This is a genomic window from Maricaulis maris (assembly GCF_003634045.1).
Lineage (GTDB): Bacteria > Pseudomonadota > Alphaproteobacteria > Caulobacterales > Maricaulaceae > Maricaulis > Maricaulis maris.
In genome coordinates this window covers 228,945-283,244 of sequence record NZ_RBIM01000004.1, presented here as the reverse complement: position 1 = coordinate 283,244, position 54,300 = coordinate 228,945, and the positions used below count along the sequence as shown (strand labels likewise).

General features: G+C 62.4%; 60 protein-coding genes (2 of these 60 running past the window's edge). 29 read left to right on the top strand and 31 right to left on the bottom strand.

Annotation, left to right across the window (positions count from 1 at the left end):
• From C7435_RS09895 to C7435_RS09880, 4 genes are all read right to left on the bottom strand, one after another.
• Positions 1–714, bottom strand: partial view of a dicarboxylate/amino acid:cation symporter gene (locus C7435_RS09895; RefSeq protein ID WP_075190116.1) — the 5' portion only. It extends 561 nt beyond the left edge of the window; the window shows 714 of its 1,275 coding nt (coding positions 1–714); it begins with the start codon at positions 712–714; the stop codon falls past the left edge of the window.
• Between the two features lie 112 nt (positions 715–826).
• Positions 827–1,129 carry a hypothetical protein gene (locus C7435_RS09890; RefSeq protein WP_075190115.1) on the bottom strand — a complete coding sequence of 101 codons (303 nt, stop codon included), beginning with the start codon at positions 1,127–1,129 and terminating at the stop codon, positions 827–829.
• 126 nt (positions 1,130–1,255) lie between these two features.
• Entirely contained in the window at positions 1,256–1,777 is a 522-nt protein-coding gene (locus tag C7435_RS09885; protein WP_075190114.1) for an alkylhydroperoxidase, AhpD family, read from the bottom strand.
• 92 nt (positions 1,778–1,869) lie between these two features.
• Positions 1,870–2,415: a peroxiredoxin gene (locus C7435_RS09880; RefSeq protein ID WP_075190113.1), complete on the bottom strand. Its 546-nt coding sequence runs from the start codon at positions 2,413–2,415 to the stop codon at positions 1,870–1,872.
• Positions 2,416–2,537: 122 nt separating this feature from the next.
• Here C7435_RS09880 and C7435_RS09875 point away from each other — a divergent pair, with 122 nt between their 5' ends.
• The 3 genes from C7435_RS09875 to C7435_RS09865 all read left to right on the top strand — a co-directional run bounded on the left by C7435_RS09875 (position 2,538) and on the right by C7435_RS09865 (position 4,605).
• Complete coding sequence (locus C7435_RS09875; protein WP_121211222.1) at positions 2,538–3,446, top strand: hydrogen peroxide-inducible genes activator; 909 nt, start codon at positions 2,538–2,540, stop codon at positions 3,444–3,446.
• Between the two features lie 93 nt (positions 3,447–3,539).
• Positions 3,540–4,064, top strand: a complete 525-nt coding sequence (locus tag C7435_RS09870) for a GbsR/MarR family transcriptional regulator (RefSeq protein WP_121211429.1) — start codon at positions 3,540–3,542, stop codon at positions 4,062–4,064.
• Between the two features lie 10 nt (positions 4,065–4,074).
• Positions 4,075–4,605: a DUF4166 domain-containing protein gene (locus C7435_RS09865; RefSeq protein ID WP_121211220.1), complete on the top strand. Its 531-nt coding sequence runs from the start codon at positions 4,075–4,077 to the stop codon at positions 4,603–4,605.
• 10 nt (positions 4,606–4,615) lie between these two features.
• On the opposite strand, the gene arsC is transcribed toward C7435_RS09865, so the two are convergent.
• Both arsC and C7435_RS09855 read right to left on the bottom strand, forming a co-directional pair.
• On the bottom strand, positions 4,616–4,969 hold the full coding sequence (gene arsC / locus C7435_RS09860; RefSeq protein ID WP_121211218.1) for an arsenate reductase (glutaredoxin): 354 nt from the start codon (positions 4,967–4,969) through the stop codon (positions 4,616–4,618).
• 86 nt (positions 4,970–5,055) lie between these two features.
• A complete protein-coding gene (locus C7435_RS09855; RefSeq protein WP_121211216.1) occupies positions 5,056–5,904 on the bottom strand; it encodes an HpcH/HpaI aldolase/citrate lyase family protein in 849 nt (282 codons plus the stop codon).
• Positions 5,905–5,950: 46 nt separating this feature from the next.
• Here C7435_RS09855 and C7435_RS09850 point away from each other — a divergent pair, with 46 nt between their 5' ends.
• Together C7435_RS09850 and C7435_RS09845 are read left to right on the top strand one after the other, a co-directional pair.
• Positions 5,951–6,826: a PfkB family carbohydrate kinase gene (locus C7435_RS09850; RefSeq protein WP_121211215.1), complete on the top strand. Its 876-nt coding sequence runs from the start codon at positions 5,951–5,953 to the stop codon at positions 6,824–6,826.
• Between the two features lie 31 nt (positions 6,827–6,857).
• The gene (locus C7435_RS09845; RefSeq protein ID WP_121211213.1) at positions 6,858–7,997 is read left to right on the top strand and encodes a serine hydrolase domain-containing protein; all 1,140 of its coding nucleotides are present in this window, start codon (positions 6,858–6,860) and stop codon (positions 7,995–7,997) included.
• 28 nt (positions 7,998–8,025) lie between these two features.
• Here C7435_RS09845 and C7435_RS09840 read toward each other — a convergent pair whose 3' ends face one another.
• The 5 genes from C7435_RS09840 to C7435_RS09820 all read right to left on the bottom strand — a co-directional run bounded on the left by C7435_RS09840 (position 8,026) and on the right by C7435_RS09820 (position 12,114).
• Positions 8,026–8,427 (bottom strand): hypothetical protein, encoded by a 402-nt coding sequence (locus C7435_RS09840; protein WP_121211211.1) that lies wholly within the window; start codon positions 8,425–8,427, stop codon positions 8,026–8,028.
• Positions 8,428–8,506: 79 nt separating this feature from the next.
• Entirely contained in the window at positions 8,507–9,466 is a 960-nt protein-coding gene (locus C7435_RS09835) for an alpha/beta fold hydrolase (RefSeq protein WP_121211210.1), read from the bottom strand.
• A 105-nt stretch (positions 9,467–9,571) separates the two neighbouring features.
• Positions 9,572–10,480: an EamA family transporter RarD gene (gene rarD, locus C7435_RS09830; RefSeq protein WP_121211208.1), complete on the bottom strand. Its 909-nt coding sequence runs from the start codon at positions 10,478–10,480 to the stop codon at positions 9,572–9,574.
• A gap of 104 nt (positions 10,481–10,584) precedes the next feature.
• Positions 10,585–11,604 carry an aspartate-semialdehyde dehydrogenase gene (locus C7435_RS09825; protein WP_121211206.1) on the bottom strand — a complete coding sequence of 340 codons (1,020 nt, stop codon included), beginning with the start codon at positions 11,602–11,604 and terminating at the stop codon, positions 10,585–10,587.
• Between the two features lie 216 nt (positions 11,605–11,820).
• Positions 11,821–12,114 (bottom strand): hypothetical protein, encoded by a 294-nt coding sequence (locus C7435_RS09820; protein ID WP_121211204.1) that lies wholly within the window; start codon positions 12,112–12,114, stop codon positions 11,821–11,823.
• A 407-nt stretch (positions 12,115–12,521) separates the two neighbouring features.
• Here C7435_RS09820 and C7435_RS09815 point away from each other — a divergent pair, with 407 nt between their 5' ends.
• Positions 12,522–12,734 (top strand): cold-shock protein, encoded by a 213-nt coding sequence (locus tag C7435_RS09815; protein ID WP_075190102.1) that lies wholly within the window; start codon positions 12,522–12,524, stop codon positions 12,732–12,734.
• A gap of 105 nt (positions 12,735–12,839) precedes the next feature.
• Here the strand turns inward: C7435_RS09815 and C7435_RS09810 are convergent, their stop codons facing one another.
• Positions 12,840–13,727 carry a glycerophosphodiester phosphodiesterase family protein gene (locus C7435_RS09810; RefSeq protein ID WP_407658355.1) on the bottom strand — a complete coding sequence of 296 codons (888 nt, stop codon included), beginning with the start codon at positions 13,725–13,727 and terminating at the stop codon, positions 12,840–12,842.
• 145 nt (positions 13,728–13,872) lie between these two features.
• Between C7435_RS09810 and C7435_RS09805 the strand changes: the two genes are divergently transcribed.
• Entirely contained in the window at positions 13,873–14,403 is a 531-nt protein-coding gene (locus C7435_RS09805) for a hypothetical protein (RefSeq protein ID WP_121211199.1), read from the top strand.
• Here C7435_RS09805 and C7435_RS09800 read toward each other — a convergent pair.
• Entirely contained in the window at positions 14,400–14,657 is a 258-nt protein-coding gene (locus C7435_RS09800) for a hypothetical protein (RefSeq protein ID WP_121211197.1), read from the bottom strand. The genes C7435_RS09805 and C7435_RS09800 overlap by 4 nt on opposite strands.
• Before the next feature lie 66 nt (positions 14,658–14,723).
• Between C7435_RS09800 and C7435_RS09795 the strand changes: the two genes are divergently transcribed.
• Positions 14,724–16,607, top strand: a complete 1,884-nt coding sequence (locus C7435_RS09795) for a cation:proton antiporter (protein WP_121211195.1) — start codon at positions 14,724–14,726, stop codon at positions 16,605–16,607.
• Here the strand turns inward: C7435_RS09795 and C7435_RS09790 are convergent.
• Positions 16,595–16,774, bottom strand: a complete 180-nt coding sequence (locus C7435_RS09790; protein WP_075190097.1) for a hypothetical protein — start codon at positions 16,772–16,774, stop codon at positions 16,595–16,597. The two genes, C7435_RS09795 and C7435_RS09790, sit on opposite strands and share 13 nt — an antisense overlap.
• 131 nt (positions 16,775–16,905) lie before the next feature.
• Here C7435_RS09790 and C7435_RS09785 point away from each other — a divergent pair, with 131 nt between their 5' ends.
• Both C7435_RS09785 and C7435_RS09780 read left to right on the top strand, forming a co-directional pair.
• On the top strand, positions 16,906–18,915 hold the full coding sequence (locus tag C7435_RS09785; RefSeq protein ID WP_121211194.1) for a transglycosylase domain-containing protein: 2,010 nt from the start codon (positions 16,906–16,908) through the stop codon (positions 18,913–18,915).
• A 106-nt stretch (positions 18,916–19,021) separates the two neighbouring features.
• Complete coding sequence (locus tag C7435_RS09780) at positions 19,022–20,590, top strand: aq_1923 C-terminal domain (protein WP_121211192.1); 1,569 nt, start codon at positions 19,022–19,024, stop codon at positions 20,588–20,590.
• 75 nt (positions 20,591–20,665) lie between these two features.
• Here the strand turns inward: C7435_RS09780 and C7435_RS09775 are convergent, their stop codons facing one another.
• On the bottom strand, positions 20,666–21,928 hold the full coding sequence (locus C7435_RS09775; RefSeq protein ID WP_121211190.1) for a polyhydroxyalkanoate depolymerase: 1,263 nt from the start codon (positions 21,926–21,928) through the stop codon (positions 20,666–20,668).
• 46 nt (positions 21,929–21,974) lie between these two features.
• Positions 21,975–22,607, bottom strand: a complete 633-nt coding sequence (locus C7435_RS09770; RefSeq protein ID WP_121211189.1) for an SCO family protein — start codon at positions 22,605–22,607, stop codon at positions 21,975–21,977.
• Positions 22,608–22,773: 166 nt separating this feature from the next.
• On the opposite strand from C7435_RS09770, the gene C7435_RS09765 reads away from it, so the two are divergent.
• The gene (locus tag C7435_RS09765; protein WP_075190092.1) at positions 22,774–24,096 is read left to right on the top strand and encodes an ActS/PrrB/RegB family redox-sensitive histidine kinase; all 1,323 of its coding nucleotides are present in this window, start codon (positions 22,774–22,776) and stop codon (positions 24,094–24,096) included.
• 37 nt (positions 24,097–24,133) lie between these two features.
• Positions 24,134–24,685, top strand: a complete 552-nt coding sequence (locus tag C7435_RS09760) for an ActR/PrrA/RegA family redox response regulator transcription factor (protein WP_075190091.1) — start codon at positions 24,134–24,136, stop codon at positions 24,683–24,685.
• On the opposite strand, the gene C7435_RS09755 is transcribed toward C7435_RS09760, so the two are convergent.
• The 3 genes from C7435_RS09755 to acnA form a co-directional block, all read right to left on the bottom strand.
• Positions 24,682–26,706 (bottom strand): DUF3857 domain-containing transglutaminase family protein, encoded by a 2,025-nt coding sequence (locus C7435_RS09755; protein WP_170150423.1) that lies wholly within the window; start codon positions 26,704–26,706, stop codon positions 24,682–24,684. The genes C7435_RS09760 and C7435_RS09755 overlap by 4 nt on opposite strands.
• 184 nt (positions 26,707–26,890) lie before the next feature.
• A complete protein-coding gene (locus C7435_RS09750) occupies positions 26,891–27,640 on the bottom strand; it encodes a DUF1223 domain-containing protein (protein WP_121211186.1) in 750 nt (249 codons plus the stop codon).
• 78 nt (positions 27,641–27,718) lie between these two features.
• The gene (acnA, locus tag C7435_RS09745; protein ID WP_121211184.1) at positions 27,719–30,394 is read right to left on the bottom strand and encodes an aconitate hydratase AcnA; all 2,676 of its coding nucleotides are present in this window, start codon (positions 30,392–30,394) and stop codon (positions 27,719–27,721) included.
• 161 nt (positions 30,395–30,555) lie between these two features.
• Here acnA and ccmA point away from each other — a divergent pair, with 161 nt between their 5' ends.
• The 6 genes from ccmA to C7435_RS09715 are packed head-to-tail and all read left to right on the top strand — an operon-like array spanning position 30,556 to position 34,098.
• Entirely contained in the window at positions 30,556–31,209 is a 654-nt protein-coding gene (gene ccmA / locus C7435_RS09740) for a heme ABC exporter ATP-binding protein CcmA (RefSeq protein WP_170150422.1), read from the top strand.
• Positions 31,206–31,874 (top strand): heme exporter protein CcmB, encoded by a 669-nt coding sequence (locus C7435_RS09735; protein ID WP_121211180.1) that lies wholly within the window; start codon positions 31,206–31,208, stop codon positions 31,872–31,874. Before ccmA ends, C7435_RS09735 begins: the two co-directional genes overlap by 4 nt.
• A gap of 3 nt (positions 31,875–31,877) precedes the next feature.
• A complete protein-coding gene (locus tag C7435_RS09730) occupies positions 31,878–32,681 on the top strand; it encodes a hypothetical protein (protein WP_143742989.1) in 804 nt (267 codons plus the stop codon).
• Between the two features lie 9 nt (positions 32,682–32,690).
• Positions 32,691–33,440, top strand: a complete 750-nt coding sequence (ccmC, locus tag C7435_RS09725; protein WP_121211178.1) for a heme ABC transporter permease CcmC — start codon at positions 32,691–32,693, stop codon at positions 33,438–33,440.
• Positions 33,437–33,592 (top strand): heme exporter protein CcmD, encoded by a 156-nt coding sequence (gene ccmD / locus C7435_RS09720; protein ID WP_075190084.1) that lies wholly within the window; start codon positions 33,437–33,439, stop codon positions 33,590–33,592. Before ccmC ends, ccmD begins: the two co-directional genes overlap by 4 nt.
• Positions 33,589–34,098 carry a thioredoxin domain-containing protein gene (locus tag C7435_RS09715; protein ID WP_075190083.1) on the top strand — a complete coding sequence of 170 codons (510 nt, stop codon included), beginning with the start codon at positions 33,589–33,591 and terminating at the stop codon, positions 34,096–34,098. The genes ccmD and C7435_RS09715 overlap by 4 nt, the downstream gene beginning before the upstream one ends.
• Here the strand turns inward: C7435_RS09715 and C7435_RS09710 are convergent.
• The 8 genes from C7435_RS09710 to C7435_RS09675 form a co-directional block, all read right to left on the bottom strand.
• Entirely contained in the window at positions 34,095–34,709 is a 615-nt protein-coding gene (locus C7435_RS09710) for a MarR family winged helix-turn-helix transcriptional regulator (RefSeq protein ID WP_075190082.1), read from the bottom strand. The genes C7435_RS09715 and C7435_RS09710 overlap by 4 nt on opposite strands.
• Before the next feature lie 84 nt (positions 34,710–34,793).
• Positions 34,794–35,441, bottom strand: a complete 648-nt coding sequence (locus tag C7435_RS09705; RefSeq protein ID WP_075190081.1) for an inner membrane-spanning protein YciB — start codon at positions 35,439–35,441, stop codon at positions 34,794–34,796.
• A gap of 21 nt (positions 35,442–35,462) precedes the next feature.
• Positions 35,463–36,311 carry an EamA family transporter gene (locus tag C7435_RS09700; protein WP_075190080.1) on the bottom strand — a complete coding sequence of 283 codons (849 nt, stop codon included), beginning with the start codon at positions 36,309–36,311 and terminating at the stop codon, positions 35,463–35,465.
• Positions 36,312–36,314: 3 nt separating this feature from the next.
• Positions 36,315–37,244 (bottom strand): signal recognition particle-docking protein FtsY, encoded by a 930-nt coding sequence (gene ftsY / locus C7435_RS09695; protein ID WP_121211177.1) that lies wholly within the window; start codon positions 37,242–37,244, stop codon positions 36,315–36,317.
• A complete protein-coding gene (mtaB, locus tag C7435_RS09690; RefSeq protein WP_121211175.1) occupies positions 37,241–38,575 on the bottom strand; it encodes a tRNA (N(6)-L-threonylcarbamoyladenosine(37)-C(2))-methylthiotransferase MtaB in 1,335 nt (444 codons plus the stop codon). Before mtaB ends, ftsY begins: the two co-directional genes overlap by 4 nt.
• A 52-nt stretch (positions 38,576–38,627) precedes the next feature.
• Positions 38,628–39,239, bottom strand: a complete 612-nt coding sequence (locus C7435_RS09685) for a hypothetical protein (RefSeq protein ID WP_121211174.1) — start codon at positions 39,237–39,239, stop codon at positions 38,628–38,630.
• Positions 39,236–41,080 carry a DUF885 domain-containing protein gene (locus C7435_RS09680; RefSeq protein WP_121211173.1) on the bottom strand — a complete coding sequence of 615 codons (1,845 nt, stop codon included), beginning with the start codon at positions 41,078–41,080 and terminating at the stop codon, positions 39,236–39,238. Before C7435_RS09680 ends, C7435_RS09685 begins: the two co-directional genes overlap by 4 nt.
• Positions 41,081–41,151: 71 nt before the next feature.
• Positions 41,152–42,024, bottom strand: a complete 873-nt coding sequence (locus tag C7435_RS09675; protein ID WP_121211171.1) for an SDR family oxidoreductase — start codon at positions 42,022–42,024, stop codon at positions 41,152–41,154.
• Positions 42,025–42,262: 238 nt separating this feature from the next.
• On the opposite strand from C7435_RS09675, the gene sdhC reads away from it, so the two are divergent.
• From sdhC to C7435_RS09645, 6 genes are all read left to right on the top strand, one after another.
• Positions 42,263–42,655: a succinate dehydrogenase, cytochrome b556 subunit gene (gene sdhC, locus C7435_RS09670; protein WP_121211170.1), complete on the top strand. Its 393-nt coding sequence runs from the start codon at positions 42,263–42,265 to the stop codon at positions 42,653–42,655.
• A 1-nt stretch (position 42,656) separates the two neighbouring features.
• On the top strand, positions 42,657–43,028 hold the full coding sequence (gene sdhD / locus C7435_RS09665) for a succinate dehydrogenase, hydrophobic membrane anchor protein (RefSeq protein ID WP_121211168.1): 372 nt from the start codon (positions 42,657–42,659) through the stop codon (positions 43,026–43,028).
• Between the two features lie 12 nt (positions 43,029–43,040).
• A complete protein-coding gene (gene sdhA, locus C7435_RS09660; RefSeq protein WP_121211166.1) occupies positions 43,041–44,828 on the top strand; it encodes a succinate dehydrogenase flavoprotein subunit in 1,788 nt (595 codons plus the stop codon).
• Between the two features lie 2 nt (positions 44,829–44,830).
• Positions 44,831–45,256 carry a DUF3052 domain-containing protein gene (locus C7435_RS09655; RefSeq protein ID WP_121211164.1) on the top strand — a complete coding sequence of 142 codons (426 nt, stop codon included), beginning with the start codon at positions 44,831–44,833 and terminating at the stop codon, positions 45,254–45,256.
• 12 nt (positions 45,257–45,268) lie between these two features.
• A complete protein-coding gene (locus C7435_RS09650; protein ID WP_075190070.1) occupies positions 45,269–46,048 on the top strand; it encodes a succinate dehydrogenase iron-sulfur subunit in 780 nt (259 codons plus the stop codon).
• Positions 46,049–46,186: 138 nt separating this feature from the next.
• A complete protein-coding gene (locus C7435_RS09645) occupies positions 46,187–47,296 on the top strand; it encodes an FG-GAP repeat domain-containing protein (protein WP_170150421.1) in 1,110 nt (369 codons plus the stop codon).
• Here C7435_RS09645 and C7435_RS09640 read toward each other — a convergent pair.
• A complete protein-coding gene (locus C7435_RS09640; protein ID WP_121211160.1) occupies positions 47,293–48,138 on the bottom strand; it encodes a 1-acyl-sn-glycerol-3-phosphate acyltransferase in 846 nt (281 codons plus the stop codon). The genes C7435_RS09645 and C7435_RS09640 overlap by 4 nt on opposite strands.
• A gap of 145 nt (positions 48,139–48,283) precedes the next feature.
• On the opposite strand from C7435_RS09640, the gene C7435_RS09635 reads away from it, so the two are divergent.
• Both C7435_RS09635 and C7435_RS09630 read left to right on the top strand, forming a co-directional pair.
• A complete protein-coding gene (locus C7435_RS09635; protein ID WP_075190068.1) occupies positions 48,284–48,934 on the top strand; it encodes a hypothetical protein in 651 nt (216 codons plus the stop codon).
• Between the two features lie 92 nt (positions 48,935–49,026).
• The gene (locus tag C7435_RS09630) at positions 49,027–49,359 is read left to right on the top strand and encodes an ArsR/SmtB family transcription factor (RefSeq protein WP_075190067.1); all 333 of its coding nucleotides are present in this window, start codon (positions 49,027–49,029) and stop codon (positions 49,357–49,359) included.
• Between the two features lie 22 nt (positions 49,360–49,381).
• On the opposite strand, the gene C7435_RS09625 is transcribed toward C7435_RS09630, so the two are convergent.
• Entirely contained in the window at positions 49,382–50,071 is a 690-nt protein-coding gene (locus tag C7435_RS09625; RefSeq protein ID WP_170150420.1) for a hypothetical protein, read from the bottom strand.
• A gap of 253 nt (positions 50,072–50,324) precedes the next feature.
• On the opposite strand from C7435_RS09625, the gene C7435_RS09620 reads away from it, so the two are divergent.
• Positions 50,325–51,824 (top strand): CoA-acylating methylmalonate-semialdehyde dehydrogenase, encoded by a 1,500-nt coding sequence (locus tag C7435_RS09620; RefSeq protein WP_075190065.1) that lies wholly within the window; start codon positions 50,325–50,327, stop codon positions 51,822–51,824.
• 70 nt (positions 51,825–51,894) lie between these two features.
• Here C7435_RS09620 and C7435_RS09615 read toward each other — a convergent pair whose 3' ends face one another.
• On the bottom strand, positions 51,895–52,293 hold the full coding sequence (locus C7435_RS09615; RefSeq protein ID WP_121211157.1) for a hypothetical protein: 399 nt from the start codon (positions 52,291–52,293) through the stop codon (positions 51,895–51,897).
• Positions 52,294–52,557: 264 nt separating this feature from the next.
• On the opposite strand from C7435_RS09615, the gene C7435_RS09610 reads away from it, so the two are divergent.
• Positions 52,558–53,700, top strand: a complete 1,143-nt coding sequence (locus C7435_RS09610; RefSeq protein ID WP_121211155.1) for an iron-containing alcohol dehydrogenase — start codon at positions 52,558–52,560, stop codon at positions 53,698–53,700.
• A complete protein-coding gene (locus tag C7435_RS09605) occupies positions 53,697–54,122 on the top strand; it encodes an acyl-CoA thioesterase (protein ID WP_121211153.1) in 426 nt (141 codons plus the stop codon). Before C7435_RS09610 ends, C7435_RS09605 begins: the two co-directional genes overlap by 4 nt.
• 17 nt (positions 54,123–54,139) lie before the next feature.
• Here the strand turns inward: C7435_RS09605 and C7435_RS09600 are convergent, their stop codons facing one another.
• Positions 54,140–54,300, bottom strand: partial view of a nuclear transport factor 2 family protein gene (locus tag C7435_RS09600; RefSeq protein WP_170150419.1) — the end only. The gene runs 298 nt beyond the window's last position; only the last 161 of its 459 coding nucleotides appear in the window; its start codon lies off the right edge, out of view; its stop codon occupies positions 54,140–54,142.

Below are 54,300 nucleotides of genomic sequence, written 5' to 3'. Positions count from 1 at the left end.
GACCGCGTGGGCGATCAGACCGAGATAGACCGCCGTAATGAGTACGAGGATGGACTGCAGCGCTTCGAGGCCTTGGCTGGCCGCGGTGTAACTGACCAGGGCGAAGACCCCGAACGGTGCCACCTCCATCACATAATGGGTAATTTTCAGAACGACTTCCGAGGCCGAGTTGAACAAATCGCCGAGCGGCTTTCCGGCGGCTCCCGTCGACAGGATGGCGACGCCAAGGAAAAGGGAGAAGAAGATGATGGCCAACACATCCCCGTCGGCGAGCGCGGCGATCGGGTTGGTCGGGACGATTTCAAGCAGACGCTCAGTGACCGATGGCGGATCGGTGTTGACCGGCACCGCTTCGACGCCTGCCAAATCCACCCCGGCACCCGGCCGGAACAGGGTGCCGAAGGTGAGGCCGATGACATTCGCGAAAAAGGTTGTCACGAGATAGAGCGCGATGGTCTTGATACCCAGCGAGCCGAGTTTGGATGGTTTGCCCATCGCGATGACACCCGCGACCAGCGTGGTGAAGATCAGCGGAACGATCAGCATCCGGATCAGATTGATGAACAAGAGGCCAACCGGGCGGATGTAGGTGTCAATCCATTGCGTGGCCGCGTCCTGGCCCATCGTGCCGGAGGCTACCAGACCGAACACGACCCCCAGCACCAGTGCTGCCAGCACGCGCTGCCACAATTTGACCTTGAACCACCAACCCATGAAGTCTCTCCCCGATCCATGCACGCCGCATGGGCGCGTTGTTGGGATCGCACACTAGTGGGTGGGCCGACGCGGTCAATCTTTTGGGTTTGTTGGCCGGGAGCGGCCGGACTCAGCCGGCCTTGGCGGTGTAGCTCGCCTTCAGGATCAGCGCTGGCAGGTTGAACGCAACTGCGCCGATGCCAGCCAGGATCAACAGCGATGTGCCGCCGCCGCTGCCAAGCAACAGGCCGAGTGTGATCAGTCCGGCACCGAAAATCGCGGTCCGGGCCGTACGCAGCCAGGAGATGTCGTTATAGCTGCGGGCGCGGTCGATCGTGTCTGTTGAAAACCAGACACGCCCGCCACGGACATCATGGTCGGTGCGAGTGGTACGGCGCGGAAGCGGGTCGAGCGTATGATCGATAAGAGACATACGCTCATTATACGGACTTTTTTACAGGATTCAACAACGCTGTTGGCAACCCCGGTTAGCCATCTTTATTCAGCGCTTTGAGGTGAGCATTGAGGCTCACCCCAATTGTCGCGGAAAGGCCGATACTCAGGACTCGGCGGACAGGACTGCTGCGACGGCGTTGACCGTCGCTGCGATCCGGACCGCGGTCTGGATCTGCGTCGTGCTCAGGCCGTGCTTGCGCAATTCGGCCTCGTGGCTGTCGATGCAGAGACCGCAGCCATTGATCGCCGAAACGGCGAGCGACCAAAGCTCGAAATCGGCCTTGTCGACACCGGGATTGGCGATGATGTTCATCCGCAGCTTGGCCGGCAGCGAGCCGTATTCCTTGTTCTTCGACAGGTGGATGAAGCGGTAATAGACATTATTCATGCCCATGATCGCGGAGGCCGCCTTGGCGCCGTTGATCGCTTCCGTGCTGAGATGGGCATCGGCTTCCGCCTTGATCGCGGCGAGCAATTTCGGCTCTCCGACCGCATGCGCGGAGGCGAGGAATGTGCCCCATTTCTTCTGCTCGTCGAGTTCGGTTTCGCGGGCCAGCGAAGACAGGTTCAGCTTCAGGTCCTTGGCGTATTCGGGCAGGTCATTCTTCAGGGTATCAAGCGACATGGCGTCTTCCTGTCTGGTCGGGTGTTGCGGCGTGAAACGGGATTGGTGGCGGACCCTCCAAGGGGTGGGGAGGACCCGCCAACCGGGGCTGGTTACAGCGTGTCGCCGCCGAGCGGGCGGTTGCACGGGCACAGCTCGTCCGTTTGCAGGGCGTCGAGGACACGCAGCGTGTCTTCCGGATTGCGACCGACATTGAGATTGGTCACATAGACGTGCTGGATGACATTGTGCGGGTCGACGATGAAGGTCGCGCGGTAAGCGACGCCGGCGTCGGAACGGATGCCGAGGCTGTCGATCAGCGAGCCGGTCGTGTCGGCAAATTGCCACATGCCGAGCTTGTCGAGATCCGGGTGCTCGCGGCGCCAGGCCAGCTTGCAGAACTCATTGTCCGAGGAGCCGCCCATGACGATCGCGTCGCGATCGGCAAATTCTTCGGCCAGGTTGGCAAAGGCGACGATCTCGGTCGGGCAGACGAAAGTGAAGTCCTTCGGGTAGAAGAAGATGACCTTCCACTTGCCTTCAAAACTGTCCTGGTCGATCGGTTCGAAGGCCGACTCACCATTCTCTTCATGGGCGTTAAAGCCCGGCTTCACGCCTGTGATTTCAAACTCGGGAAGCTTTTCGCCGATACCCAGCATGCTGTCTCTCCTTTGGACGTGGCGGCTTGATTGCCGACCTTGGAATGGCGTCGATATGCTGCGCCGCATACAATAAATCCAATGGATTGTTTTTAGATAACCTATAGGTATTATCAATACGAATGACCCAGCTCCCGACCCTTCGCCAACTACAATTCATCATCGCCCTGGCCGAGCATGGAAGCTTCTCCCGCGCGGCCGAGGTGGTGTTTGTCACCCAGCCCACTTTGAGCGCTGCCATCAAGGAGTTGGAGACGATATTGGGGACGGTTCTGGTTGAGCGCGGCGCGCGCGGTGCCGTCCTGACGCCGGCCGGCGATGCCGTGCTGGAGCGGGCGCGGCGGGTCATGACCGAGGCCGAAGACCTGGTGATCGCCGCCCAGGCAGCTGGCGAGCCCCTGGCCGGCCCCTTCAAGCTCGGCGTGATCCCGACGATCGCGCCCTTCTTGCTGCCGCAAGTATTGCCGGCCCTGCGGACCCGCTTTCCCGATATCGAACTTTTCTTGCGCGAAGATCTGACCGATCGCCTGTTCGACGCGCTGCGGGATCGGCGCCTGGATGCGGCGCTGGTGGCGCTGCCCTATGACGCGCCGATGATTGAAACCCATGCCGTGTGGTCGGACGAGTTCCTGTTTGCGGCGCCTCCGGACCATCCCCTGACGCATCGCAAAACCCTGTCGCCTGCCGATCTTGCAGACGAGCCACTTCTCTTGTTGGAGGACGGGCATTGTCTGCGCGATCATGCGCTCGCAGCCTGCTCGACGGGCTCGGCCCGGTCCGACTTTGCCGCGACCAGCCTGCACACCCTCGTCCACATGGTGAAGTCGGGCCTTGGCGCGACTCTGTTGCCGCGTATGGCGGTAGATGCCGGCCTTGTTGATCGCATGGGGCTTGAGGTCCGCGCCTTTGATCCGCCGGTGGCGGGCCGCGAGATTGGCGTGGCCTGGCGCAAGGGTTCGGCTCGTGCCGACGAGGCGATCCAGTTGGGGGACGCGATCCGCGATATCCTGGAAGCCCCGGACGGGGTTTAACCAGTCCCGCCAGCCTGCGGCATGACGACACGCGACACGGCCTGCCGGACTTGCTAGTTTCTGTCCAGACAGAAATGGGTGAAAGCGACCATGATGAAGCTCTCCGCGCCAATGCAGCGCTTCGTCCTCCATTGGGGAGAAATGGGGGCTCGCTGGGGCGTCAATCGCTCCATCGCGCAGATCCACGCCCTGCTCTATCTCGCTGAAGCGCCGTTGCATGCCGAGGATATCACCGAGGTGCTGCAGATCGCCCGGTCCAATGTTTCAAACTCGCTCAAGGAATTGCAGGCGCTCGGCCTGGTCCGGCGCGAGCATGTGCTGGGTGATCGGCGCGATCACTTCAGTGCCACACACGAGCCATGGGACATGTTGATGGCGATCGCGGAGGCCCGCAAACAGCGCGAAATCGACCCGATGATCGAGATATTGCGGGAATGCGCGGAGGCTGCCGAGCAGGATCCTGACACGCCGCGGCTTGCCGTCGAACGCCTGCGTCGGATGGAGGGTTTTGTCGGCAATCTGACCGGCTGGTACGCCCAGATCCGAAAATTGCCCCAGGGCACCTTGCTCAAACTGATGCAGATGGGCAGCCGTATCGCCCGTTTCGTCGGCGGGTGAGGCGACGCCGATGAGCCATCTGTATCAAGCCCTGCTGGGGCCGGACTGGGATAGCCTGCCCGCCGTGACGCGCCTCTTGCACGCGCCGGATCCGGCGGTCCTGCTGGAAGGTCATGTCGACATTGAACGCGGCGGCAACCCCTTGGCCCATCTCGTGGCAATGCTGCTCGGTTTGCCGCGTGCCGGCGCTGGTCAGCCGGCTCTTGTCCGTGTCAGCCGCGACGGCGACGGAGAACTCCTTGAGCGCTGGTATGACGGCCGCCATTTTGCGACCTGGCAGGGCCGCGAGGCCGGGCTATTGGTCGAACGTTTCGGCCCGTTCAGACTGAGTTTCGCACTGGCCATGGATGCCGGCGTGTTGGGTTTTCACCAGCGTGGCGTGGCCCTCTGGGGCATCGCGTTGCCGCAAGCATTGGCCCCCGCCATCGTTGCAAGCGAGTGCGGTGACGCGGCGTCTCACAGGTTCGACGTGATGTTGCGCCTGCCATTGCTCGGCCAGATCATCCGCTATCGCGGTGAGTTGAGGCCGGCCGAAGAATGAGCGTCATTGCTCAGAAAAGCTCGAGCACCTGCTCCGGCGGGCGCCCGATCATGGCCTTGTTGCCATGGATGACAACCGGGCGTTCGATCAGCTTGGGATATTGGGTCATCGCCTTGAACAGGGCTTCCTCATCCTCGACGGCCTTGAGTCCCAGCTCGCGATAATCCGGCTCGGCCTTGCGCAGCCATTCATGCGCTGAAACAAAGCCCAGCTTCTTCATGACGGCTTTCAGTTCGGCGACGCTGGGGGTGTCGTCCATATAGTCCCGCACTTCCAGCTCACCGCCCCGCGCTTCGAGCAAGGCGAGTGTCTGCCGGGATTTCGAACAGCGCGGATTGTGCCAGATAATGGTCGAATCGGTCATTTGGTGTCCCTCAAGAACAGCCATGAAAGCCGGTCTTGTGCTGCAACATCAAGTCTGGGCCTGCGTTTCATCTGCATTTTTACCGCTCAGGAATCGTTTTCGCTCGCCGTTGAGAGCAGCGCTCGCGCTGCTTCCAGGTGCAGGCGTTCCACCATGTTGCCATCCAGCGAAATCACGCCTTTGCCGGCGTTGTCGGGATCAGCGAAGGCCGCGACGATCTTTGCCGCCTGTTCGAGATCCCGGGAGGTCGGACCAAAATAAAGATGGGCGAGATCAACCTGCCCCGGATGGATCAGCGTCTTGCCATCAAAACCGAGCGTCCGGCCCTGTTCCGCCTCGGCCCGGAACCCTTTCGGGTCGCGGAAATGATTGTAAACACCATCAAGCACGTAAAGGCCGCGGGCCCTTGCTGCGCAGACCATGTTGACGAGATGCGGCACTAGCGCGAGGCGGTCCTGCTCGGACGAACAGCGCAGCTCCTTGCAAAGGTCATTAGTGCCGGCAATGAGGCCGGCCAGCCCGGTACCAACCGCGCTGGCGATTGAGTTGAGCGCGAGCAGGGCGCGCGGCGTTTCGATCATGGCCCAGATCGGTACCGAGGAGCCGTGTGAGCTGAGCGCCGAACGGGCGGCATGCAGATCGCCAACTTGCTCGACCTTCGGCAGGACAATGGCGTCGGCCCGTGCGGCGGCACGAATATCGGCGGCGCCCCACTCCGTTTCCAGAGAATTGATGCGTACGGCCCGGATCGCGCCCGACACATCCCAGTGCCGCATCGTGTGGTCGACCAGCTCGCGCGCTTCAAGCTTTTCATCCGGCCCGACCGCATCCTCGAGATCCAGGATCAGCAGGTCGGCGCCGACATGGGCCGCCTTCTCGATCGCGCGCGGTTTCGACGCGGGGACAAAGAGGGCGGAGCGGATCAGTCGGCGCATCAAGTCGTTTCCGGGGGCTTCTGCTCGGTGAGGTTTTGGATATAGCATGCTTTCCATGCCGATGGCGCTGATCCTTTCCAGTCATGTCGCCGCCTCCATGGTTGGAGGCGGGGCGTCGCAGCGCGTGCTGAACGCGGCAAAAATCGACACCGTGCTGGTCCCGACCGTGCTTTACGGTCGGCATCCCGGCTGGGGCGCGCCGGGCGGCGGTCCGGTCGAACAGGATCAGTTCGAGGGTATCCTGTCGGGTATTTCGGATCAGGGGCTCCTGGATATCACGGATATTGTCCTGACAGGTTATTTCGCGGATGTCGGACAGATTTTCGACACCGCCGCCGTGATCGATGTGGTGCGCAAGGGGCGCCGGGTCAACAAGGGCGTGAAGGCCTTTTCCCGAGAACCGTTCGTCGTGGTTGATCCGATTATGGGCGATGCGCCGGGCGGACTTTATGTTTCCCCCGCCATCGCGGCGGCCATCAAGGATCAGCTGATCAGTCGTGCCGATCTGGTCACGCCCAACCTGTTCGAGCTTGGCCATATCACCGGACGGCCCCTCACCGATCTCGCCTCGATGGTGCGCGCGGCCCGCGCAATGGCCCGCCCGGTCCTGGTCTCCTCCCTGCCCCGGCACGGGCAGATCGGGGTGCTCTATGTTGATGAGCAGCAGGCTTGGCTGGTCGCGCACGACCGTTTGCCGAAAGCCCCCAACGGCACGGGTGATGCGCTGACCGCTGCCTTCATCAGCCGCATCCTTGCCGGCGATGATGCCAAAACCGCCCTTGAACAAGCCGTTGCCGCCACGGTTAGCCTTGTGATGCGGGCGCAGGAATGGGCGGCGCCGGAATTGCCGCTCGTCGCTGCCGCAGACGTGTTGGTCAAACCGCTGGTCACGCTGGAAGCCGAGGCGGTCCAGACTGCTTGATCGCTGCAGCGGTGCGCGTTAGCCAGAGTGCATGAACACGACATCCACACCCGCCCTGAACGGCCATGTCGCCCCTGGTTTCGAGCCGGTCGCCGACGCCTTCCTCGCCAATTGGACCGACCATGACGAGATCGGTGCCGGCTTCGCGCTGAGCCTGGGTGGCGAGTTGGTGGTCAATATTCATGCCGGATGGGCAGACCGCAAAAAGAGCGTTGACTGGGCTGCGGACACATTGGTGCCGGTCTATTCGACGGGCAAGGCCATTGCGGCCCTGGTCATGGCGCGATTGGTCGACCGTGGCCTTCTGGCTTACGACGCGCCGGTCGCCGATTACTGGCCTGAATTCGGTGCCGGCGGGAAATCCGCCGTCACGGTTGCCCAGGCGCTGTCGCACCAGGCCGGCCTGTCCGGGATTGCCGAGGAAATGGATGCCGGCGACTGGTTCGACGCCGCGAAGATCGAGGACCGCCTGGCCCGCCAGCTGCCGCTCTGGGAGCTGGGCACCGGGTCAGGATATCACCCGGTCACCTTCGGCTTCATCGCCGACGCGTTGGCGCGGCGCACCGATGGCCGCTCCATCGGCGCGATCCTGCGCGAGGAAGTCTGCGGACCGCGCAGCATTGATTTCCATGTCGGCCTGCCCGAGAGCGAACATGCCCGCACGGCCGAACACGCCATGCCGCGCCAGGTTCCCGATCTGGGTGAACCCAATCTTCCGCGCGAGCTGGCCTTCCTGAAGCCCTGGTCCTCACCGGGTCGGCGCGGGGCTACGGAATGGCGCAAGGCGGAGTTTCCTGCCGCCAATGCCCATGCAACCGCGGCCGCCCTGGCGCGCCTGATGATGGTCTATGCCGATCACGGCCGCCTCGACGGCAAGCGCTTCATCTCCGAGGCGACGCTGGCGGATCTGGTCAAGGAGCGTGTCAGCGGGCCGGACAAGGTCCTGCCTTTCGACCTGTCCTGGGGTGCCGGGGTGATGCGCAATACCAAGCCGGGCTTTTACGGCCCGACCCCGGATACGGTTGGCCATTCCGGCTGGGGCGGATCCTGCGCCTTTGCCGATCCGGTCCACAATCTGACCGGCGCCTATGTGATGAATCGCCAGCATCACCATCTCGCCGGCGACCCGCGTCCGGTCCGGATCATCGAAGCGGTTTACGGCTGTCTTTAGCGCGATCATTGTCGGCCGAGCGGATGATTCAGGCCTGATCTTTAGCCAGCCAGGCCAGCGCTTCCGTACGATTTGTGAAGACCTCGATCTTCGTCTTCCATCCCTCGCGAGTCATGGCGGACCAGAGTTCCGGGATGATCCGTTTGAGATCATCGGCGCAGACGAGGGCTGTCTTGGGTGAGTGGCCCTGGCGATAGCGCTCATTCCAGCCGCGCATGAAGGCCTGGTGGTCTTTCATGGACTGGGGGGTGAAGGTTTCCAGCGTTGCCAGATCGTCGACAATCATCAGCAAATCGAAATCAGACCGCCAGCCGGGCATGCCCGGCAATTCGGCAATGGCGTGTCGCAGGTTCAACATGGTGGTGTCGGCGCCGAACACCAGTTCGGCGACCTTGAGACTGCCATGTATCGTCCAGCTAGCCTTGCCCATCAGGCTCCCCGGTGCTCACCCGCCCCGAGGATAGACCTGTTCAGCGCCGAAGGTCTAAACGATTTTCCGGCGACCGGCGTCAGGCAGGGAAACGACGCTGCAGCCAGTCCAGCAGATAGGCATTCAACTCGTCCGGCGCTTCCCACATCGTCCAGTGACCGCAACCCTCAATGATGGCGAATTCGACATCCTTGCACAGGGCCGGCATCCAGCCGGTCAGTTTGGGCGGCAGCATGAAGTCCAGTTCGGCCGAGACCATCAGGCAGGGCAGGGCAATGCGATGGTCGACCCCGCCCATGCGCTGCCAGTTGGCGTCGAAATTCCGGTAGAGATTGATGCCCGGCCCGAAGCCGGTCCGGCGATAGGCGTCGGCATAGACGGCCCGGTCTTCCGGGTGCACCACAATCCGCTTCTCGGCCCGACCCTCGAATTTCTCGAACTGGGCGGGAATATGGCTGATGTCGGGGAAATAGTCTTCGAGTTTGCCGATCTTGGGCGGCGAACCGAAGATGAAGGCGAAGAAGTCGTCTTCCTTGCCCTCGAACACGCTTTCAGCATAGCCGGGCTTCTGGAAGCGCAGGATGTAGTGGTCTTCGCCACCAATTTCGCGGAAGGCCTCGGTCGGTGCTTGCGCGCCGCGCGGCAGGTGAGGTGTGTTGACGCCGACCACCCCGTCAAACCTGTCAGCGGCCAGCATGGCCGCATGCCAGGTTATGATCCCGCCCCAGTCATGGCCGACCCAGACCGCCTTGTCATGTCCCAGCGCGTCGAGCAGGCCGGTCAGGTCGGCGATCATCGTGTCGATGTCGTAGTTCTCGGCGCCGTCCGGGCAGTCCGAGCCGCCAAAACCGCGCAAATCCGGCGCGATGACGCGGTAGCCGGCATTGGCGAGAACCGGGATCTGGTTTTTCCAGGAGTAGGCGAGTTCCGGCCAGCCATGGACCAGCAGGAGCGGCTGGCCATCGTCTGGCCCGGAGATATGCACGGAGAGCTCAATGCCATTGCTGGCGATGCGCCGGGGCGCCGGAAAATCACGCATGGGTGGGCCTCGTCGCAGCCAGATACGTCTTCCGGATCAAATCATTGCCGGATCCCGGGCAGGAGAAGGCAGTGAGGCGTGCCGGTCAAGGTCAGCGACAGCGTCTCAGGTCTCTTCGGCCAAGGCTTCCAATTTGCGCTCACGACGGATCTGGCTCCAGGTGAAGCAGCCGACACCCGCCCAGATGAAGGCAAAGGTGATCAGGTGGCCGGTTTCGAAGGTCTCACCGCTCATGACGCCGATCGAGAACTGCAAGGTCGGTGCGATGAACTGCAGCAGACCCATCGTCGATAGCCTCAGCCCGCGCACGCCGATCGTATAGAGCAGGAGCGGGATGACCGTCACTGCGCCGGCAGCGACGAGGAGGGCTGTCTGAAGGGGCGTTTCCAGGAAATGTCCGGCGCCGCTTGCTTGCAACCAGGCAAAGGCGATCAGCGCGAAGGGCAGCATGAAAAGCGTCTCCCACAGCAGGCCGACCCGGCCATCCACGGCTGCGACTTTGCGCAAATAGCCATAAGCAGTGAAGGTGGTCGCCAGCATCAGCGAGATCCACGGCACTTCGCCGACCGTGAGGATCTGGTTGGCGACGCCGAGCGCGGCCAGTGAGATCGCGGCAATGCGCCAGGGGCCGAGCGGTTCGCGCAGGATGATCACACCCACCGCGACGCTCATCAGCGGGTTGATATAGTAGCCCAGTGACGCCTGCAGGACGTGGCCCGAATTGACCGCATAGATGAAACCCCACCAATTGACAGAGATCAGCGATGACGTCGCGAGCAGGGTCAGCAAGGTCCGGCGGTCGGCCAGAACGCCCAGCGCGGCCCGCAAGCGGCCGGACAGGGCGAGGGAACCCGCCAGCAATGGCACCGCCCAGATTATCCGGTGCAGGATGATCTCTAGGGCGCTGGCAAAGTCGAGTGTCTGGAAGAAGAGCGGCGCGACGCCCCAGATCAGATAGCCGGACAGCCCGGCCGCCAAGGCGCGGCGCATATCGTGTGAAGTGTCGGGGGACATGCGGGCTCCTTGGTCGATGTCGTCCACCGCACATAGGGAGCCTGCTTGTCGATGGCGACCCGCTTCCTGCGCATGGCAGGTTTGCGCCGTCGTGCGCAGTCGCGTCAGCGACCGATAAGGCCCTTGTTCAGCAGGCCTTCCGCAATCTGCACGGCGTTGAGGGCGGCGCCCTTGCGAAGATTGTCGGACACCACCCAGAGGGCAAGTCCGTTCTCGACCGTCGGGTCTTCACGGACCCGCGATACGAAGGTGGCGAACTCGCCGACGCTTTCGACCGGCGTGATGTATCCTTCGTCTTCGCGCTTGTCGATCACCATCAGGCCCGGGCTTTCCCGCAGCAGATCGCGGGCCTCGCCGGCCGACATCGGTCCGTCGAGTTCAAGATGGGCCGCGATCGAATGGCCGACAAATACCGGCACCCGGGCGCAGGTCGCGAACAGTTTGATCCTGGTGTCGAGGATCTTCTTGGTCTCCACCATCATCTTCCACTCTTCCTTGGTGGACCCGTCTTCCATGAAGGTGTCGATGTGGGGAATGACGTTGAAGGCGATCTGTTTGGTGAAGACCTGCGGTTCGATCGGGTCGTTGACGTAGATACCCTTCGTCTGGGTCCACAACTCGTCCATTGCCGCCTGGCCACCACCGGAGACCGACTGATAGGTTGCGCAATTGACGCGTTTGATGCCGACGCGGTCATGGATCGGCTTCAGCGCGACGACAAGCTGGATGGTCGAGCAGTTCGGATTGGCGACAATGCCCTTCTTCTTCACGCCGTCGAGGGCGTCCAGATTGACCTCCGGCACCACCAGCGGCACGTCCGGATCCATGCGCCAGGCTGAGGAATTGTCGACCACGATGGCGCCGGCCTTGGTGATCTTCGGCGTCCATTCCTTCGACACATCGCCACCAGCGGACATCAGGACGAGGTCGACGCTGGAAAAGTCGAAGGTTTCGGCGTTCTTGCAGCGCAGGGTGCGGTCGCCGTAGGAGAGTTCGACGCCCATCGACTTGCGGCTGGCCAAGGCATGGATGTCATCAGCGGGGAAAAGACGCTCCGCCAGGATGGTGAGCATTTCCTTGCCGACGGCTCCGGTTGCTCCGAACACTGCTACTTTGACGCCCATTGCAAGATGACCTTTCTGCGTGCCTGTGTTGTCGACTGGCTCTGTCGATTGAGGCATTAAACCCGGGATGCGGCGCTGGCTAGTGGCGATGACAGGATTGCGTGTCTCGGTGGGGCAAAATTTTGTCGCAAGACGGCATGTATGCCCAAATTCTTGGATGGTTTGGCTGTATTCATCCCAATTTCGGGTGTGTTTGTGTTTCGTGGTGGCCGCGAGCTAGAGCCGGCGCCATATGCGCCAGGCGACCAGCGCGACCAGGGCCATGACGATCAGCTCAAGCGCGTTGATGTCAAGGAAGAGCGGTGTGATCAGCCGCTGCATCAACCCCCAGGGACCATCATAGATCGTCTCGCCTTGACGCCAGAAGCCGACATAGACCGCGGCGGCCACGACGAGGGCGACTCCGAAGAACGCAAGGCGGATCATCGTCGCCGGGTTGAAAGACTTACCCGAGCGGGCCTGTTCTTCACGATTGCGGCGGGTGCGATCAAGAAAGCGGCGTCGGGTCATGGCATGTCCTCGTTGGGCAGCGCGTTTTGCCGGTTGGCGGGGCGGGGGTGTGATTGATGGCTCCGACAGGCGCTGTTGATGGAGCAATATCAGAGCGCGATCCCAAAATCGCGCAAGGCTCCGTCGTCTTGATTATGACCCTGCAATCGTGAAGTGCCACAGGAGTTTCATTTGCCTTGAAGGCGAATTCGTGCGCATAAAAGTCGGGACGGGCGGCCGAACTGGCCGGACGGAATACTGATCGCCTACCCGATGCCTGTTCATGTTTTGCGTGGCAGGGTCCCATCGGACCCATAGACTTCAGCCTTCCCCGACTTTCTACGTCCGTAATACCGGTGTCAGGACGCTGATACTGACTTCATTTTATGCCCGGACGCGGGGCATGCATACTGGGAAGGTTCCCTCTAATGGCTACAGGTGTCGTTAAATTCTTCAACCAGAGCAAAGGCTTTGGCTTCATCACCCCGGACGAGGGCGGCAATGACGTCTTCGTGCACATCTCGGCTGTCCAGGCTTCTGGCCTGCCGGGTCTGGAAGATGGCCAGAAAGTCTCCTTCGAAACCGAGCCGGATCGTCGCGGCAAGGGTCCGAAGGCGGTTGACCTGCAGCTTGCCGACTAAGGCAGTTCAGGGATCGCAAGATCTGGATGACGGCGCGGAGCTGCAGCTCCGCGCCGTTTTTCTTTGTCTGGCTTTCTTTGTTCGGCGGGTTCTGCCGGTTTCCGGCTATTCATCGCCCATTGCGTCCCGCACCCGGACGGCGGTCGCCGGGAAATCGGTGAACACGCCATCGACGCCCAGCGCGTAGATGCGACGAAGCTCGTCCTCGATCGTCACGCCATCGGCGACCGGGACATCATCGCGGAAGGTCCAGGGGTGAACGGCCAGGCCCAGCTCATGGGCGCGGGCGATGAAGCCGGTATCTTCGCCCTCCGCCGTGATGACCAGTGCCTTGGACGGCCCGACCCCGTCAGCGAAAGCCGCCATATCGGTGAGTGAAACCGTCGGCTGACGCGGATCAGCCTCGGGATCGAGTTCCTGCATCGGGAAGACCAGCATCAAAAGTTGCGTGTCAATTTCGGCATTGAGGCGGGCAAGGAAGTCCGGCTCGAAACACTGGATCGCGGTCGGCGCGTCGGCCGTGTCGAGACCGCGTTCGCGCAGGATGCGGACCAGTTCCGGTAGAGGGTCCAGCCCCACCGAAACGAAGTGTCCGGGCGACTTCATTTCCGGCTCTGTACGGACATTGTGGGCCGTCGCGAGATCGAGCACTTCTTCGAAAGTCGGGATCAGAAACCGGTCGTTGAAGCTGGCATCGCGTTGCGGCCATGGCTGGCGGGCCCGCAGGGTGCGCAGCTCGGCCAGGGTGAAGTCCTCGACCCACCAGTCGCTTTGCTCGCCCTGCAAGCGCCGGCGGTCAGCAAATTCGGGATGGTCTGCGACATTGGTGGTGGTCGAGAGATAGTGATCATGCCGAACCACCAAAACGCCGTCAGCGGTCATCACCAGATCCGGTTCGATCACATCGGCGCCCTGTTCGATCGCCAGCGTGTAGGCTTCGATCGTGTGTTCCGGGCGTTCACCAGCGGTGCTTCTCCGTTGAGGGTGGTCCAGACATGGCCTGTCGGCGACCCGGTGTTCGGTGAACAGGCCACCAGTCCCGCCAAAATCCCAACACCCATAAAGATTTGTCGCATTTCCCCCTCCCGTTTTTCAGTTCAGCACACTAGCTTGTGTCGGTATCTCACGGGAGTGACAAATGAGCGACAAGACCCGGTTCGACCAACTCGCTGACGCGGCCGAGCGTTACGGCGGCTATTCGCTTGATAATTACGCGGTGATCCGCTCGGTCGCGGAAAATCTCGCGACGGGATTTTGCCGCTTCCTCGGCGCTGAGGGCAAAGCGTGTGTCCACCTCGTTCCACCACAGGGCGCCTGGTCGCCGCAGCCGCACAGATCCGGCGCGTTCTCGGTCTCTGGCAGTGGATTTCTGCCGCTGGGGCCGATCAGTTTTGGTCTTGCGGTGCGGGTGTCGCGGACCGGTGACTGGACCCGCCTTGTGCTGACATGCACGAAAAAAGGCCATCACGTCGAAGTCGCGATTGCAGAGGGGCCGGTTTTTGATATCGGTCTGCCGCTGGAGACAGCAGACCTCGATACCGTCTTCCAACGCTTGCATGACCATTTGATCCGCTGGTTCGAAGACCAGGCTGACCTCTATGAGAACGGCGATTATGGCGGTCGGTCCATCGGGTTCGACCTGATTCATGCCGAAGAGGATGTGTCCTAGGCGAACAGGCCGCCCATCAGGCTCGCCACAAGCTCGCTGCCCGGACCCAACAGGCGGGGACCGAACAGGCCTGCCCCGCCAAGCAGGCTGACGAGAATGCCTGTCGTGACGCGCCGGCGCACCACGAAAGTACCGATCCAACGGGCTGCAATGATGGTGTTTCCAGCGCCGATCAGGGCAACCGGTCCCCCAATCGCCAGGGCGATCAGGAATGAAGTCAGGGCCAATTGGGCCTCGTGCGGCAGGGTGTCCATTTTTGCCTCCCCAGGTATGTCGCCTCCGGGGCGACGAATGGAACGAAACGCGCTAACACCTTGGCCATGATAGACACCGGACCTGACCTCACCCTGACCATCGCACTCATCGCCGGTTCAGGTATTGCGGCCCAGTGGTTGGCTTGGCGCCTGCGCTGGCCCTCCATCGTTTTGATGATGGGGGCCGGCCTGATCCTGGGGCCGATCTGGGCCTTTGCGGCGGGTGCGCCATTGGTCCATCCCTCCGCGGTTTTCGGCGAGTATCTGCGCCCGATGATTGCCCTGGCGGTCGCCGTTATCCTGTTTGAAGGCGGCATCACACTGAACTTCCGAGAGTTGCGCGACGCTTCGGGTCCGGTGCGGCGCATGGTGTTTCTCGGCTATCCGCTCGGCTGGGCGGGCGCGGTCCTGGCGCTCCACTATGTTGCCGGCCTTGCCTGGGATTTGTCAGCCATGATTGGCGCCCTGCTCACCACGACGGGGCCGACCGTTGTCCTGCCTCTGCTTCGTCAGGCCAAGCTTCCGGCCCGGATCGCGTCGGTGCTGAAATGGGAGGGCATCGTCAACGATCCGATCGGCGCACTCTCTGCTGTTTTCGTGTTCGAGGCGATCCGCCAGACCGCCATGGGGCAGGACTGGGCCGAGGCCGGTCTGGCGCTGGCCTTCGGTGCCGTGATTGGCGCGGCTCTGGGTTTCGGTTTCGGAACGGGCTTGTCGCGCGCATTCAGGCGCGGCTGGGTGCCGGAACCCATGAAGGCGCCGCTGGTGCTTGCATCGGTGCTGGTCTGTTTTGCGGTCGCTGATGCGCTTGCCAATGAGACCGGGCTTGTGGCCGTGACCCTGTTTGGCCTTGTCGTTGCCAATTCGCGGCTCGCTTCGATCGAGGAAATGCGCCGTTTCAAGGAGGGTATCGCCTCGATCCTAGTGGCGAGTGTCTTCGTGGTGCTTGCTGCCGATCTGGCGCCGGCCGACCTGTTGGCCCTGAATGGCTGGCACCTGGCCTTCGTGGCGGTTTTCATCCTGATCGTGCGTCCGCTCTCCGTTGCATTGGCGACGTTCGGCTCTGGGCTGGACCTCAAGGAAACGGCCTTTATCGGCATCATCGGGCCGCGTGGTGTGGTCGCTGCGGCTGCGGCCGGTCATCTCGCTGCCACCTTGATCGATGTCGGCCGCGAGGACGCTGCCATTCTGGCGCCCTTGGTCTTCGTCACCATTTTCATCAGTGTCTTCGGCTGTGGTTTTGCCGTCTCTCCGCTGGCTCGCCTGCTGGGTCTGTCCCAGACCGGCCCGGAACGCCTGCTCATCGTCGGTGCCAATCCGTGGAGCCTGGGTCTGGCCGACGCGCTGAAAAAAGCGAATGTGCCGGTCACCATTGCCGATACCAGTTGGCGACGCCTGCGGGCTGCTCGGCTGGCCGGTCATGATATCCACTACGGGGAAGTCCTGTCCGAGGCGGCTGACTGGCGGCTGGAGCCGGCACGTTTCTCGGCCCTGCTCGCCGCCTCGCCGAATGACGCCTACAACGCGCTGGTCTGTATTGACTATGGCCCCGAGCTCGGGCGCAGCCGCGTGTTCCAGCTGTCGGGCTTTGACGGGCCGGTCGATGCCGAAAAGGTCGAAGATGATCCGCGCGCGATTGCCTATACGGCGCGGGGTCGGACATTGATCCGGCGCGGCCGTGGCTATGACGGTCTGGCGCGCGACTGGTGGCAGGGTTGGCGCTTCCGCAATACCAAACTGTCCGATGGCTATCCGCTGGCGACCTATCTCGAGGAGGTCGGCGAGGCACCGGACCTGGTGATCGCGCGTCTGCCGAACGGGACCTTCCATCTCTTGGGATCAGGCCGCGAACCACCGGCCCAGGCGGGCACGGTCCTGATCCGTTTTGCGCCTCCGGAAGCGGGACATCCAGACGTCGCGACCGGTGAGGTGCCGGATCAGTCGTCGTAAGGCTGCGCGCCGCCAGGCGCGGCACCGCCGCAATAGGGCCAGTTGTCAGCATTGGGATCGCCATGCGGGCAGACGGCGTCCGTTCCCTCATAAATCGCGATGCAGCCTGACAGGCTGACTGTGCCCAGAAGCACGGCAAGGACAAGAAGTGAACGCTTGACTGACATGATGAGGTCCCTCTTTGGCCGCATCGTGCAGTCAGGCTTGAACAAGTGCAAGCCCGCAGACGCCGTCCTTCATGTGGAATTAACCCTGTTGCAGGCAGATGAAATCACCGGTTTTGCGACGAGGATCGAGCATGGCCCGCCGGCCCGGAAAGTCCAAAGCAGCAGAACGCGCCCGTTCAGCGGCCCCCTCGCGGAGCCGCAGACGTCCGGCGCGGCGCAAGCGGTCGCGCGCCGGTGGCTTTCCCTGGCTGCGCATGGCGGCTTGCCTGATCATCATTGGCGGTCTCGTCGTCGGCGGTTGGCTTGTCTCGATTGCCCGCGACCTGCCCGACACCAGCGGTCTTCAGGCGGTTGAGCGGACGGCCACCATCACCTTCCTCGATCACGACGGCGCCCTGATCGCGCGGCGCGGATCGGCGCATGGCCATGAAGTCACGGTTGATGAGCTGCCGTCCTACCTCATCGATGCGGTGCTGGCCGTTGAAGACCGGCGCTTTTACAGCCATCCCGGCGTCGATGTCATTGGCTTGGCGCGCGCGATGGTGGCCAATCTGCGTGCCGGCCGGGTTGTGCAGGGCGGGTCCACCTTGACACAGCAGCTGGCCAAGAACCTCTTTCTGTCGCCCGAGCGCACCCTGCGCCGCAAGGTGCAGGAGATGATGCTCGCTTTCTGGCTCGAGAGTCGGTTTAGCAAGGACGAGATCCTCGAGCTTTATCTCAACCGGGTCTATTTCGGTGGTGGCGCCTACGGTGTTGAGGCCGCTTCCCTGCGCTATTTTTCGCGGCCAGCGAGCGAACTGGGCCTTGGCGAAGCGGCCTTGTTGGCTGGTCTGCTCAAGGCGCCGTCGCGATACAGCCCGGTCAATGATGCGCAACGTGCTGCGGCCCGGGCCACGGTTGTCCTCGACCTGATGGCGCAAACCGGACGGATTACGGAGCAGGAACGGATCGCCGCGGCCCGGACTCCGATCCGGGTTTCGCGTGGTGCGTCCAGCCAGGGTGCGCAATATTTCATCGACTGGGCGGCCGAACAGGTGCGCGGGATCGCCGGCCTCGAGCATGACGACCTGGTCGTGCATACGACGCTGGATGTCGATGCGCAGCGCGCTGCCGAGCGGGCAATCAGCGATATTCTTGGTGATGACGAACTGGCCTCCGGCGCCGGTGAAGGGGCCCTGGTTTCGCTGGCACATGACGGCGCGGTGCGCGCGATGGTTGGCGGTCGCTCCTATGCCCGGTCCCAGTTCAACCGGGCGGTTCTTGCCCAACGACAGCCGGGATCGGCTTTCAAGCCCTTCGTTTACGCCTCAGCCTTCGAAGCGGGCCTGACACCGGAAGACCGGCGCAATGATGCACCGGTCCGGATCGGTGACTGGGCGCCGCAGAACTATAATGACGAGTATCGCGGCGAGATGAGTTTGCGGGAAGGTTTCATCCGCTCGTCCAATTCGATCGCGGTCCAGATCGCCGAGGAGACCGGTCGTGGCCATGTCGCCCGGCTGGCCCGGCGGTTGGGGATTGAAAGCCCGATGCGGGTCGACCGGTCGTTGGCGCTTGGCGTGTTCGAGGTCACCCCGCTGGAACTGGCCAGCGCCTATACGCCGTTCGCCAATGGTGGTCTGAGCGCAGGCGCGTACGGGATCGACCGGATTGAAACCGACGCGGGCGATCTCGTTTATGCGGCGCCGGCAAGTGCTGGCCAGCTGGTTCTCGATGCCCGGACCCAGGCCCGCATGCGGGACCTCTTCCTGACCAATGTCCGGCAGGGAACGGGACGTCGCGCAGACGTGCCCGGTCTGACGATCGGTGGCAAAACCGGCACCACCAACGATTTCCGGGACGCGTGGTTCGCCGGTTTCGACAGCCAGCTTGTCACCGTCGTCTGGACTGGCAATGACGACAATTCACCAACCGAGCGCGCGACCGGCGGTGGCCCACCGGCGCGGATATTCCAGGCCTATCTGGCTGCGGCTCCACGGACTGGCCTGGCCGCCCGTCCGGTCCAGGCACCCGCACCGGTCGCCGCCGCGACCATTGAAACGCTTATCCTGCCTGATGCAGATGCTCGACCCGTGCCGGTGGAGGAGCCGGACGAGGATCCGATCGGCGCTTTTCTGTCCGGGCTGGGGGGACGCGACTAGCCGACAATCCCCTGTTAAATGGGCCGTGTTTCAGCGACGTGTCGCAATTGCGGTGTTAAACTGCGGATTGAGGGACTTTGAAACACCCATCGATGAGGGGGTCATTATGAGATACAGCCTGCTTTCTGCCGCGGCCGCGGCCAGCGTCGTTGCCTTCATGTTGCCGGCCGGCAGTGTAGAGGCGCAAAGTCGTGCCGCCGCCGAGGCCGCTATGGCCCGGATGGGCCTGGACGGCACCAATGAATCCGTCAGCTATGCCAGCGCTGATTTTCGCGGTGGCCGCTACATCCTCAATGACGTGACCTTTAGCGATTTCGGTGATGGTGGCGACAGTGACGGTCCCGATGAAATCCGGGCCGAGCGAATGGTCTTTGACGCGTTGCGCCTGAGCGATGCGGGCGAAGTCCTGTTCGACGGGTTTGCCCTGGAAGGCATCAGCGCCACGGACGAGACCGACGACATGGTGATGCGTCTCGATCGGATTGCCATTGACGGCCCCAATGCTGCGATGACGACCGATTTTGGTCGTGCGGTCGCTGGCGAAGCCGATGAAGACTATGAGCCGGCTTGGAATACTTATGAGTTTGCGGGCTTCAGTGTTGAGGGCCTGTCCGGTTCCGGTTCTGGCGAAACGGGTCCGTTCGAGTTCAGCCTCGCGCAATTTGTCATCGAGAATTACAGCCGGATCGAGCTCGGTCGTTTTGCCATGCTCGGCCTTGCCTTCTCTGGCTCCGATGAGAGCGGCGAACCGGTCACCTTCAACATGGGTGAGGTCTCATTGCTGGGCTTCCAGACCGAGGCCTATGCGGACATGATTGATGCTGCCGCCGCCGGGGCCGATGAAAGCGCGGTCATGGAGGCCTACTACCAGAGCGCCGTCTTCGCGCCGCTGGACCTGTATGACCGCTTTGCCATGCGTGACATCCTGGTTGATGCGGCCGGCGTTCATTTCTCGATGGACTATCTGACGGCGGCAATGGATCGGCAGGGTTCGCGTATCACCAGCACGGCGGAACTCGGTTCGGCGATGTTGATCCCGGACCCTTCCAAGCCTGCCGGTGCGCAACTGGCCATGGGCCTGGGCATGCTGGGCTATGAGCAGCTGGAGCTGCGGATGGTCGCCAGCTCGATCTATGATGAGGATACCGGCCGGGCCTACACCACGGGAGACAATTACATCGAGTTGACCGACGGCTTGCGGCTGGAAATGGGCCAGGACATTTCCGGCTATGATGCCTATCTCGCCAACCTGCCGGTCGCGATGGAGGCGCTTCGCGAAAGCGAAGGCGCCGAGGGTCCCGAGATGGACGCCGTCGTGCAACTCATGGCGCCGCTGCTGGTCAATAATCTCTCGATGCGGATTGTCGATCTTTCGATCCTTGATCGGGCGCTCGATGCTGGCGCCGCGGTCCAAGGCATTTCCAAGGATGATCTACGCATCCAGGCTGGTGCCATGGTCGGCATGGGCCTGATGCAGGCGCCGCCGGAAATCCCGCGACCCGTCCTGGCCGAGTTTTCGACGGCACTGACGAATTTCATCAATCAGGGCGGCAGCCTGACCATCGACATGACGCCGCCGGCCCCGTTGAGCATCGGCGGGATGCTGCAGGACATCGAAACAGGTACGTTCGAGTTCGAGGCTCTTGGTCTGAGCTTTACATCTGACGCGCCCTGATCCGCAGGGCCGCTGACATGAAGAAGGCGCCACCTGTCGGGGTGGCGCCTTTTTCGTTTCCGGACTGATGTGGCCTCAGCGCGCGTCGAGCGCAGCCTGACCGGCCTCATCCATGAATGTCTTCATGCGCGGCGCAATCTGTTCACGGAACCGGCGGCCGTTGAAAACGCCGTAATGGCCGACATCCGGCTGAATCCAGTCGGATTGCAGGTTTTCCGGCAGTTTGTCGCACAGCGTGTGAGCGGCCTGGGTCTGCCCGATGCCGGAAATATCGTCATTCTCACCTTCCACGGTGAGAAGGGCGATGTCCCGGATCGCTGACGGGCTGACCTTGCGGTCGCGATGCATCTGTTCGCCGCGGGCCAGCTTGTGCTCCTGGAAGACATCGGTGATCGTCTGCAGGTAGAACTCTTCCGACAGGTCCATCACGGCAAGGTACTCGTCATAGAATGTTCGGTGCTTGTCGGTGCTGTCACCATCGCCTTCGACCAGCTGGGTGAAGAAGTTCCAGTGTGCGTCGACATGGCGGTCCAGATTCATGTTCATGAAGCCGGCGAGTTGCAGGAAGCCCGGATAAACACGGCGGAAAGCGCCCGGATTGGGGGCCGGCACCGTGTGGATGAGATTTCCGGCGAACCAGTCGAACGGCTTTTCCTCGGCCAGCTTGTTGGGCACTGTCGGCGAGAGGCGGGTGTCGATCGGCGACCCCATGAAGGTCATCGATGCCGGGCGGGACGGGTCGTCATCCTCGGCCATCATGGCAATCGCGGCCAGCGTTGGCGGTCCCGGCTGGCAAACCGCCACCACGTGCACATCCGGACCCAGTACGGCAATCATTTCGCGGATATAGGAGGTGAACTCATCGAGGTCGAAACGACCGTCTGTGAGCGGCACCATGCGGGCGTCCTGCCAGTCGGTGATGTAGACCTCGCTGTCCGGCAGGAAAGCTTCCACCGTGCCGCGCAGCAGGGTCGCATAGTGGCCGGACATCGGTGCCACGAACAGGACTTTGCGGTCCGGTGTATCGCCGCGGGCGGCGATCAGGGCGTCATGGTCGCGCTCGAAATGCAAAAGCGAGCACCATGGCTTGCTCCAGACGACGTGTTCCGAAACACCCACGCATTGGCCGTTGATTTCGGTGTGCTCGATCATCCATTCGGGTTTGGCGTAGCGGCGGGTCACGGATTCAAACAACTCGGCGGCCGCGGCCATGGTCCGGCCGGCCATCGTGTCGCCCATGGGGTTCATGGGTGAGCGCATCATCTGACGCGTGGCATTGGCGGCGGCGCGCCAGGGCGTCATCGCCATGCGGTTGAATTCATAGACGCTGTAAAGCATGCGGTCTCCTCGCGTCGGCGCCGAAGGCCGACACTGTTCCGGACGACTATCCGGGATTATCCTCAAGGAAGTCTTGCAGGCGTCGCGCGAGGTCGCGCGGATCGATATTGGACGAGAAGACGTCGACAAATCTGCCGTCATTGTCCATCAGGTAGATGATCGAGCTGTGGTCCATCAGATAATCGCCGCTGCCATCATCCTCGGCGCGCTGATAGACAACACGATAGGCGCGGGCGACCGCGGCGATCTGGTCCTCATTACCGGTCAGGCCGACAAGCCCGTCCGGGAAGGCCGGTGAGCTGACATAGCTGGCCATTTGCTCTTGGGTGTCACGCTCGGCATCGACCGTGATCAGGATCGGCTGGATGCGAGCGCGTTCATCGGCGTCGAGCTGGTCCATCGCCGCCGCCATCACCTGCAGCGAGAACGGGCAGATGTCCGGGCAATAGGTGTAGCCGAAATAGATCAGCATGGCCTTGCCGGCATAGCTATCCTGCGTCACCGTCGCGCCCGTGTGGTCGACCAGCTCAAACGGGCCGCCAACCAGCGCTTCACCGCTGGTGCGGACCTCGGCACGGCGCTCCTGACGTTCTCCGCCTTGTGACAGGAGAGCGCTGAAGACAATGATCAGGACGATGGTCGGCGCTGCGATCAGCAGCCAGAGCATGGAACGCGGCATTCTCACTCCTTGGCGGGTTCGTCCGAGCTGTTCGGACGCCGACGAAGCATGTTACCCAGTATACGTCGGATTGCTGCGAGTGCGAAGGTAGGGGCAAGCCTGCCGCCTGTCCATCACCGGGCGCGGTCACGCCGCCGGGCGGCCTGATCCATGAGGGAGGCAGTTCATGAGTGAGAGTGACTGGGACCCGTATGGCGGCGATGCCCACCTGACACCGGTCTTTGGCCGTTTGCGGTTGCGCACCCTGGTGATGCTGCGCTGGCTGGCGGTTGGCGGTCAGTCAGTGACCATCCTTGTCGTGCATTTCCTCGCCGGTTTCGAATTGCCGATCGGCTTTTGCCTCGGGCTGATTGCACTCAGCGCCCTGGTCAATACCTGGCTCACCCTGGCCGTGCCGCCGCAGAAATTTGCCCGTGACTGGGAAGCCTTCGCCCAGCTGGGGTTTGACGTTCTGCAAATGAGCGCCCTGTTGATGCTGACTGGCGGGCTGCAAAATCCATTCATCGTGATGCTCGCCGCGCCGATCATCATCGCGGTTGCGGCATTGCCGCCGCGCTGGTCGGGCGGGATCGCCGGCATTGCCCTGGCGGGCACCGGCGCGATGTGGACGTGGAGCTTGCCGCTCCCCTGGTATGGCGGTGCAGCGCTCGACCTGCCCGGCATGTATGTGTTCGGTCTGTGGGCGGCGATCTTCATCTCCGTGGCTTTTACGGCGGTCTATTCCTGGCGGGTGAGCCATGAAGGCAAACGCATGGCGACGGCATTGGCGGCCACCCAGAGCGTGCTGTCGCGAGAACAGCGCCTGTCGGCCCTGGGCGCCCTGTCGGCGGCAGCGGCGCACGAACTCGGAACACCCCTGGCGACTATCCAATTGACCGCGAAAGAAATGCTGCGCGAGATCGAGGCCGGGACATCGTTGAGCGATGATGCCGAATTACTGGTGACCCAGGCCCGGCGCTGCCGCGACATACTGAAGCGGCTTGGCGAGGTGCAAGAGGCGTCCGATGTGCGCCATGACCGGATCGAATTTGTTGCTGCCCTGGAGGAGGCCAGCGTGCCGTTGCGCGGGTTGGGGCCGGTGGTTACGGTCGAGCTGTCGGGCGCGAGTGACGGGGAGGCCCCAGTTCTCCGGCGTATCCCGGAACTGCTCTACGGGATCGGCAATTTCATCGAGAACTCCGTCGATTTTGCCGTCTCGCGCGTTGTCGTGGAAGGGCGTTGGGACCGTACCAATATCTATGTGCGGGTGATCGATGACGGGCCGGGCTTTACCTCTGACATCCTGTCCAAGATCGGTGAGCCCTATGTCACGACCCGCTCGGGAACGCCGGGGCAGGGTGGTCTCGGGCTGGGTGTGTTCATTGCCAAGACGATGATCGAGAAAAGCGGCGGTGTGGTGCGTTTTGACAATGCGCCGGCGCCCGGCGGAGCCGTTGTCGCCATCCGTTGGCCGCGCAAACGGGTAGAGGCGCCGCCCGCACTGGGTTAGATATCAGACAAGACAAAGAATTCGCGAGGACCGACGCGTGAGCGAGATCGATTACGAACTTCCCGAGGACAAATCCCTCCTCATCCTGGACGACGATGCGCCCTTCCGTACGCGGCTCGGCCGCGCGATGACGGGGCGCGGCTTTGTTGTGTCGGCGGTTGCCACGGTCGACGAAGCCAAGGAGGTCGCAAAATCCAATCCGCCGGCTTTCGCGGTCCTCGATCTGCGTCTGCAGGATGGTGACGGGCTGGATGTGGTCAAGGCGCTGCACGCCTCGCGGGCTGATTGCCGGGTCGTGATGCTGACCGGCTATGGCAATATCGCGACGGCTGTCGCCGCGGTCAAAGCCGGTGCCGTCGACTATCTCTCCAAACCCGCCGATGCCGACGACATCATCAAGGCCTTGTTGGCGCATCCGGAAGACAAGCCGGAACCGCCGGAAAACCCGATGTCCGCCGACCGTGTCCGCTGGGAGCATATCCAGCGGGTTTTCGAGTTGTGTGATCACAATGTCTCGGAAACCGCCCGCCGTCTGAACATGCACCGCCGCACCCTGCAGCGCATCCTGGCCAAGCGCGCCCCGCGTTAGCGGATTGTCGTGTACTCGGGCAGGGCGGGCGCGTGGCTGGGTATCAGCAGGTTTTGCATTCGCCCGGGGTCGACCTGCATATTTATTTGTTCGCCGATCACGACATAGGACATCGGATCCGAACCCTGCAGGTCATTTTCGACACGTGTGAACAGGTCCGGCAATATCTCCGGTTCCAGGATGCGAGTCCGGGCGGTCAGGACAACGCGATTTTCGGTGAAATCCCGGCTGTCGGTGAGCTCGAATGCGTCGTTTTCGACGGTCATATCATTCATGTACTGGCGATAGCTCGGATCATCGGGAATCCAGTGCGAGGACCCTTCGGGCAGGTTCAGCGTGATGCGGTGCCGGAAGTCGTAAGGATAGGGTAGGGCGAGCGGGTTTTCGCGCGCTTCGAGCGGCGCGCCCAGGATCGCACGCGAGGCCCCGTGTGCGATAAAAATGTAGCTCGGCATTTCCGAGTCCGGATGACTGAAGTCGAACAGGTCAACTTGCATCTCGGCCGTGTAGATGAGGTGTCCGGTCTCCGGATCGTCGGCGAGTTCGGCTCCGCCGATTATGGTCAGGTCATCAGAGCGACTGGCGTAGAAGCGCTCATAACTTGCGAGCGCTGCATCCATGCCGTTCATGCGAATTTCCTGCCGAATGGCGTCAGCCATTTCGCCGCGATAGGTCCAGCACGTCCGCAGCACCGCGCGATGATCATCCCGTTCGGCACTGGTGATGGAATACTGCTCATCAATGTCAGCCAATGGCATGCGGGATGGGCGAATGCTTATGCGTTCGAGCGCGCCTCGGCCCGCGTCAGCGACGAGCGCAAATCCCCAATCTTGCCGGGCCTGCTCCCGCAGGCCGCCCGATCGTTCAATGTCGGTCGGATCGACCAAATGGCGGCGATTGCCATGACTGACTTCGACGATGACATGATTGAAGGCGAACGGTGTCGGCGGAAGCTTGTCAATTCCACGACCCGTCTCTGTATGGACGAAGGCGGCCCGGGCCTCGATTCCCATCGCATCCAGGAGCGAAATCAAGAGCAATGCCTTGGCTTTGCAGTCCCCTTCGGAGAAGCGTAGCGTTTCCGCCGGGTGGACTGGACGATAGCCTCCCTCACCGAGGAGAATGGCAAAATAGCTGATCTCGTTTTGCACGTGCCGCAAGGCCGCGAGGATGCGCGCCTCATCGTCCTCGTGCTCCGCCTGGATTGTCTGCGCCAGCTCCGCGATCAACGGATCTTCCACAGGTCGATAGAATCTCTCACCCCAGCTGGCAACTTCGTGCCAGCTCTCGAATTGCGACGCCAGAAAGAGGGGGTGCGGAAAGCGCCAATGCGGTGTCAGAAACTCCGTCTCGGTTGCCGGCAGGACATCAGGCCCGAATTCCAGGACGGAATAATCGCCTTCCCGGATTTCCGTCATTTCCGGTGCGCCACCGAATGTCACGTGCTGCGGTGGGTCGCCCCGCCAGGCGGAGCGCAAGTGGACTTGCATGAATTGATCGACCGGAGGGCCGAGATTGATCACCTGGGAGTGACGAAAACCGGTCACGGTCGAATGATCCGTGATGGAGTATTCAACATCGAGCCGGTCGCCGGATCGGGTCCCCGGCACGCGGACCAGACCCGTCACACTGCCATTGAAGATGCGCGTTTGGACAGCGCCATCCGGGCGCACGAATTCGACGCGTACCTCACGGGTGACATCCAGGGCTTCTTCGCCTCGAAGGAGCAAGACGCTGTGCAAGGCAACAGTTTGGGTCGTGGGGTCAAATGGAATGAAAACCTGCGACAGGCCGGTCGCACCCGCTTGCGTCGTCGCATCGAAAACCTGCCTGTAATAATGCGCCATCGAACGGGCGCGAGCCTGGGACTGATAATCAAACAATACCGGCCTCAGCCCGTTTTGAGCGGGCTTGTCGACCTCATCCGGCGATGGCACGTCCACAACCCGCACAAAATCAGGTCGGGGCTGGAATGTGATTTCCGGTTCGACCGACGGCGCGAAGCGGATGGGCTCGGTCAACGCCGGATTTGATTGTGCCGTTTCTGAAGGCCTGATTTGGCCGTACAGCCAAAGCGCACTGATCGATGAAACCAGAGCCAGGACGGCTCCGATGAAGACGCGTAACAACATCACACAACTCCCCCAAGTCGCCGTAACTCTAGGGGGTGATCTGCCGGATGTTCAAGCTGCAAGTTGCGCCGCGTTAGCGGGGCGCGCTGTCGCTGGGCGCGACGCGGGCATAGCCGTAAACCGGGCCGCCATTGGCGCCCTGGACGATGGCGACCGTGCCATAGCGGCGGAAGCTTTCACCGGTGAAACTGGCCGGCCCGCCGGACCAATTTCCCAGATATGTCAGGCTCTTGACCATGTTGTAGTGGAGCATGTTCAAGCCTTCGTTTTCGCCGGCCCCGACTTCGACCGTGGCCCAGCCGGGTGCATAGGCGATCAGCCAGACGTCGAGATCTTCTTCGGGTGCTGCGCCATCAAGGGTCACCCGGAATGAGCCGAAAGGCCCGTCGGCGACGCTGATGACCGGGCTGTCAGGCATGGCCGACAATCGGGCGCTGACGGCTTCGGCAACGGCGTCCTGCTCCCAGCCTGGCGAGTCGGTGACGCCATCGACCACGAAATGCGGCGTATAAAGGCGCGGCACGTCGAGGCGCGGCAGATAGGTGCGTTGACGCTGGACATATTCCGGGCGGGCATAGGTGTCGGTCCAGCCATACATGTCCCAGTAGGACACCGCATAGGCGAGCACGAAAACATTGGCGCGCTGGTCGAGTTCCCCGAGATAGCGGTTGGCTTCCGGACACAGCCCGCAGCCCTGGCTGGTGAACAGCTCGACCAGGACCGGTCGTTCGTCAGCTGGCGCTTGGTCGTCTTGCGACCAGCCTGCAACCGGCAGGGCAAGCCAGCAAAGGAGGGTCAGGACGAGGGTGGGGAGCCATTTCATGGCATTTAGATAAGCATGCCCGCCCGCATCATCCAATCAAATGGCCGTGACGCGGACGGGAGCATGATGACTGGTGCCTTACGACGCTGCGAGGTTGCGCAGCACGTAGTGCAGGATGCCGCCATGGCGGAAATATTCCAGCTCGTTCTCGGTATCGATCCGGGCGCGGGCCGGAGCGGTTTTCACCGTGCCGTCCGGGAAGGTGATCTCGACCGTCATCACGGCGCGCGGCTCAAGGCTTTCAATGCCCTTGATCGTAACCGTTTCGTCGCCGGTCATACCCAGGGCTTCCCAGCTGCCGCCATCCTCGAACTGCAGGGGCAGGACGCCCATACCGATCAGGTTGGAGCGGTGGATGCGCTCGAAGCTCTCGGCGATCACGGCTTTGACGCCCAGCAGGCGGGTGCCTTTGGCCGCCCAGTCACGCGACGAGCCGGTACCGTATTCCTTGCCGCCGAACACGACCAGCGGCGTACCGTTGGCCTGGTGCTCCATGCAGGCGTCGAAAATGTCGACCTGCTTGCCGTCTTTGAGCGTGTAACCACCTTCGACACCGTCCAGCATCTTGTTCTTGATGCGGATGTTGGCGAACGTGCCGCGCATCATCACTTCATGATTGCCGCGGCGCGAGCCGTAGGAGTTGAACTCCAGCACCGGCACCTGGCGTTCCTGCAGATAACGACCGGCCGGGCTGTCGGCCTTGATCGAACCAGCCGGCGAGATGTGGTCGGTCGTGATCGAGTCGCCGAACAGACCCATGATCTTGGCGTTGATGACATCGCCCGGGCTTTCCGGATCCATCGTCATGCCTTCGAAATAGGGCGGGTTTTGAACATAGGTCGAGGTGTGGTCCCAGGCATAGGTCAGGCCGCCGGAAACCTCGATACCGCCCCAGGCGTCATCGCCCTTGAATACGTCGGCATAGCGTTTGGCGAACATGTCCGGGGTGACCGAGGTGCGAACGACTTCGGCGATCTCGGCCGAGCTCGGCCAGATGTCCTTGAGATAGACGTCATTGCCGTCCTGGTCCTGGCCCAGCGGGTCGGTGACCAGATTGACCTTCATCGAGCCAGCCAGGGCGTAGGCGACGACCAGCGGCGGCGAGGCCAGATAGTTGGCACGCACGTCCGGCGAGATCCGGCCTTCGAAATTGCGGTTGCCCGACAGGACCGAGGTCGCAACGAGGTCGTTCTCATTGATCGTCTTGGAGATGGCCGGCGGCAGCGGGCCGGAATTACCGATACAGGTGGTGCAGCCATAGCCGACAAGATCGAAGCCGAGCGCGTCGAGATCATCATTCAGGCCGGCCCGCAGCAGATAGTCGGTCACAACCTGCGAACCCGGAGCCAGCGAGGTCTTCACCCAGGGCTTGGTTTTCAGACCCTTGGCCACGGCATTGCGGGCCAGAAGGCCGGCGCCGAGCATGACGGACGGGTTTGATGTGTTGGTACACGAGGTGATGGCCGCAATCGCGACATCGCCATTGGTGAACCGATAGTCTTCGCCCTCGACTGGAGCCGACTTGTCCAGCTCGTCGCCCTTGCCGTACTCGCTTTCCATGATGCGCGCGAAGCCGGCGGCAGCGTTGGACAGTTCAATCCAGTCTTGCGGGCGCTTCGGACCGGACACGGCCGGAACCACCGTCGACATGTCGAGATGCAGCGTGTCGGTGAAGACCGGGTCGGCATCGTATTCCGGACGGAACATGCCCTGGGCCTTGGAGTAGGCTTCGACGAGCGCGACGCGCTTGTCGTCACGGCCGGTGGCGGTGAGATAGGCGAGGGTTTCGTTGTCGACCGGGAAGAAGCCGCAGGTGGCGCCATATTCCGGCGCCATGTTGGCGATGGTGGCTTCGTCTTCCAGCGACAGGTGATCAAGGCCGGTGCCGTAGAATTCCACGAATTTGCCGACCACGCCTTTTTTGCGCAGCATTTCCACGACCTTCAGGACGAGGTCGGTCGCGGTCGCGCCTTCCGGCATCTTGCCGGTCAGCTCGAAGCCGATCACTTCGGGGATCAGCATGGAGACCGGCTGGCCGAGCATGGCTGCTTCCGCTTCGATGCCACCGACACCCCAACCCAGAACAGCGAGGCCGTTGATCATGGTGGTGTGGCTGTCCGTGCCGACGCAGGTATCCGGATAGGCGATGGTCTCGCCGTTTTCTTCCTTGGTCCACACGGCCTGGGCCAGGTTTTCCAGATTGACCTGGTGGATGATGCCCGTGCCCGGCGGGACGACGCGGAAATTATCAAACGCCTTGGCGCCCCATTTCAGGAATTTGTAGCGCTCGCCATTACGCTCATATTCGCGCTCGACATTTTTCGCGAAGCTGTTGGCTTGGCCGAAATTGTCGACCATGACCGAGTGGTCGATGACCAGGTCGACCGGGACTTGCGGGTTGATACGGTCCGGGTCGGCGCCAAGCTTGGTGGCGGCATCGCGCATGGCAGCAAGGTCGACGACGGCCGGCACGCCAGTGAAGTCCTGCATGACCACGCGGGCCGGACGGTAGGCAATCTCATGGGTCGACTTGCGGGTCGTCAGCCATTCAGCCATCGCCTCGATATCGGCCTTGGTGACAGTCTTGCCGTCTTCAAAGCGCAGCAGGTTTTCCAGGAGCACTTTCAGCGAGCCCGGCAGGCGGGAAACCCCGGCCAGCCCGTTCGCCTCGGCGACCTTCAGGTCATAATAGGCATAGGTCTCACCGGCGGCGGTGAGGGTGCGTTTACAGGAAAAACTGTCGAGAGAGGCCATATGCGTCGTCCTCATGGGGTCAGGGGTAAAATACCCGGTGGGGAGGTGGGCCGCAGTTTACGGCCACATGTTTTGGCGGGTTTTAGCCGGACATTCGGTTTGCTGCAATGCGGCGTTCCGTGCGTTGACGGATGGGGTGCTGTCAGGCGACATGCAAAGCCATGCAGACCGAGACCCTGAATTTCCCTGACATGCCCACGCTGCGCCCGGAAACGCTTCGTGTTTCCGGTCTGTCCCTGGCGCGGGGCGAGGTCATGCTGGTGCGCGATTTCGGCCTTGAGCTTGCTCCCGGCGAGGCCGTGGTGATGAGCGGTCCGAACGGGACCGGCAAGACGACATTGCTGCGCGCCATCGCCGGTTTTATCCGGCCCGAGGCCGGCACGATTGATATCGGTAGTCATGCACCAGCCGTCGCCGCCGCCGAGGCACTGGCCTGGCTAGGCCATGCCGACGGGCTGAAACCGGGCGAGACGCCGCGCCAGGCGCTGCGTTTTTGGGCCGACATGGCCGGGCAATCGCGCAAGGCGATCCTCCCTGTCATGCGCACCATGGCAATTGAGAGCCTGATCGACCGCCCCGCCGGTCGCTTGTCGCGCGGTCAACAACGGCGCACAGCTCTGGTCCGGGTGGCGCTGATGAACCGGCCCATATGGCTGCTCGACGAGCCGGCAGGCCCGCTTGATGGCGGCGGACGGGCGCGACTGGCCGAACTGGTCGCCTGGCACCGGTCGCGCGGCGGGAGTGTTATTGCCGCGACCCATCAGAAACTCGATTGGCCTGACGGCAAGCGGATCGATCTGGGAGCGCACCGATGAGTGCCCTGGGAGCTGTCTTTGTGCGGGAAGCGCGCCTGGCCTGGGCCGGCGGTGGCGGTGCTGCCGGTCCGGCAGCCTTCTTCCTTGCCGCGATCACACTGGCCCCCTTGGCCATCGGCCCCGCACCGGACCTTCTGGCGGCGATCGGTCCGGGCATTATGGGCTTTGCGGCCCTGCTCTCGGTCCTGCAATCCGCCGACCGTCTGTTTGGCGATGATCATGGCGACGGTACCGCCGAGCTCTATCTGCTCAGCGGCGTGACCCCGTCCTGGCTGGTCCTGGCCAAGGTGATGGGGCAGGCCGCCGCGACCTTGTGGCCCCTGCCGGTCATCGGTCTTGTCGGTGCTTTGATGTATGGGGTTCCTGTTGCCCCTGCTGCTGTGGGTGCACTGGCCTCGCTCGCCGCTATCCCGGCGCTGTCGCTGATCGCGGGCTTCGCCGGGGCCCTGGCCGCCGGGATCCGCCGCAGCGGACTTCTGATTGCGCTGATCGCCACGCCGATGATGGTGCCGGTGCTGATTTTTGCCGCCGGAGCCGGGCGCGCCGCTTTCGAGGGCGATGAGCGAGCGTTGGCCAATCTGCTGCTGACCCTGGCTGTTTCGCTGGGGGCAACGGCACTGGCACCCTTCGGGATTGCGGCTGCATTGCGCAGTCGCTTGGCTTAGCTCTTGGGACGGCGTCGGCTTGGAGGAATGACTTTGAACGAACTTGCTGTTGTGTTGTTCGGTCTGGCTTTGATGGTTTCAGAACCAGCTGATTCAGACGCGGATAGTGAGCTCGAATTCACCCTGCATGAGCCCGGCTATGAGGCGACTGCGAATATTGATCCGCAGATCGCTCTTGACCGCGATGTTCTCGACGCCATGCAGCGTCGGGCGCGTGAGATCCTGTCGGCTGGGCGCGAAATCAATGAGGGCAATGTCGAGCGATATGATGTCGAATGGGCGTTGATCTCATCAACTCCAGAAGTCATGTCGGTTTTGCGGACCGAATTCCTCTATCAGGGGGGCGCGCACGGCGAAATGTGGCGTGCGGCCGAACTATGGAATCGTGGCACCGGTCGATTGATCGAGTTCGAAACCCTGTTTGCCCCTGAGAGTCTCGATCCGGCCATCGCCGCGATCAATGAGGCCATTGCGACCGATCTTGAACGCCAGAAAATGGTGCGTGGCCGGCATGGTGGTGTTGCTGACCGGATACGCACCGCTACCACATTCATGTCACCCCCAACCTTCGCGCCTTCAACAGAAATCGAGGTATTTGGGGGCCTCACTTTCTGGAGTGGTTCTTATGGTCTTGGGGGATACGCAGAAGGCCCCTATGCGCTCACGGTCCCGCAATCGGTCTTTCGCGAGTTTCTCGCTGAGCCGTTTCGCGCCTGGTTCGGTGGGGACCCTGTTGCCGCTTTGGGTCGCCAACATGCACTGATGTGCGGCACTGTGGCGCTTGTCGGGTGCGAGCAGACTGATTAAGCCGGTGCCATGCTGTCCTACTTCTCCAACCCCCAGCGTTTTGACCAGCTGGCTCGTATCCTGATCCCGATCTTCGGGGCGTTGGCGCTTGTCTTGTTCGGCGTTGGTGTCTGGCTGGCCTTCTTCAACTCGCCGCCGGACTATCAGCAGGGCGAGACCATCCGGATCATGTATGTGCATGTGCCGGCGGCTTATATGGCGATGGCACTTTATGCGGCGCTGGCGGTTGCCAGCTTTGTCTATTTCGTCTGGCGCCATGCGCTGGCCGACACGGCAGCTGAAGTGATTGCGCCGATCGGGGCCGCGTTCACCATTCTGGCGCTCTTTACCGGCTCGCTCTGGGGCAAGCCGATGTGGGGGACCTGGTGGGAGTGGGATGCGCGCATGACCTCGGTCCTCGTCCTGCTCCTGGTCTACCTCGGTTATATGGCTCTGCGGGCGGCGCTCGACGACGCCCAGCAGGCGGCCCGAACCGGCGCCATCCTCGCCATGGCGGGCATCCTCAATCTGGTGATCGTGAAGTTCTCTGTCGACTGGTGGTCGAGCCTGCACCAGCCGGCCTCGGTGATCCGGCTCGACGGGCCGACCATCCATTCCAGCCAGCTCTGGCCACTCGCCATCATGGCGCTGGCCTATACCTGTCTGGCCGGCTGGCTGATCCTCTACCGGCTGCGCAGTCAGGCCCTGCGTCGGCGGGTCCGCGCCCTGCAACGTCGGAGGGACCATGTCGCCCGGCAGCGTGAGGAAGCTGTGTCATGAGTGAGTTTCTTGCCATGGGCGGTTATGCCGCCTTTGTCTGGCCGACCTGGGCGGTTTCGGCGCTGGTGATTGGCGCGCTGGTCGTCCATGCCCTGCTCGAACGCAAGGCTGCGCGCGACGCCTTGCGCCGGATCGAGGAAGACGAGGCATGATCCGGGGTGTCCGGATTGCGGCCTGGATCGCGGTTGTCGGTTTGGCCGGAACAATTGGCTGGCGCTATTTCCTCGTTGACCACGCGCCGCCGCCGACTCCCTTGCCAAATCTTGAAATGACCGAACTGGCTGGGCGCCAGGCTTTCGATCCGGCAGCGATTGATGGGCCTTGGCTGCTCAATGTCTGGGGGAGCTGGTGCGCCCCCTGTCATGCCGAACATCCTGTCCTGATGGCGCTACGCAGCGAGGGGATTGCGATCTACGGCCTAAACTGGCGCGACAGTGCGGACGATGCCAACCAATTCCTTGATGATCTCGGTGACCCGTTCCACGCAGTGATGCAGGACCGGGACAATCTGTCCGTCATCGCGCTGGGGGTCGTTGGCGCGCCGGAGACGCTGGTTATCCTGGACGGGCAAATCCTGGCGCGCTGGCCGGGTCCGCTGACAGCCGATGCGCTGCGCCAGACGATCTATCCGGCGATTGACCGGGCCTTGCGCGACTAGGCGGTTGCGGTGTCGGGGGCGTCGGCCCGGTGTTTCTTGGATTTCTTGCCCTTCTTTTCGGCCTTTTTCGCCTTGGCCTTGGCTTTTTCCTTGGCCTTCTTCTTGGCCTTCTTCTTCTTTTCCTTGGCAATCAGCTTGGCCTGCTTGGCTGCTTCCTCGCCCTTTTCAAGCGTTTCGGCGATCCGGCGCAGGGTCTCGATGAAACTGGCGCGTTTGTTCTTGGGCAAGGCTGACAGAATGGCCTTGTCGGCCTCCATGGCGCCCAGCGTTGCGGCCTCCAACAGGGCGCGGCCGCTTTCGGTCAGCTTGACGGCGTTGGCGCGGGCGTCGTCGGCCAGTTTTTCGCGCTCGAGCAGGCCGTTCTTGACCATGCGCGCGACCAGTTCGGCCAGGGTGGAGCGATCGATCCCGGTCGATTTGACCAGCTGGGTCTGGGTCAGGCCCTCTTCCTGCGCGGTGGCGTGCAGGACGGCGAATTGACGCTGTGTCAGCTTGGCCCCGGCCATCGCCTTGGTGAAGCGTTCCGCGGCAAATTGCTGGGACCGGTGGAGCAGGTGTCCCGGCGAGTCTGACAGGTCGAAGCCTTTGGTGTCGTGCTTGTCGTGCGCCATGCCTGCCCCCGGCTGTTCGGGAATTTATCCTAGGGCGGATTTATAACGCGAAAATGACAAATGTCCGAACACGGAGTGTCGGACTCAGGCGTCGTCGTTGCCGTCCACAGGACGCTGATATTTCATTAGCAATGGGAACTGCGCAGCCATGAAAATAACTGACAGGCCGATGACCCCCAGTTTTGCATTTGCCCAAAAATTTTCTGAGAGAATCAGCCCCGAAAACCAGCGCGCGCTCTCGGGGACGGTCGAATCGGTGATGTGACGCCACATCAATTCGTTCAGGAATGCGAGGAATTGGAACCACAAGCCCCAGCGGATCGCGTAGATGGTCCAGACATGATCTGGAAGTTGAAAAATGTGTTTGAAAAACAGCTTCCAGACATTCACGCCAAACGCCATGCTCGTGAAAATCATGAACGACAGAAACAGGTTGATGATGGTGGGCTTGGCGTAAATGAAAATCGGATCTTGCAGGACTATTCCGATCGCTCCGAGGCCCAGCACGATGATTGTGGTCATCACCAACATTGGTGGAATGCGCTTCTCAATCCGGATCGACATCACCAGGGCGATGGTCGCGGCGAGCATGTAGGCGCCGGTGCCGATATAGATGGCTTGGTCGGCGGCAAACATGCGCGCGACATTATAGACGACGATCCAGACCCCGATGGGGCCGGCTTCGATCAGGAGGCGCGAGCTCTGCTCGGACGTTTTCTGGGTCTGGGCCAAGGTCGGTACTCCGTTTGCGGTTTACATCACCTGAAGTAATACGAGCCCGGCAGCAAGACAGATTGCAAGCACGGTGCGCCGTGCACCGAAGGGTTCCTTCAGCACGACCGCCGCCAGGATGGCCCCGAGCACGATGGAAAGTTCGCGCAGCGCCGCCATCGGCGCGACCGGGGCGTTGGCATAGGCGTAAAGCGCCAGGCCGTAGGTGGCGAGATTGAAACCCATGCACATCAGGGCCGGTCTGGTCTCCTGCCGGGCGATTGCCAGGAAGCGACCGCCGCGCCGGAAGATTGCTGTCGGAAGGATGGTCAGGCCGGACAGGACGAAGAACCAGCCGAGATAGATGAAGAGCCGGCCCGAGGTGCGCACGCCGGCGGCATCGATCACGGTATAGCTGGCCGTCATGCTGGCAGCGGCAAGCGCCAGAAGGATGAGTTTCAGCTTGGGCCGGCCATTTTTCTCCGGCCAGGCAAAGCCGATCAGCGCCGCTGTTGCAACGCCGAGCCCCGCCATCTGGCCGAGCGAGACGGTCTCCCGCAGGAAAACGAAGGCGGCAATCGCGGCCAGAGCCGGCGCCGCGCCGCGCATGACCGGATAGGCGAGATTCATCTCGCCCTCGTTGAAGGCGGCGACCAGCAGCATGTTGAAAGCCCAGATCACGACCGCGCCGGCGAGCAGGAAACGCCAGACCTCCCAGGGCGGGATCGGTTGAAACAGGAGCCAGGGCAGAATGAGAACCGCAAGAAAACCTTGGGTCAGGCCGCGAAAGACCAGCCGGTCATTCGCCTGTTTGGTCAGCAGGGTCATGATCGCGTGTGCCAACGCCGAACCCAGCATCGCCAGGGTGGCAAGGGCGATCGGACTGTCCACGCGCTAGCTGTCCAGCCCGGCCAGGGCGCGCGAGAAATCGCGGGCCGAGAAGGGCTGCAGGTCGGCCTCGCCTTCGCCGATCCCGATATAATGGATCGGAAGCTGGAATTTCTCGGCGACCTGGACGAGAGCGCCGCCTTTGGCGGTGCCGTCCAGCTTGGTCATTACCACACCGGTGACCTCGGACGCTTCGAGGAAGGCCTGCGTCTGCGAAACGGCGTTCGAACCGACGGTGCCGTCCAGCACGAGGACGACATGGTGCGGCGCGTCTGGCATGCGCTTCTTGATAACGCGGACGACCTTCCTGAGCTCGTCCATAAGCTCAGCCTTGTTCTGCAGGCGGCCGGCCGTATCGATCAGGACTACGTCATGACCGTCGCGGTCGGCCTGGTCGATGGCATCGAAGGCGAGGCCGGCGGCGTCTGCGCCGATTTCCCGTTTGATGACAGGCGCATCGGCCCGTTCGCCCCAGATGGTGACCTGTTCGATGGCGGCGGCGCGGAAAGTGTCGCCAGCGGCGAGGACCGGGTTGCGACCTTCGCGCTTCAGCTTGACGGCAATCTTGCCCAGCGTCGTGGTCTTGCCGGAACCATTGACGCCGACGAAGAGCACGACTTGTGGCTTGGTGCCGCTCAGGTCGAGCGCCTGCTCCAGCGGAGTAAGGGTCTCCGCCACCACATCGGCCAGGGCTTCGCGGACTTCCTCATCGGTGACTTCCTTGTCGAACCGGTCCTTGGCCAACCGCTCGGTCACCCGCGCGGCCGCCACGGCACCGAGATCGGCGGCGATCAGCACGTCTTCGAGTTCGTCCAGCGCTTCGCGGTCGAGCTTGCGCTTGGTGAAGATCGCACTGACGCTGTCGCCCAGCTTGGACGAGGAGCGTTTCAGCCCCTCCGCCAGCCGGGAGAAGAAACCGGGCTTCTTCTCGCTCATCCGGTAATGACCCCTTGCAGTTCGCGCCCGTCATGCCCCGATATCGCGATATCGACAAGCGCACCGGGGCGCGGGAATTCAGCGTCCGGAATGCGGATGCCAGCGAAATTTCCGGCCCGGGCAAAACCGGGCTTTTCAACGAGGGCAGCTTTTTCGAGGCCGATCATGCCGTCCAGATGGGCGGCCAACGCCTCGTCCGCCTTGGCACGGAGCCGGGTGGCGCGGTCCTTGATCACGGCGCGATCAAGTTGCGGCATGCGCGCAGCCGGTGTGCCGGGGCGCGGCGAGTAGGGGAAAACATGCAGATAGGCGAGCCGACACTCGTCCACGAGCCGGATCGAGTTCTCGAACATGGCTTCGGTCTCGGTCGGGAAACCGGCGATCATGTCGGCCCCGAAGGCGATTTCGGGCCGGGCCGCCTTCAGGCGTTCGCACAGGGCGATGGCGTCGTCGCGCAGATGGCGGCGCTTCATGCGCTTGAGGATCATGTCGTCGCCGGCCTGCAGGGAGAGGTGCAGATAGGGCGCGATCCGGGTCTCGCTGGTAACGGCTTCGAACAGCGCTTCGTCGATCTCGATCGCATCGATCGAGGACAGACGCAGGCGCGGCAGGTTGGGCACGTGTTTGAGGATTGATTGGACCAGACGACCCAATGGCGGCTTGCCGGGCAGGTCATCGCCCCATGAGGTCAGATCGACACCGGTCAGCACCACTTCGCTGTGGCCGCTGTCGACCAGAGTCTTGATCTGGTCGACCACCTCGCCGGCGCCAACCGACCGGGAATTGCCGCGACCATAGGGGATGATGCAGAAGGTGCAGCGGTGGTCGCAGCCATTCTGGACCTGGACATAGGCGCGGGCACGGCCCTCCATGCCCTCGACCAGATGGCCGGCGGTCTCGGTCACGCTCATGATGTCGTTGACGCGGACCTTCTCTGTTCCACCCAGAAGATCAGCGGGCTTGTAGGTTTCCGCTTTCAGTTTTTCATCATTGCCGATCACGCGGTTCACTTCCGGCATGTTCCCGAACATCTCGGGATCGACCTGGGCGGCGCAGCCGGTGACGATGATCTGGGCATCGGGATTGTCGCGGCGGGCGCGGCGGATGTGTTGGCGGGCCTGGCGGACGGCCTCATTGGTCACCGCGCACGTGTTGACGAGAATTGTGTTGGTCAGCCCCTGCTCGCGGGCATGCTTGCGCATGACCTCGCTCTCCCAGGCATTCAGCCGGCAGCCAAAGGTGAGAATGTCGAGCCCGACTTCGGTCTCGACCGGCCGCGTGGGCGGCGTGTCGGCACCGGAAGCAGCCGGATTGTCATCATGCGCGCTCATGGAGAGCGGATAAGTGGTGGAGTGGCGGCAAATCGTCAAGCGGCGCGGGCAATCAGCGCGCCATCAGCCGTTTTGTCGCCTCGCCGACCAGAACCGCCCAGATGCCCAGCATGGCGTGATAGAGGTGCCAATTTGTGATGCCGAACGTGCTTTCGCTGCGACTGTCTCCGATCAGCACCGAGGCCAGCCCGATCAGGGCAAAGGACGCCAGCCAGACCAGGCCGGTCGACTGTTTGCCTTTAAGGATCAACATGACACTGGCCGTCGCTCCCAGGGCCAGGCCCAGCAGCGGGAGGGCGCTGATCACCGGACCGGTGCCGGGGAAGAACATCACGAAGGCGACAAGCGCTGGCAGCCCGTAGCGGACATAGCGGGTAATGCCGGAATCCAGTTTCACGGCATTGGCCTTCAGGATCAGGCCGACCGAGATCAGCAAAAGTCCGGCCGCCGCTGCAAATGTGCTGGCCAGGCTGTGGGCCCATTCCAGCTCATTGACCTGACCGGAAGCAAAGCGGACCGCACCGATCAGCGCGGCGATGCCCATCAATCCAAGGCCGAGGCGGATCATCCGGACCTTGCCGTCGCGGCGGTGCGGCCACAGCAGATAGATACCAAGGATGGCGCCGACCGTGACCAGCGCGTCAGTGAGGGCGAAGGCGATCATTCGTCGTCCCCGGCGGTCAGCGCTGCCACCTGGTCTTCGATCCAGGCCAGCATCTTGGCTTCAAGTGCCGAGAGCGGCATGGCGCCATCGGCGAGCAGGTGATCGTGGAAGGCGCGGATATCGAAATCAGCGCCGAGTTGGGCTTCGGCCTGTGCGCGCAGGTCGCGGATCAACAACTCGCCGGATTTATAGGCGAGCGCCTGGCCGGGCCAGGAAATATAGCGCTGGACCTCGGTGCGGACATTGTGCGGGGCGAGGGCCGAATTTTCCAGCAGGCAGGCTTCGGCCTGTTCCTGGGTCCAGCCCATGTAATGGATGCCCGTGTCGACCACGAGCCGGCAGGCGCGCCACATCTCGTAGGTCAAACGGCCGAATTCCTCGTAGGGCGTTGTATACAGACCCATATCGGTCGCGAGCGTCTCGGTATAGAGGCCCCAACCCTCCCCGAAGGCGGTGATGTAGCTGTTGCGGCGGAAGTCGGGGACGTCCTCCAGCTCGGCGGCAATGGAGATCTGGTGGTGATGTCCGGGAACCGCTTCGTGCACGGTCAGGGCTGGCAATGTGTAGAGCGGGCGCTGGGTCAGGTCATAGGTGTTGACCATATAGCCGCCGGCGACACCATTCTCGATATCGCCCGGCCAATAGCGACCCGTCGTATAGGTCGGCGCCATGGTGTCAGGCACAGGCCGGACGCCATAGGGTAGGCGCGGAAGATGGCCGAAAAAGCGCGGCATGGCATCGTCGGCCCGCTTGGATATCCAGGCGGCATGCATCAGTAATTCTTCCGGTGTTTCGGCATAGAATTGCGGATCGGTGCGCAGGAAGTTCAGGAATTCGGCGAATGTGCCCTCAAAACCGGTCCGCGAGATCACCTCGTCCATTTCGGAGCGGATGCGGGCAACCTCGTTGAGGCCGCGCTGATGAACCTCCTCCGGCGAGGTATCCAGCGTCGTGTGGTAGCGCACCAGCGTCTGGTAATATTGGCGACCCTCGGCGACCTCTGAAATGCCCAGGCTTTCGCGGGTCTGCGGAATGTACTCGTCGCGGAAGAAGGCGAGCAGGTTTTCATAGGCGGGGATGGCGGCATCCCGGATCGCAGCTTCGGCCTCGGCGCGGACCCGGGCGCGCTCATCGGCCGGCAGGCCTTCGGGCAGGGTATCGATCGGCGCGATCAGCAGCGCGTGCAAGGTGTCCGGATCGCTCAGGGCCTCGACTTGGGAGGCGGCCAGCTCGGCAATCAGGCGCGGTTGGGTAAATCCGTCGGCCAGTCCCCGGCGCATCCAGGCGATATTGGCGTCAAAGAAGTCGGGAATGGCAGTGATCCGGGTCACCCAGGCGTCAGCCCGCTCGATCGTGCGCAGTCGGGTCGACGAAGAGGCGTAGGACGGAGCGGAGAAGAAGCCGCTGTCGTTCTGAAAGGGTTGGCGCGCTTCGTCAAACGGCGCCAGCTCGACCCGGAACCGCAGGATGTAGTCGAGCACGGCGTGGGAAATTTGTTCGCTGGGATCAAGCTGTTCGGGTTCAATCGCTTCAAGGCGCGCGAGGAAACCGGCTTCCGCTTCGGCCTGCGCGTCGAGTGTGGCCTCGCTGACATCATACCATTGGCCGGCCGCTTCCAGATCGCCATCCCGGGCGCGGGCACCCGGGCTGTTCTCGCGCTCGAAGGCTTCGAAGTCCTCGATCAGCTGCGAGAATGCGGCGCTGGCGCTGGCGGCATCGGCCTGGCTTGCAGCTTTGGCAGTCGGCGCAGGCATCTCCGCGGTCACGGCAGATGGCACGGCAAGGCTCAACGCGAGCAGCGAAGCGCCGGCGAGCAGGCGGGCGGGTCGTTGAAAAAGCATGGTTCTCTCCCCTGTTGGGCAGAGGATGGCCCGCCGCGACATGGCTCGCAAGTCAGCCCGTCATGCGCACCTTATCCGCGCGGCTTGCGCTGCAAGCCCACGCGCTTGGCCACCATGTTGTTGACCAGCCGCTCCGGCAGGATTTTCGGCAGTGACCAATTGGTCAGACGGTCCGGCACGATGGCATAGCGAAAGCGTGGCTTGGCTTCGGTGAAGGCCCGGAAGACGCGATCCGCGATTTTCGACGGCGGAAAGCCGGCGGGACCATTCTTGGCCATCCAGCCCTGGATCCGCGTCATCGCCTCGAAGAAGGGGCTGTTTTCATAGGGCGTGGTGTCGATCTCTTCCGCCTTCGACCAGATTGGCGTGGCGACGGCACCCGGACCGATCACAATGACCTCGACCCCGTACAGCATGAGTTCGCGCCGCAGCGATTTGCTGATGCCTTCAACGGCATGCTTGGACGCGGCATAGGGCCCCAGGAAGGGGGCGCCCATCTCACCGGCGACCGAGGACATCATCACGATGCGGCCCGGCTCGCCTTTGAGGCTCTCATCGACACCGAGCAAGGGGCCGAACGCCCGGGTGACACGGACAATGCCGGTCACATTGACGTCCATCTGGGTCTGGAATTCCTCGATCGGCAATTCCAGCATCGGCCCGGCGACAGCGATGCCAGCATTGTTGACCAGGCCTTTGAGGGTTTCCCCGTTCAGCGCCTCGCGGACGATCACAGCGGCCGCATTGACGCTCGCCATGTCAGTGACATCGATGATGACGGGAACAAGGCTGGCGCCGAGCTCCGTTTTCAGACGCTCGCCGTCTTCCGGTTTGCGGACACCGGCGAAAACGCGCCAGCCTTCATCGACGAGACGTTTGACGCAGGCCGCGCCAATACCGGTGGAGGCGCCGGTTACAACGGCGGTTGGTTGGGTCTGGCTCATCGTGAGATCCTTGCAGGCTTGGATGCAATCTAGGCTGCTTGGGCGTGTTGGCCAACGCGATTGCGTACCGAATACCGGAAAAAATGTCCGGATGTTGTCAGCGGTGCGCTTCGCGGCGCGTTGACCCTGACAACTTCAGGCCTATTGTGCTGCACCGACACCGACTTTCCGCGTCGGCGGGGCTGCCGCGCGGGTTCCCGACGCAAGAGTGCCGGGCAAAATAGCGAAGGGCTGCCTCATGTCTTCCGACTGGTCTGATCCGCGTCCGATGTCGCCGCACCTGCAAGTGTGGCGCTGGCACGCGACGATGGCGTCGTCCATTCTTCATCGCGTCACCGGAGTGGCGAATTATATCGGCGCGGTCGCGATCAGCGTCTGGGTCATACTCATGGCCTTCGAAGCCGAGGGCTCCATCGCCTTCCTGTTCGAGGGCTGGATGGCCTGGGTTACCCGCTTCGGCCTGATCGCCCTGACCTATTCGGTCAGCTATCACTGGCTCAACGGGCTGCGCCACCTCTTGTGGGATGCAGGCAAGGGTTATGATCCCAAGGGTTCGAACCTGCGATCCATCCTGATCATTTTCGGTGCCGTCATCCCGACCGCGCTGATCTGGCTCGATCTGGGGATTTGAGATGAGTGATTACCGCACCCCCACCGCCAAGGTCCGTGGACTGGGCGCATCAGGTCACGGCACCAGCCACTGGGTCGCCCACCGGGTCACTTCCGTTGCACTCTTCTTCCTGGCGCCGATCTTCGTCTGGATGCTGGCCAAGTCCGGCGCCCCGGCGAACGCGACCGAATTTTTCGCCAGCCCCGCCGGCGCCATCATCACACTGCTCACCCTGACCGCCGGTCTGTCGCACATGCGTTTCGGCATGCAGGTGATCATTGAGGACTATGTCCACAAGCACAGCACCAAGACGCTTTTGATGCTGGGCAATACTTTCCTGACGCTGGGGCTGTGGCTGGTGACAGCCTTTGCCCTGCTCAAACTCGCGCTTTAACGGACGCACGACATGGCCGAATACAAATGGATCGATCACACCTATGACGTGGTCGTCGTCGGCGCCGGGGGCTCAGGCCTTCGCGCTGCTCTGGGCGCTTCCCAGGCCGGTCTGAAGACCGCCTGCATCACCAAGGTTTTCCCGACCCGCTCGCACACGGTTGCGGCCCAGGGCGGGATTTCCGCCTCGCTCGGCAATATGGGCGAGGATGACTGGCGCTGGCACATGTATGACACCGTCAAGGGGTCGGACTGGCTGGGCGATCAGGACGCCATCGAATACCTGTGCCGCGAGGCGCCGGCTGCGGTTTATGAGCTGGAACATTGGGGCGTGCCCTTCTCGCGCACCGAGGATGGCAAGATCTACCAGCGCGCCTTCGGCGGCATGACCAAGAATTACGGCGAAGGTCCTGTCCAGCGCACATGTGCCGCTGCCGACCGGACCGGCCACGCCATCCTGCACACGCTTTACGGTCAGTCCGTGCGCAATGAGACCGAATTCTTCATCGAGTATTTCGCGCTCGACCTGATCATGGATGATGACGGTGTCTGCCGCGGCATCACCGCCTGGAAGCTGGATGACGGTACGCTGCACCGTTTCCGTGCCCAGACCGTGGTCCTGGCAACGGGCGGCTATGGCCGCGCCTATTTCTCCGCCACTTCGGCCCACACCTGTACCGGTGACGGCAATGCCATGGTGCTGCGGGCAGGCCTGCCGCTCCAGGACATGGAATTCGTGCAATTCCATCCGACCGGCATTTACGGCGCCGGCTGCCTGATCACAGAGGGTGCCCGCGGTGAAGGCGGTTATCTGACCAATTCCAATGGCGAACGCTTCATGGAGCGCTATGCCCCGTCGGCGAAAGACCTCGCTTCTCGCGATGTCGTCTCACGCTCGATGACGATGGAAATCCGCGAGGGCCGCGGTGTCGGCGCCAATGGCGACCATATCCACCTCCATCTCGATCATCTCGATCCGGACATTCTGGGCGAGCGTCTGCCGGGCATTTCCGAGAGCGCCCGCGTCTTTGCCGGTGTCGATGTGACCAAGGAGCCGATCCCGGTCCTGCCGACGGTCCACTACAATATGGGCGGCATCCCGACCAATTATCACGGCGAAGTCCTGACCAAGGTCGGCGGCGATGCCGATACGGTCGTGCCGGGCCTGATGGCTGTCGGTGAGGCAGCTTGCGTGTCAGTGCATGGCGCCAACCGCCTCGGCTCGAACTCGCTGATTGACCTGGTGGTCTTCGGTCGCGCGGCGGGTCTGCGCCTGGGTGAAACGGTCAAGGCCGGTGCGAGCCAGCCGGAAGTCAAGGCCGCTGACGGACAGCTCTCGCTCGATCGTCTCGACAAATACCGCAATGCCGCTGGCGGCACGCCGACCGCCAAGCTGCGGCTGGAAATGCAGCGCTCGATGCAGAACAACTGCGCGGTCTTCCGTACTGGCGATGTCCTCGCCGAAGGCGTCGAAGCGATCAAGAATGTCTACACCGGAATGCCGGATATCGGCGTCACCGATCGCACCATGGTGTGGAATACTGATCTCATGGAAACCCTCGAGCTGGACAATCTCCTGTCCCAGGCCGCGGTGACCGTGAACGGTGCGGCCAATCGCGAGGAAAGCCGCGGCGCCCATGCCCGCGAGGATTTCTCCGATCGCGATGACGAGAAGTGGATGAAGCACACGCTGGCCTGGTGTGACGAGGCCGGCAATGTGAAGATCGACTACCGCCCGGTCCACACCTACACGATGTCCAACGATATCGAGTATATCAAGCCGAAGGCGCGGGTTTACTAGGCATGGCGCAAACCGCCGGATATTCAGGCACGCCCCTGCCAAAGAAGCTCGGCCTCAAGGACGGGCAGGCGGTGGCATTTCTGAATCTGCCCGAGGCGCATGACGATCTGCGCGCGGCGGCGGTGTTTGACCGTGAGCAGGCGACGGCCGCGGCGGGCGATGAGCTCGACTATGTGCATTACTTCACCAAGGTGCGCGCCACGTTCGAGACCGATCTGCCGCGCCTGCGCTCATCCATCCGGCAAGACGGCATGATCTGGGTCTCCTGGCCCAAGAAGGCGTCGAAAGTCGAAACCGACATGACCGAGGACGTGATCCGCAACGTCGCCCTGCCCATTGACCTGGTCGATGTGAAAGTGTGTGCCGTTGACGACATCTGGTCCGGCCTGAAACTGATGATCCCGCGCGCCAAGCGCGTCGTGAACTGAACGAGGACCCAAATGGTTCAGCTGACACTCCCCAAAGGTTCCGCTCCGAAAAAGGGCAAGACCCATCCGACACCGGACGGGGCGAAGAATACGCGCACCTTCAAGGTCTATCGCTATAATCCGGAAACCGACCAAAATCCGAGCTGGGACACCTACAAGGTCGACATGGATGATTGCGGGCCAATGGTTCTCGATGCCCTGTTGTGGATCAAGAATAATGTCGACGCCTCGCTGGCCTTCCGCCGCTCCTGCCGCGAAGGTGTGTGTGGTTCCTGTTCGATGAATATCGGCGGCCGCAACACGATCGCCTGTACGTCCGGCATCGACGAGTACAAGGGCGAGATCACCATCTCGCCGCTGCCGCATCAGCCGGTCGTCCGCGACCTGGTCCCGGATCTGACGCAATTCTACGCCCAGCACGCGGCGGTGAAGCCCTACCTCAAGACCGACACGCCGGCGCCGGAAAAAGAGTGGAAGCAGAGCCCGGAACAGCGCGAAAAGCTGGATGGTCTCTATGAGTGCATCATGTGTGCTTCCTGCTCCACGGCCTGCCCGTCCTATTGGTGGAATGGCGACAAATACATGGGTCCGGCGGCCCTGCTGCAGGCCTATCGCTGGCTCGCCGACAGCCGCGACGAAGCCACGGGCGAGCGTCTCGACGAGCTCAATGACCCGTTCAAGCTCTATCGCTGCCACACCATCATGAATTGCGCCCAGGTCTGCCCGAAGGGCCTGAACCCGGCGGAAGCGATCGGCGAGATCAAGCAGATGATGGTCGAACGCGAAGGCTGACTGGCCCGCGATTGCCGAATTCGATCAAGCCCCGTCTTCTGAACAGGCGGGGCTTTTCGTTGGGGGCCGATCCAACAAAAGCGTAACTGGCGCACCATGGCTGCGGGCGCTAGCTTGGCGCCCATTGGGGGGCAAGCCATGAAATATTTCGCCATCGCTATAGGTCTTGTTTGCGGGTTCACGGCAGTTACGCACGCGCAGGCTCCCTTCTGGTTGCACCCCTATAATTTCTTCGGTAAGGAAACCGCGCTGACCGCATCGGTCAATCTCGGTGATCTCGATGGCGACGGCGATCTGGATGGGTTTGCGGTCAATGGCCGACACTGGATCCAGCAGGACGAAGTGTTCCTCAACAACGGGATGGGCTTGTTCCGCTCAGCTCACGACGCCGGCTCTGATCGAGCGACCGGCTATGAGGCGGCGCTTGCGGACTTCGATGGTGATGGCGACCTTGATGCGGCTGTCGCGCGCGACCTGTTGCCCGTCCTGCTCCTGTTCAATGACGGTCGAGCCAATTTTGACGGTGGGCGAGATCTTGGCCCGGTCGCCCAGGCGAGAAGTATCGCGGCTGCTGACCTTGATGGCGATGGCGACCAGGATCTTGTCCTGGTCCAGCGCGGTGAAACCAATCGCTACTTCCTCAATGACGGCCACGGAGCGTTCGGTCCTGATATTGAACTGCCAGGCGCGTGGCAGACCATTCAGGTCGCAATCGATGACCTCGATGCAGACGGTCGCTCCGATCTTGTCTTTTCCAATCGCGGTGGCGAAGGCGTGGTCCTTTATCGCGGTTTGGCCGAAGGTGGCTTTGCCGTACCCGACTTGCTAGGAGGTGAGTTGGCAATGGAAATTCGGGCAGTCGAGATTGGCGATGTCACAGGCGACGGGCATCCCGATATCATCGCGGGCGGCATGGAAGCGCAAAGCGTAATCTTTATGAATGACGGAGCCGGCGGGTTCACCCAGATCGAACGTTTCGGGGCGGATACAGATGTCGTATTTGGCCTCGCCCTTAGCGATTTCAATCAGGACGGCCGCACCGACATCGCTATCGCCAATGCCGGCGTCCGCAACCGGGTCTATTTCGGTACACCGGACGGGTTCGAGGCGCTTGAGGTCGGTGACGACCCCTCTGACACCTACAATCTCTCGGTCGGCGACATGAATGGGGATGGCCGGCCCGATATCGTCTACGCCATCTCGGAAGGCTCGAATTACACGCTGATCAACCGGATCGATCCGGACTAGCGCCCCCAGGCCATGCGTTCGCAGATGTCGCGGAACATGTCCGTCACGTGGGCGTCGCTGCCGTCGTCCTTTCCGACAAGCATTGGCCGTCCGTAGGCGAGATGGTAGCGAGCGCCGGCCTTGCCCATCAGGCCGTGGAAGATCGTCATGTCCTTCAGCTCCTCATTGATCTGGGCGAGCGCGTAATAGAGGAAGGGCATGCGCTGACGTACGGCCAGGGGGATGACCGGCGCGTCGAACTTTCGAGCCAGGCTGATCGCGGTTGGCTGCCAGGGCTTTTCGCGCAAACCCCAATGCTTCCAGCTCCACTCCGACATCCGACCTGACGGAAACAGGACAATGCACTGGCCGGCCCTGAAGGCATCGATGGCGCGGCGCAGGACTTCGCGGCTCTGATTGCGGTTGCGGTGCTGGTCGCGCCATTCCACCGGGATGATTCGTTCCTCCAAGCCGGGGCAAACCTTGAGGGCATCGCGATTCGCGAAGTAGAGCAGGTCCGGCCTGCGGGCCTTGAGGCTGTCCCACAGTGCAATCCCGTCGGCGATTCCGCCGGGATGATTGGCCACGATCACGCAGGGGCCGGATTCGGGAACATGGTCGAGGCCGTCACACTGCGTGTGCAGGCGCAGATAGTCTGACGCCCATTCAAAACAGTCATGGCCCGACAGGTCGACGATCGCGTTCGCCATCGCTACGGCACGTCGGTAGCCCAGCATCGGGTAGGCGATGGTTTTGATCAGTGGCCAGAGCGGCGTGTGGATGAGGCGCGGCGCACGATCCTCGATCAACTCATCGACAATATGGGGCCCCGCTGCTGCTGGCGGAGAATCGGGTTCTGTCATGGCCGCAGGAAACTCCCGGAGCGGTGGCGAAGCAATCGGTTTCCATCCTGACGGCCAACAGGGTTACCGGAAGATTTACGAGTTGGCCCGCGGCTTGCGACGGCCCGGTCAGACGTTAACGCCTTGTTCACGATTGGAACACGCCATGACGATGACCGAGACACTGCCTGCCGGCGAAGTCCGCCGCCTTCCTGCAAAGCGCGCCCGTATCCAGGACGATCTCGTCGCTGACTATCTTGCCACGGTTGTCGCGCCGGGGCAGCGGACCATTCAGATCGGGGGCGGCGATCTCGGTGCGGTTTGCCTCAAACGCGGCGCCCATCACCAGGTGGTGGCGCCCATGGGGGCAATCGAGGCCCTGCAGGCAGCTTGTGACCGTCGCGCAATCCCGACCGACGCCTTGAGTGGTGGCCCTGCGGCCCGGCCCGGCGCGGCTGACGAGCCGTTCGACCTCGCGCTGTTCGGCGCGGAAACCGGGTTTCCGGCGATGGCCGCCAATTGGCGCCATGTGTCCGGCCGGCTGCGCGATGGCGGTATTCTGGTCCTGCTTGGAGCTGATCACGGTGCCTGCGCCCGCTTGGCCGACGCGCTCGAGCATGACCCCAGTTGGGTGCTTGAAAGCAAGATCGGTGGTGAGGCGGCGATTTTCCGCAAGGTCGGGGATGTCAGCGACACGACGGCCTTGGCTGGATTGGCGCGGGTAAGTGATCCGGCGCGGCGCCCGCGCGGTGTGCGCTACGGGCTGGTCAGCCGGCTCATGGACCGCGTCTTCCCGACCCGCCACAAGCTCGCCTGATCGGGCCGGATCGGTTGCCGACCGGACGGACTGTCGCAAAACTTTCACCGAACTTGTATTGAGCGGTCATGCTTCGTCCGTAACCCGGAAGCATGACCGCTCGCAATGCTCTCGCTGGCTTCGCCGCTCTTGCGCACCCCGTGCGTCTCGCCCTGTTTCGTCAACTGTGCGACCAAGCGCCCGAGCGAGTCTCGGCTGGTGAACTGGCCCAGGGTTTCGACATTCCACCGTCGACCATGACCGGTCATCTGCAGGCGCTGGAGCGCGCCGGCTTGATCAAGGCCGAACGCCGGTCCCGCTACATGCTCTATTCGCTGAACCCGGATGGTACGCGGGAATTGGTCAATTTCCTGGTTGAAGATTGCTGTCATAATCGTCCCGATCTGATCGGGAAGGATGATGACGCGCTCGCCCAAGCGTCCTGATCTCACGCGCCTTCACCTGCCCTCACAAGCCGCCAGGCCCGCCCGCCCGACCGCCACCTTGCGGACGATTGCCACCGCCGCGTCGGCCTCGACGTTGCCCGCCGTCGGAGGCGTTGTTGCGACCTGACCGCACATGCGGAGCGCATTCCGGGGTCATTGTTTCGCGCGGCAGGGGCGTGATCGCAAATTCGCCTGATCGCCCGCGCGCCGCCGCCAGCCCGTCCGCGTCCAGCTGCGCCACAATGTCGGCTTCTACGGTGGCGTCGAGGCGATCCAGCCCATAGGTGCGCTCGCGCAGATTGCTGCGGTAAATGCTGGCCCAGTACGCCGCCTCGACCAGCGCTTCGGTTGTTCCGATGGCTGCGAAGGCTTCTGCGAGTTCAGCTTGGGCGGCAGGCCAGCCGGCATTGCCGGCGGCCAGCAGTCGGTCAAAACCCTCAACGCGCATTTCGTCGCGGAGAATGGCGGGCGTGGTGTCGTCATGGGACAGGGCAAGCGCGCTATGGCCAGCCAAGTATTGCGCAATTTCGAACCCTTCGCCTTGTTTGGCAATGCAGCGCAGGATCGGGAGGGCGTCGCCGTAGCGCCCTTGGTCGACCAAGCGGGCGGCGCCGTTGAAACCGGAAGGCGGCCTTTGATCCTCACCGCCCGGCCCGCTTGCGCATCCGGCCAGGAAAAAGAGGGCGGCAAACCCGGAAAACGCTCGGTACATGGCATCCACTTTCATTTTGGTGTTTCGGTTACACGGTGTCGGCCGGGAATTCCGTCGCGTGTTTGCGGTTTGTGACGACGAGGTGCTTGGAACGGGTCCGCCCAATCGCTTCATCGGGAGCACTTCCGGCGCGCCCGGGCCCGCGCGACCCGCTGCCGCCCGGCTCGACATCAGCGGGTGGGCATACTAAGTCAGCGCCAGCAACCGGTTCCGGTGAGGACCGGGTCCACACGAGTTTTCCGGGAGCGTAGCGATGACACGCGAAATCCACCATTTCATCAACGGCAAGGCTGCGGTCGGCGTGTCCGGTCAGTTCGGTGACGTTTACAATCCCAACACTGGTGAGGTGCAGGCTCGCGTCCAGTTTGCGACGGTGGACGAGGTCGCAAAGGCCGTTGAGGACGCCAAGGCCGCCCAGATCAAGTGGGCAGCAACGAACCCGCAGCGCCGGGCGCGGGTGTTGATGACCTACAAGGCCCTGGTCGAAGCGGAGATGGACAGTCTTGCTGAGCTTCTGTCGTCTGAGCATGGCAAGGTCATTGCCGACGCCAAGGGCGATCTGATCCGCGGCCTGGAAGTGGTTGAATTCGCCTGTGGCGCGCCGCATCTGCTCAAGGGTGAGTATACCGAGAGCGCCGGTACCGGCATTGACGTCTATTCGATGCGCCAGCCGCTCGGCGTTGTCGCCGGCATTTCACCGTTCAACTTTCCGGCGATGATTCCGATGTGGTTCATGGGCATGGCACTGGCGACCGGTAATGCGATGATCCTCAAACCGTCCGAAAAGGATCCGTCAGTCCCGGTCCGGCTTGCCGAGTTGATGATCGAAGCGGGTCTGCCGGAAGGTGTGCTGCAAGTGGTGCATGGCGACAAGACAGCGGTCGACGCGCTGCTCCACAATGACGATATCAAGGCGGTGTCCTTTGTCGGATCGTCCAATATCGCCCACTACATCGCCCAGACATGTGCCCGTGAAGGCAAGCGCTTCCAGGCGATGGGTGGCGCCAAGAACCACGGCATTATCATGCCCGATGCCGACATGGATCAGGTCGTGACTGATTTTCTTGGTGCAGCTTTTGGGTCCGCCGGTGAACGCTGCATGGCGCTGCCGGTTGCGGTGCCGGTCGGCAAGGATACGGCCGATGAGTTCGTGGCCCGGATCAAGGAAGAGGCGGCCAAGCTTCGTGTCGGCGTGTCGACTGATAGCGACGCTCACTACGGCCCCGTGGTTTCGGCGGCCCATCGCGCCGCGATCGAAAAATGGATTCAAACCGGTGTCGATGAAGGCGCCGACCTTCTGCTCGATGGACGCGGTTTTGCGCTGCAGGGGCATGAAAAGGGCTTCTTTATCGGGCCCAGCCTGTTCGACAATGTGAAGCCGTCAATGTCGTCATACCAGGAAGAGATCTTCGGCCCGGTGCTACAGGTCGTGCGTGCCGACAGTCTCGACGAAGCCGCGCACCTGCCGTCCGAACACCAATATGGCAACGGCGTCGCCATCTTCACCCGAAACGGTTTGGCGGCGCGTGAATTTGCCTCGAAAGTCCAGGTCGGCATGGTCGGCATCAATGTTCCCATCCCGGTGCCGGTGGCGTACCATTCCTTTGGTGGCTGGAAACGTTCGGCCTTTACCGACACCAACCAGTACGGCACTGACGGCATCCGTTTCTTCACCAAGATCAAGACGGTGACGCAGCGCTGGCCGACGGGTGACATTGGCGACCAGGCCTTCGTCATCCCGACCATGAACTAGCCGAACTGCCTCGGCGACCGAGATGAAAAACGGCCTCGCAGGAAACCTGTGAGGCCGTTCTTTGGTGTCGTCAGGACTGGCTCAGCGCCGCCGGCGCTTTGGGTCGCGAGGCCAGCCAGTCGACTGCACTGTCACGATCGGTGAAAAAGCGTGCATGCGCAGGGAGTTCGATGATCTCGCCGTGGACGGCACCGCGGTAGGATTCGTCCCAGACATGCGGGACGATGTAGGCTGTTGGAATTGGCCGGTCCAGCGCAAACAGGAAATTTTCGATGATTTCCGCTGACAGCCGCGGCGAGTTCTGTTGCTCGGCGTCGCTGCAGTCCGCGAGAATTGCCGTGACCTCGCGACGCTGACACAATTCGCGCGCCCGTTCGGTCGCCCAGCCCGCCTCACGGCGTGTCGCCTGGCCACTGGCCCGTATTTCGACAACGGCTCCGCCGTCGATAAGGTCCACCCGTACCGTCATACTCAATACCTACACAGTCTTGTTCTTGTTGCTGTCACACAAATTAGGTTTGTCGAACGCTGTTCGCCAGTATTTCAAAATGAGCAGCGCGTCCGAAACCGCGTGTAAACACAAGGTGTTTCGAAAATTAACCAAGGGTCTTCAACTAATTCAAATGCGTAGAAAATGAGCGTCAAACTGCGATTGGCCGCCCCCTTGCCAAGTCCGGCCCGATAGGACATGGAAAACATACCGTTAACTGTAATCCGGCGTTGAGAGTCCAAAATGGCCACATTCCAGTTCCGCACCGTTCCTCACATTCACGCCGGTCGCGGCAGCGCCGGGAAACTCGAGATGATCGCGGCATCGCTGATGGCCGGTGTCGAGCGCGTTGTACTGGTGACCGACAAGGGCGTGCGTCAGTTCGGATTGATCGACCGCGCGCTGGCAGGATTGGAAGCGGCCGGCCGGTCGATACTCGTCATTGACGATGTTGTCGCGGACCCGCCTGAAGACATGGTTCTGGCTGCAACCGCACGCGCTCGGGACTTTGGGGGGCAGCTGGTCGTCGGCTTTGGGGGCGGCTCGTCAATGGATACCGCCAAGCTCGTCGCGCTCCTGCTTGGCAGTGACCAGCCACTCTCCGACATGTATGGCGTCAATCAGGTGACGGGGTCTCGCCTGCCGCTCATCCTGATTCCAACCACCGCCGGCACAGGATCAGAAGTAACGCCGATCTCGGTTGTCACGGTCGGCAAGACGTCGAAAATGGGCGTCAATGATCCAGCTCTTTATGGGGATATGGCGGTATTGGATGCCGAGCTTACGCTCGGCCTGCCACGTCATGTCACCGCTGCGACCGGTATTGATGCCATGGTGCACGGGATTGAGGCCTATACCTCGGCGCTGGAAAAAAATCCGGTGTCAGATGCGTTGGCCTTGGCCGGTCTGAAGAAATTGCATGGCGCGATTGAGCGCGCCTGCCTCGACGGCACTGACATCGAGGCGCGTGAGGACATGCTGCTGGGGGCGCTGTTGACCGGTCAGGCCTTCGCCAACGCGCCCGTCGGTGCGGTTCACGCACTTGCTTATCCGCTCGGCGGGATTTTCCATGTGCCGCACGGACTTTCCAATTCGCTGATGCTGCCGCCTGTCCTGCGCTACAATGCCGCCAGCGCCGAACCGCTCTATACACAGCTCGCGGCCCATCTTGACCTTGCGGCGCCGTCAACCGATGCGCTGGTCACCGAGATGGAACGGATCGCCGACGTGGTTGGCATCGAAACGCGTCTGAGCCAGGTCGGCGTTTCCCACAATGACTTGCCTCGCTTGGCGGAGGACGCGATGAAGGTTGAGCGCCTGTTGAAGAATAATCCACGCCCCATGACGCTTGAGGCGGCCCAGGCCTGCTATGAGGCCGTGCTGTGATCGAGAAACGCGCCCGCATCGACTATCCGCGCTTTCGCGCCCTGCCGACCCGTTGGGCCGATAATGACATCTATGGCCACATCAATAATGCTGCCTATTACGGCTTCTTCGATACGGCCGTGAACTGTTTCCTGATCGAAGAGGGCGGGCTGGATATCCATGCCGGTCAGGTGATCGGCTTGGTCGTCGAGACAGGGTGCAACTACTTCGCGCCACTGGCCTATCCCGAAACCGTCGAAGCGGGCGTGCGTGTGGCGCGACTGGGCAATTCCTCGGTCAGCTACGAGATCGGCCTGTTCAGGGTCGGCGAGAATCAACCCGCGGCCCAGGGGCGCTTCGTGCACGTCTATGTCGACCGTGACACCCGCCGGCCGGTCCCGCTGCCGGACACAATGCGCGCGGCGCTGGCGGAGATAAGTTGACCGACGGGTTCGCGGCGTCAGGGCGTCGGCTGGAACATGGCTGACGTCTTGGATTGTATCATCCAGCGCTGATCGACGCGGTACAGCACGAAATAGTCGATGAAAGTGCGGGACTCGCCCGCGAGCTCGAATTTCACAAAGGCCATCTGGTCGCCGACGATATCCAGGCTGAGGATGC

Excerpts from the sequence above, each read along its gene's own strand:
- C7435_RS09790 (WP_075190097.1), bottom strand. The coding sequence starts at position 16,774 with ATGTCAGTCAAGCGTTCACTTCTTGTCCTTGCCGTGCTTCTGGGCACA.
- C7435_RS09675 (WP_121211171.1), bottom strand. The coding sequence starts at position 42,024 with ATGAGCCAGACCCAACCAACCGCCGTTGTAACCGGCGCCTCCACCGGT.
- C7435_RS09850 (WP_121211215.1), top strand. The coding sequence starts at position 5,951 with ATGCTTTCCATGCCGATGGCGCTGATCCTTTCCAGTCATGTCGCCGCC.
- C7435_RS09880 (WP_075190113.1), bottom strand. The coding sequence starts at position 2,415 with ATGCTGGGTATCGGCGAAAAGCTTCCCGAGTTTGAAATCACAGGCGTG.
- C7435_RS09835 (WP_121211210.1), bottom strand. The coding sequence starts at position 9,466 with ATGCGTGATTTTCCGGCGCCCCGGCGCATCGCCAGCAATGGCATTGAG.
- C7435_RS09800 (WP_121211197.1), bottom strand. The coding sequence starts at position 14,657 with ATGGACACCCTGCCGCACGAGGCCCAATTGGCCCTGACTTCATTCCTG.
- arsC (WP_121211218.1), bottom strand. The coding sequence starts at position 4,969 with ATGACCGATTCGACCATTATCTGGCACAATCCGCGCTGTTCGAAATCC.
- C7435_RS09795 (WP_121211195.1), top strand. The coding sequence starts at position 14,724 with ATGATAGACACCGGACCTGACCTCACCCTGACCATCGCACTCATCGCC.
- C7435_RS09840 (WP_121211211.1), bottom strand. The coding sequence starts at position 8,427 with ATGGGCAAGGCTAGCTGGACGATACATGGCAGTCTCAAGGTCGCCGAA.
- C7435_RS09750 (WP_121211186.1), bottom strand. The coding sequence starts at position 27,640 with ATGAAATGGCTCCCCACCCTCGTCCTGACCCTCCTTTGCTGGCTTGCC.
- ccmA (WP_170150422.1), top strand. The coding sequence starts at position 30,556 with ATGCAGACCGAGACCCTGAATTTCCCTGACATGCCCACGCTGCGCCCG.
- ftsY (WP_121211177.1), bottom strand. The coding sequence starts at position 37,244 with ATGAGCGAGAAGAAGCCCGGTTTCTTCTCCCGGCTGGCGGAGGGGCTG.
- C7435_RS09615 (WP_121211157.1), bottom strand. The coding sequence starts at position 52,293 with ATGACGGTACGGGTGGACCTTATCGACGGCGGAGCCGTTGTCGAAATA.
- C7435_RS09715 (WP_075190083.1), top strand. The coding sequence starts at position 33,589 with ATGATCCGGGGTGTCCGGATTGCGGCCTGGATCGCGGTTGTCGGTTTG.
- C7435_RS09780 (WP_121211192.1), top strand. The coding sequence starts at position 19,022 with ATGAGATACAGCCTGCTTTCTGCCGCGGCCGCGGCCAGCGTCGTTGCC.
- C7435_RS09735 (WP_121211180.1), top strand. The coding sequence starts at position 31,206 with ATGAGTGCCCTGGGAGCTGTCTTTGTGCGGGAAGCGCGCCTGGCCTGG.
- C7435_RS09845 (WP_121211213.1), top strand. The coding sequence starts at position 6,858 with ATGAACACGACATCCACACCCGCCCTGAACGGCCATGTCGCCCCTGGT.
- C7435_RS09885 (WP_075190114.1), bottom strand. The coding sequence starts at position 1,777 with ATGTCGCTTGATACCCTGAAGAATGACCTGCCCGAATACGCCAAGGAC.
- C7435_RS09765 (WP_075190092.1), top strand. The coding sequence starts at position 22,774 with ATGAGTGAGAGTGACTGGGACCCGTATGGCGGCGATGCCCACCTGACA.
- C7435_RS09785 (WP_121211194.1), top strand. The coding sequence starts at position 16,906 with ATGGCCCGCCGGCCCGGAAAGTCCAAAGCAGCAGAACGCGCCCGTTCA.
- rarD (WP_121211208.1), bottom strand. The coding sequence starts at position 10,480 with ATGTCCCCCGACACTTCACACGATATGCGCCGCGCCTTGGCGGCCGGG.
- C7435_RS09680 (WP_121211173.1), bottom strand. The coding sequence starts at position 41,080 with ATGCTTTTTCAACGACCCGCCCGCCTGCTCGCCGGCGCTTCGCTGCTC.
- C7435_RS09640 (WP_121211160.1), bottom strand. The coding sequence starts at position 48,138 with ATGACAGAACCCGATTCTCCGCCAGCAGCAGCGGGGCCCCATATTGTC.
- sdhC (WP_121211170.1), top strand. The coding sequence starts at position 42,263 with ATGTCTTCCGACTGGTCTGATCCGCGTCCGATGTCGCCGCACCTGCAA.
- C7435_RS09770 (WP_121211189.1), bottom strand. The coding sequence starts at position 22,607 with ATGCCGCGTTCCATGCTCTGGCTGCTGATCGCAGCGCCGACCATCGTC.
- ccmC (WP_121211178.1), top strand. The coding sequence starts at position 32,691 with ATGCTGTCCTACTTCTCCAACCCCCAGCGTTTTGACCAGCTGGCTCGT.
- C7435_RS09635 (WP_075190068.1), top strand. The coding sequence starts at position 48,284 with ATGACGATGACCGAGACACTGCCTGCCGGCGAAGTCCGCCGCCTTCCT.
- C7435_RS09855 (WP_121211216.1), bottom strand. The coding sequence starts at position 5,904 with ATGCGCCGACTGATCCGCTCCGCCCTCTTTGTCCCCGCGTCGAAACCG.
- C7435_RS09630 (WP_075190067.1), top strand. The coding sequence starts at position 49,027 with ATGACCGCTCGCAATGCTCTCGCTGGCTTCGCCGCTCTTGCGCACCCC.
- C7435_RS09825 (WP_121211206.1), bottom strand. The coding sequence starts at position 11,604 with ATGGGCGTCAAAGTAGCAGTGTTCGGAGCAACCGGAGCCGTCGGCAAG.
- C7435_RS09775 (WP_121211190.1), bottom strand. The coding sequence starts at position 21,928 with ATGCTTTACAGCGTCTATGAATTCAACCGCATGGCGATGACGCCCTGG.
- C7435_RS09865 (WP_121211220.1), top strand. The coding sequence starts at position 4,075 with ATGAGCCATCTGTATCAAGCCCTGCTGGGGCCGGACTGGGATAGCCTG.
- C7435_RS09650 (WP_075190070.1), top strand. The coding sequence starts at position 45,269 with ATGGTTCAGCTGACACTCCCCAAAGGTTCCGCTCCGAAAAAGGGCAAG.
- C7435_RS09625 (WP_170150420.1), bottom strand. The coding sequence starts at position 50,071 with ATGTACCGAGCGTTTTCCGGGTTTGCCGCCCTCTTTTTCCTGGCCGGA.
- C7435_RS09620 (WP_075190065.1), top strand. The coding sequence starts at position 50,325 with ATGACACGCGAAATCCACCATTTCATCAACGGCAAGGCTGCGGTCGGC.
- C7435_RS09685 (WP_121211174.1), bottom strand. The coding sequence starts at position 39,239 with ATGATCGCCTTCGCCCTCACTGACGCGCTGGTCACGGTCGGCGCCATC.
- mtaB (WP_121211175.1), bottom strand. The coding sequence starts at position 38,575 with ATGAGCGCGCATGATGACAATCCGGCTGCTTCCGGTGCCGACACGCCG.
- C7435_RS09890 (WP_075190115.1), bottom strand. The coding sequence starts at position 1,129 with ATGTCTCTTATCGATCATACGCTCGACCCGCTTCCGCGCCGTACCACT.
- C7435_RS09870 (WP_121211429.1), top strand. The coding sequence starts at position 3,540 with ATGAAGCTCTCCGCGCCAATGCAGCGCTTCGTCCTCCATTGGGGAGAA.
- C7435_RS09710 (WP_075190082.1), bottom strand. The coding sequence starts at position 34,709 with ATGGCGCACGACAAGCACGACACCAAAGGCTTCGACCTGTCAGACTCG.
- acnA (WP_121211184.1), bottom strand. The coding sequence starts at position 30,394 with ATGGCCTCTCTCGACAGTTTTTCCTGTAAACGCACCCTCACCGCCGCC.
- C7435_RS09805 (WP_121211199.1), top strand. The coding sequence starts at position 13,873 with ATGAGCGACAAGACCCGGTTCGACCAACTCGCTGACGCGGCCGAGCGT.
- sdhD (WP_121211168.1), top strand. The coding sequence starts at position 42,657 with ATGAGTGATTACCGCACCCCCACCGCCAAGGTCCGTGGACTGGGCGCA.
- C7435_RS09815 (WP_075190102.1), top strand. The coding sequence starts at position 12,522 with ATGGCTACAGGTGTCGTTAAATTCTTCAACCAGAGCAAAGGCTTTGGC.
- C7435_RS09875 (WP_121211222.1), top strand. The coding sequence starts at position 2,538 with ATGACCCAGCTCCCGACCCTTCGCCAACTACAATTCATCATCGCCCTG.
- C7435_RS09655 (WP_121211164.1), top strand. The coding sequence starts at position 44,831 with ATGGCGCAAACCGCCGGATATTCAGGCACGCCCCTGCCAAAGAAGCTC.
- C7435_RS09645 (WP_170150421.1), top strand. The coding sequence starts at position 46,187 with ATGAAATATTTCGCCATCGCTATAGGTCTTGTTTGCGGGTTCACGGCA.
- C7435_RS09610 (WP_121211155.1), top strand. The coding sequence starts at position 52,558 with ATGGCCACATTCCAGTTCCGCACCGTTCCTCACATTCACGCCGGTCGC.
- ccmD (WP_075190084.1), top strand. The coding sequence starts at position 33,437 with ATGAGTGAGTTTCTTGCCATGGGCGGTTATGCCGCCTTTGTCTGGCCG.
- sdhA (WP_121211166.1), top strand. The coding sequence starts at position 43,041 with ATGGCCGAATACAAATGGATCGATCACACCTATGACGTGGTCGTCGTC.
- C7435_RS09820 (WP_121211204.1), bottom strand. The coding sequence starts at position 12,114 with ATGACCCGACGCCGCTTTCTTGATCGCACCCGCCGCAATCGTGAAGAA.